The sequence below is a fragment of the Planosporangium thailandense genome (assembly GCF_011947195.1).
In the GTDB taxonomy this organism is placed as follows: Bacteria; Actinomycetota; Actinomycetes; order Mycobacteriales; family Micromonosporaceae; genus Planosporangium; species Planosporangium thailandense.
In genome coordinates this window covers 1-54794 of sequence record NZ_JAATVY010000036.1, presented here as the reverse complement: position 1 = coordinate 54794, position 54794 = coordinate 1, and the positions used below count along the sequence as shown (strand labels likewise).

Below are 54794 nucleotides of genomic sequence, written 5' to 3'. Positions count from 1 at the left end.
TAGCAGGGCGGCCTGACTGACCACAGGTGCCGGGAGCAGGTTCACAACCGAGGCTCTCTTGTCCACCGTCAACCGGCTGGCCTGGGCCGGCGTCTGCGGGTCGCGGTGCGCGGTGAAACGCGGGTCAGCTGGCGCCGGACCGGCTCCGAACTGCTCAGCGGTGGCCGCCACGAGCGCGTCGACGAGCACCCGGTCGTCGGTCACCCGGGCGTTGAGCCTTTCGATGCGGCGTTCGGCGCGCCAGTGCAGGACGCGCTCCCAGGCGGAGGACACACCCAGGGAGCGGTCGGTGGTGACGGTGTAGTTGATGGTGGCGAGGGCGAGTCCGACAGCGCCTGCCCACCAGGGCCAGTAACCGTTCATGCGGGACCTGTGATCCAATCTGCGAGTCGGGTCCACCACGGACGCCGTGTGGGTGCGCCCGGCCGGGCCGATGGCGCTCCGGAGGGGTGCGGAATCCGAGCGGACGGCGCCGGGTGGAACTCCGGGACCGGCGCCGGCTCCGGTGGCGGCGCCGGCTCGAACCAGGGCGCGGACGCCCACGGGAGCCGCGGGTCGGGTTGCGGCGTCGGGACGCGCCCCGGTTGGGCTACGTCAGATCCGTCGGCTGCGGGAATGCCTCTCAGATGTAGCGCGTCGGCCCCGTTCGGCAGGAGCGTGATCGGTACCAACTGGCCGGTTGTCGATAACTGGTACCGAGCACAGTCCCGCCATCCGTACTCGCTGTCGCAGTAGTGCTCCCGCCAGCTGCGTACGCTCTCGTTGAGCAGTGGGAAGAGCGGACATTCTCCGGTGTGCGAACAGCCCACGTCGCTCCGATCTGATCGGCGCACCGCCCGGGGGATGGGCGACATAGCGCGATTTGACGGTGTCGATCTCCGCTAGTCAGCCTAGAGCATGCCAAAGGTGCGCTTTTCGTATGCCTGCGGACCGCAGGCCGACGCTGAAGGAGGTTCGCCTGGTTCGCACGCTCGTCGTCGATTGCCCGTGCAAGTGCGGTGCGGGTAGCTGCCGGGAGCCCCGGTAGCAGGCTGGCGGATCGGGTGAGGGGACCGACCCGGTCGGCGCCCGGCCTTGACGGTCGGGTGGGGGAACGCCTGAACAGCAGCCACCAGCGTGAAGCGAAGCCAGGTGACGCCGTTGCTCACCCACGCCGTTGCTCACCCACGCCGTTGCTCACCCACGCCGTTGCTCACCCACGCCGTTGCTCACCCACGCCGTTGCTCACCCACGCCGTTGCTCACCCACGCCGTTGCGAGCCCTTCGGACCGAGATGAGGCACGAATCGGGTGCCTCCTGGTTCGCCGCCGTGAGGTCCTCCCCGGCTCGCGGCGGCAGAACGTCCAGATCGTGGCTGCGGGAACTGGGCGATCCGCCCTTCCCGGCGCCTGCGCGACCACGCCAGCGTCTATCCCGCGAGAAACGGGGCGAGAGCACCGGGGACGACCGAGATGGCGCTGGCCAGGTCGGGTGGCGTGTGAGCCGGGCGCGGCGACGACCGCGACTTGGGACCTGCGTTCGGCCCACCTCGACCGCAGGGGACAACTCGTGCTCTTCGCGCGACCGGGGTCCGGTCGGCGGCTCGCAGACCATGGACATACCATGCTCACGGCCTTTATCGGATGAGTCCCGTGATGTCCGCTTATTTGCGTGCGGACTGTGGGAGTCACGGTACGGGGCTCAGCACTGTTCTGGAACAACTTGGGTGGGGAGAGGCGCGACGATGACCGGTTTCGCCACACGGACCTGGAACGGCATCACCATCCCGGCTCCTGGCACCTACCTTCTCGACCAGGCGCACAAACGGATCGGCTTCCTGGCCCGGCACATGATGGTCAGTCCCGTACGCGGCGAGTTCACCGCGGCGACCGCGCGAATCGAGGTGGCTGACGACCCGCTGAACTCCTCGGTGACCGCGACCATCCAGGCGGCCAGCGTCGACACCGGCAACCCCGAACGGGACGCCCACCTGTGCAGCCCCGACTTCCTTGATGTGGAGCAGTACCCCACGCTGGAGTACCGCAGCACCGGCGTCAAGTGGCAGGAAAACAACGATCCGATCTTCTTCTGGGCTCGGCTGAAGAGCCATCGACCAGGCTATAGAAGTGAAGTCAGCATCCCTCAGCAGCCCATCAGAACGGCCGAACGATTCGTGCTCGCCGGGGAGTTGACAGTCAAGGGGATCACCCGTCAGGTCGATCTCCAGGTGGAGTTCGGTGGCGCTCGGCGCGATCCCTACGGGCAGGACATCTTCGGGTTCAGCGCAACGGCGGAGATCGACCGTGAGAGCTACGGCCTGCTCTGGAACGTGGCCCTCGAAAGTGGCGGTGTCCTCGTGGGTAAGAAGGTGCGCATCGAAATCGCGGGCGAAGCGATTCGCCAATCCTGACCCGCCCGCCGACCCTGTCGGCTTCCAGAACTCTGCACCATTCGTGACGCGATCTTCTATGTGGCTCGTTCGTATCGGGGGACAAGGCCGCCGCGGGGTCACGTCGCAAGCGGGACGGTCGGATCGGGGTGGCAGTGAGGTCACCGACCGCATGCTCATCCTTGGCGAACGGCACCTACGCCGAGGACTCGGCGTATACGCCCGCCACCACAACGCGCGGCGGTCACATCGGGCGGTGCAGCTGCTGCCCCACGCTCCGACCGGTCCGTGGTTGACCTGACCCACGAACGGATCAGACGCAAGCCCGTACGGGACAGTAGCGGGACCAGCAACTGCGCTTCCGGGACGGCGGCCGGTTGCGGCCGATTCGAAGAGCCGGTATCGGCCACCGGTACGCCTCGGCCTACCGGCGTCGGTAACGCGGGTAGGCCGAGGCGTCGGAATTCCAGGGAGGTGTTGCCAGGCCGATGGAGGTACGCGGCCGGGGCAAAAGGGCCGGCGGGTGACCGTGGCCAAACCCACCCTCCCGCAGACTCCCGTTAACGGCGCCTCGCAGGTCCGGTCAGCCCAGCAATTAGCAGTGCCACGTGCCGGAGTTACTGGGAGACTCCTCGAAGTACCACGACATGCGAGAGCAGGTCTGCGGACCGTACACACCGTCCTGCGCGATGCCCAGGATCGCCTGGACCCGACGCACTGCGTTGGCAGTGTTGGACCCGTAGTCACCATCGACGACCAGGCCGGAGTTGTAGCGGATGTTCAGATTCTGCTGCAGGGCGACGACCGCCGAACCCTGGTTACCGATGCCGAGAACGCAGTTGTGGTTGGAGCTGCCGCTTCCCACCGTCGGAATGTTGTGGTGCCAGCCGAGCAGCGGATCGTAGACGTGGGTGGTGCTGTTGCACGATGTAGAACCAGCCGGCACGACACCGAACGACGACGGTTGGGCGCTTGCCGTTCCCGATATCGACAGAACCACCGCGGCTGTGCTCGCGAATGAAACAGCGATGGACGCAATCTTCCTTACCACTCCGCACCCCGTTTTGGTATATTGATTGATAGAAGTCGATCACCGCGGCGAACCGATTCTGCCCAAGTACAGCGTCAAGCGTCAATGTATTTTGATTCACCGTCCGAGGTGGACCTCGCGAGCATCGACTTGGCGAGCATCGGCTTGGCGAGCTAGTCGGCTATGCCGATCGGCCCTCATGACCAGGCACTAGGTCTCTCGATGGCGCATATCCGGGCGACCCGACACCGTCGCCGCATGTGGCGTAGCGTCCCCGCGACCGCGTGGCGAAGCGGTGGTTATATGGCGTCTTGTCGGAATTTTCGAGTAGTGCATCCGGTCGCCATCGCCCTCGGCTGCACCCGCGAACGAAGGCCCGTGGACCCATAGATAAAATCGCGTACGCTCAATATCAAAATGAGCGCCGACTAAGTGGCGGTAGGGAGAACTGCTTGATGGAAGGCAGTGGTGCCAGCAGGGGAGCCGCACTGGCCGCAAGTATCGTCGCCATTCCCTTGGCGATACTCGTCGGCATTTTGCTTGTCCTCATCGGTCAACGACACATCCAAGGAACGACGGGTACCAAGCCGCAAAGTCTTCCCACCACTCCGGTCACCATGGACGTGCGTTCGCTGGCCCCGGACGAATCGACCGCCTGTCGAAAGTTCATTTCCCGCTTGCCGCAGTCGATGCTCGACGCGAAACGACGCAGCGTGACGACAGGTCGGGAGGAGAACGCCGCTTACGGACAACCGGCAATAACCGTCAGATGCGGCGTGGCCGCACCGACGATTGCCCAGGACGAGACGGTGTGGAACCTGTCCGGCATTTGTTGGGTGGCGCGTCCCGCCCGAGGCAGTACTACGTGGACGACGGTAGACCGCGTCGTACCCGTCCAGGTGGTCGTGCCGGACAGCTATGCCGGACAGGGGCAGTACATTCAGGTGCTCACGGCGGACGTCGGTGGCACACTAACCGTCAGTCAGGACATTCCGACTGGCTGCACCGCCAACGGTTGACCAGAGCATGGTCAGGAGTGGGCGCCGTCGGTGCCGAAGAGCAGGTCGCGTCGGCGAAGTGGAGACGGTGTCTCACGTCACCGTCCTCGCTACCGGCCACGACCACCAGCTGGACGGCATCGCCGCACGGCTGGCCCGCTGGCCGCAGCAGCAAGCCGCCCGTTACCTGATGAGTCTCGAGTAGCTCGCCGCAGCCCCCGGTATGTCTGACCGTTACCGATCCCACAAGGTCTTCAAAAATGATCGGCAGCGTGGACCCGTGAGTCACTCGGGTGGTAGTCCGGCTCACTGAGCATGCCTGCACACCCTCGGACCGAGTCAGGTCTCGCGCGAGGCCGGCGGGTCTCGGTGGTGCGGATCGCCTCGTGACCTTGGGCAGGATGTTGCTCGTGGAACTCGGTTGTGTCCGCTCAGCTGGGATGGCGATGTCGTGGGCTTCCCCCCCGGAGGTGTGGACACCCCTGACGCTGGATCTTGAGTCCAGGGAAGGGGTGCGGCGGATCGGCTCGCCCGCCGATGACGTCCCAATTCCCGGTCGCGACGCACAGTCTAAAGATCAAGTTGGTGGCGCGCGGTGGTCGCCCGTGCGGCGTTGGCGGCGATGGCGTCGGCGACCTGCGGCCACACTTGTGTGGGAAGCTCGTGTCCCACGCCGGGCAGGACCATGAGCGTCGCACCCGGTACCGCGGCCGCCGTCTCCTCACCCGACTCGACCGGCACGACCGGGTCGTCGGCGCCGTGCAGGACCAGGACTGGCGCCCGTACCCCGGCCAGCGCTACGTGCCGATTGCCGGCGGTGGCCATCGCGGCCAGTTGCCGCCGCACCCCGCCGCGGTCGTGGTGGGGATCGCGGTCCCACTCCCGGGTGGCGCACCGCCGGGCCCGCACCGGGTCGAACGGGTGGCCGCTGCCGGCGAGCATGCGGCGAAGCTCCACCTCATGGTCGATGGTCGCGTCCCGACCACCCCGGTCGGCCAGCGCTTCGCCGATGGCGGCGAGTTGAGGGTCGCCCGGCGACGGCAACGGGCCGGGCGTCGACATGATCGAGGTCAGGCTCAGTACCCGGTCGGGGTGACGGATCGCGACCATTTGCGCGATCATGCCGCCCATCGAGGCGCCGACAATGTGCGCCTGCTCGATGCCCAGCGTGTCCAACAGCCCGACGACGTCGTCGGCCATGTCGTCGACCGTGTAGGCCCGCGAAGCCGCATCGCCCTTCATGATCGCTTCGAGGTCCGGTTCGACCCCGGTGAAGTGCGTTGTCCGGCCGACATCCCGGTTGTCGAACCGGACCACGAAGAAGCCTCGACCGGCGAGCAGTTGGCAGAATTCCTCGTCCCACCAGTCCATCGCGGCGGCGTACCCCATGATGAGGACAAGTGCGGGGTCGGCCTGGTCGCCGAAGCTGTCGTACTCGATCTGGATGCCGTTGCTACTGGCTTGGGGCACCGGGCTTCCTCCTCGTGGAATACAACTCGGGTCGTGCGGCGGGTTTGCCATGTTGGCGTGGCATCGAGCGACGCGAACAACTGATGGGGCCGACACGTTCACCGTTGTCGCTCCGTGCGCGGCGGTCACCCGTCCGTTGCCGCTGACCGGCCGCCAGGCGTCGATGCGGTCCGGCTCGCAGATGCCGGATGCGGCTCGTCGGGATCGGCCCCTTCAGTCCTGGTCCACGGCGGCGAAGTGTCGCGCCAGGTGTTCGTTGACGGCCGCTGGCTGTTCCAGCGCGACGGAGTGACCGGCGTGCGGCACGGTGACGCACCGACCGCCCGGGACCACGCCGGCGATGCGTTGCGACGACAGCGGCGGCGGGTAGGCGTGATCCTCCGCGCCGGCGACGGCCAGCACCGGTACGGTCGCGCCGCCGAGTTCGTCGACGATGCTCTTGCGGTGGATCACGCCGTACGCGGCGTCCCCGATCGCGGGTGGCAGGTTGAGCATGTACGCACGCCATTCCCGGCGCAGCTCCTCCTTCGCCGGGTCGCTCAAGCTGGCGTCACCGAGCATGATGTACATCAGCGTGTCGATGACGTCGGTGGTGCCGTGCCGCCGCAAGTGCTCGACCAGCGGGCCGAACTCGGCGAGCTTGTGTTCCTCTTCGGCCGAGGAGCCCAGGGCGACCGCCGAGCGCAGCAGTTCGGGCCGCCGGGCGGCCAGGCGCAGGGCGACGAACCCGCCCATCGAGTTGCCGAGGAAGTGACAGGGTCCCAGGTCGAGGTGTTCGATGAGCGCTGCCGCGTCGTCGGTGAGAGTGTCCATGTCCAGGGACTCCAGCGGCGCCGGCGCGCTGCCGCCCTGGCCGCGGTGGTCGTACCCGACCACCCGGTAGTCGGCTGCGAAGCGCTCCACCTGGTGCCGGAACATGCTGCGGTTGAAAAACAGCGAGTGGCTGAAGACCAGTGCGACGCCGTTGCGCGGGCCGGTGTCGTCGTAGCTCAGTGTCGTCCCGTTGACCGTTGCGGTGGGCATCCTTGCCTCCAGGCCGTCAAACGCTGAGACAGGCATCGATTTTGTCTCATCGCTGCTGGCCTGGCAAGGCCGGGATGGCGGATGGCGACAATGGGCAGGTGACCGTGGACGAAGCCGGAGCCGTCGATCGGGCGACGCGGGTCAGTTCGGTGCCGAGCGTGGACGACGTGATCGGTGCTGCCACCCGGCACTACCTGCGTGGTGAACCGATCGACATGTCGGAACTGGCCGTCGAGCTCGGTATGAGCAGGGCGACGCTGTACCGCCGGGTCGGCAACCATGAGCGACTGGTGGGACTGGTGCTGGCCGGGCGCACCGAGCGTACCTACCGCGAGGCGTCCGCAGGTGTCCGCGAGCGCGGCCCCGCGCGGGTGCTCGCGGTGCTCAACCGGTTCATGCACGCGGTGCTCGCCACCGAGCCGCTCAAGCGCTTCATCGCCCGGGACCCGGTGCTCTACATCCGGGTCGCCACCGCCCCGGGGCCGATCGAGCAGCGCTCCACCGAACTCATCGCCGCGATGCTCCGCGAGGAGATCGAAGCCGGGCACCTCCAGCTGCGCGTTCCCGCCGATGTCATGGCGCAGGCGATCGTGCGCGTCGCGGACTCGTTCATGTACGCGCATCTGCTCGGCCATGAGCAGACCCGAATCGACACCGCGTTGGAGGTCATCGCGTTGTTGGTGGACGCAGCTCCCGCCGGAGGATCTTTCCGGTGACGCACGTTCTCGACCTCCCGCGGCAGGTTAGCGGTCGAAGAACAGCCGCGCGATCAGCTCGGCCCGGTTGGTGATACCGAGCTTGCCGAACGCCTTCTTCAGGCGGTCGGAGACGGGTGTGCGGGGACGGCCACCGGGCCGTGGCGATCTACCGGTCGGTGCCCGGCGACGACGAGCCGGGCCACCGCCCGCTCGCGGTCGCTGAGCCCGTGGGCGTCGTCACCGATTACCCGCGGTTCGGCACCTACGACGTCGTCATCAAGGATCAGTGCGACCCGACCGCCGACCCGCTGTACGTGGCCCTGCACGCCGCCTGGAACCCGGACCACTTCGCCGTCGCGACCATCGAGCGGCCGACCGAGCGGATGAAGACCATTCTCCGGGCGCAGCCCGGCTCCCTGTCTGGCCGGCGAGTTCGATCGCCTGATCGTGGCGATTCCGTCACGGCACCGCTAGTCCACCGTACGTGTCACCGAGCCTCCCCGCATGTTGCCCCCTTCAATGGCTGCGCGGGGCAGTTCCGGCTCTGCCCGGAGTCGCTGCGGTGTCGACAAGCACTACAAGTTGTTGGTGCTTTCATGTATGTCACGTAGCAGAATTCTTTGTCGTGGCGCGTCCGGACGTCCGCGTTCTCGTGGCGCCGAGCGGTCGTCTGACGCTAAACCCGCAGTGCGGTCGTTCCGTGCTGGCCGATGAGACGTCGGGGCCGGCCCGCCAAAATTTTGCTACGCACGCCTTCCGTTACGTAATGAAAATGTGGCAAGTTGAGGGTGTGCACGTACGTCTGAGCGAGGAACGGTCATGACCGCGTCCAGCGCCTTGGTGCTCGGTGGAGCGGGCGGTATCGGTGCCGCGGTGAGCCGCCGGCTGGCCCGGACCCACGCGGTCGCCATCGGCTACCTGAACCACCCCGAGCGCGCCGAGTCCCTTGCTGTGGAGATCCTCGCGGACGGCGGAGTGGTCGCGCTGGTCAAGTCCGATGCCACCACCGAGGAGGGCGTCGTCGCCGCGTTCGACGCGGCCGAGGCGCTCGGCCCGCTGGGCGTGGTCGTCCACTGCGTCGGCGGCTGGGACTTCCCCCGGATCACCGAGATCACCCAGGAGACCATCGACGCGTCGCTGGCCCTGAACCTGCGATCCGCGCTGCTGGCGCTGCGCGAGGCCGCGCGTCGGGTGGCCGACGGGGGCCGCGTCGTCCTGCTCTCCAGCGTGGCCGCCGCGCTCGCCCCGACCAGGCACAGCACGTACGCCGCGGCCAAGGCGGGTCTGGAGGCCGCGGCCAGGGTGACGGCCAAGGAGGTGGCGGCACGGGGCATCACCGTCAATGTCGTACGCCCCGGGGCCACCGACACCGCGATGCTGCGCGAGACGACGTCTCCCCGGGCCATCGACGCCATGGCCGGCTCCAACGCCATGCGGCGGCTCGGGACCCCCGATGACGTCGCCGGGGCGGTGCTCATGCTCTGCGGCGAGGAGGCCGGGTGGGTCACGGGGGCCGTCGTCGACGCGACGGGAGGCCTGCGGTGACAGAGACTGCCGCACTGCCGGACCGTTGCGGGGTGGTCGGCGGCGGGCGCATGGGGGCCGGGATCGCCCACGCCCTGCTCCTCGCGGGCTGCGGAGTCACGCTGATGGAGCGCGACGGGGAGGCCGCGACCGCCGCTCGGGACCGGGTGGCCCGCGCGGTCGACGGCAGCGCCGAGCGGGGTGTGGTCGATGACGCGGACGCGGTGATGTCCCGCCTGACCCCGGTAACCGGCCACGCCGAGCTCGCCGGATGCGGCCTGGTGATCGAGGCCGTGCCCGAGGATCTCGACCTCAAGCTGGTCACGCTGCGCGCCGTCGAGGACGCGGTGGACGCGAGCGCCGTCATCGCCTCCAATACCAGCAGCATCTCGCTCGACACCCTCGCCGAAGCGCTGGCCCGGCCCGAGCGCTTCCTCGGACTGCACTTCTTCAACCCCGTACCCGCGAGCCGGCTCGTCGAGGTGGTCATCGCGGCCGCCACCGATCCGGCGCTGCGCGACCGCGCGGTCAGGTGGGTGGAGGCGATCGGCAAGGCCGCCGTGGTCGTCCGGAACGCTCCCGGTTTCGCCAGCAGCCGGCTCGGCGTCACCCTCGGGCTCGAGGCGATCCGCATGGTCGAGTCCGGTGTCGCCTCCGCCGAGGACATCGACGCCGCGATGACGCTCGGGTACGGCCACCCGACCGGGCCGCTGCGGCTGACCGACCTCGTCGGCCTCGACGTACGTCTGGGCATCGCGCGGTATCTCGAACGCGAGCTCGGCCCCCGGTTCGCCCCGCCGGAGCTGCTCGTACACCTCGTCGAGCAGGGCCATCTGGGCCGCAAGACCGGCAAGGGCTTCTACGACTGGAGCGAATCGTGAGCATCGAGACGTTGCCGAGCTACCTCGAGGGCACCTGGCGCAGTGGTGGCGGCGAGGCGACCCCGGTCGCCGACGCCGTGACGGGCGAGCTCGTCACCCGGGTCAGCAGCGAGGGGCTCGACCTCGCCGCGGCCGTGGCGCACGCGCGCCGGACCGGCCTGGCGGCGCTCGGCGAACTCACCTTCCCCCAGCGGGCCGCCGTGCTCAAGTCGGTCGCGATGGCGTTGCAGGAGCGCAAGGAGGAGCTGTACGACCTGTCGGCGCGGGCCGGCGCGACGCGGCGCGACGCAGCCGTCGATGTGGACGGAGGCATCGGCACCGCGCTGGTCTACGCCAGCCTCGGCCGCAAGGGCCTGCCCGACCACACGCTGATCGTCGAGGACGACCCGGTGCCGCTGGGCAAGGGCGGCACGTTCGCGGGCCGGCACATCCTGACCACCCCGCGCGGGATCTCGCTGCAGATCAACGCGTTCAACTTCCCGGTCTGGGGCATGCTGGAGAAGCTCGCCCCCGCGCTGCTCGCCGGGCTGCCGACCGTCGTCAAGCCGGCGACTCCGACGGCGTACATCGCCGCGCACGCCGTGCGGATCATCGAGGAGTCGGGTGCGCTTCCGCCGGGCGCGCTCCAACTCGTCAGCGGCGGCATCTCCGGCGTGTTCGACCTGCTCGGCGGCCAGGACCACATCGGGTTCACCGGATCGGCGGCCACGGCCGCCCGGCTGCGGACCGACCCGGCGATCACCGTCCGCTCCGCGCGCTTCAACGCCGAGGCCGACTCACTCAACTGCGCGATCCTCGGCCCCGACGCCGTACCGGGACAGCCGGAGTTCGAGCTGTTCGCCGACGCCCTCGTCACCGAGATGACGGTCAAGGCCGGGCAGAAGTGCACCGCGATCCGCCGCGCGTTCGTACCGGCGAATCTGATCGACGCCGTGTCGCAGGCCGTCGAGGCCCGGCTCGCGGCGGTGGTCGTCGGCGCGCCGGGGGCGCCCGGCGTGACCATGGGCGCGCTTGTCGGCCTCGCCCAGCGTGACGACGTGCGGGCCGCGGCCGCGCGGCTCGCCTCGGCCGGGTCCATCGTGTACGGAGACCCGGACAAGGTCGACGTGGTGGGCGCCGACGCCGAGCGCGGCGCGTTCCTCTCACCGCTGCTGGTGCGGGTGGACGACGTGGCCCGCCCGGAGCCCCACGAGGTGGAGGCGTTCGGGCCGGTGAGCACGCTCCTGCCGTACCACGGCGTCGGAGACCTGCTCGACCTGGTGGCTCGCGGCGAGGGATCCCTGGCCGGATCGGTCGTCTCCCACGACCGGGACTTCGTCCGCGAGGTCGTGCTCGGGGCGGCCGCCCATCACGGCCGCATCCTCGTACTCGACCGCGACAGCGCGGGGGAGTCCACCGGACACGGCACCCCGATGCCCCAGCTCGTCCACGGCGGGCCAGGCCGCGCCGGTGGCGGCGAAGAGGAGGGCGGCCTGCGGGCCGTCTACGCCCACCTTCAGCGCACCGCCGTACAGGGCGGCCCCGCTGTCCTTGAGGCGATCGCGGCGATCGGATGATATCCGACCCATTGGTGTACCAGCGTCAATTTATTGTAGAACTTTTCGTACCTCCAGAGACAGGAGAGCAACGATGAGCATCGACTCTCGTACCGGCGCCGCTCCCACCCCTACCGGGCCGCTCAGCCGGGTGGACTACAGCGAGCGCATCCCCAACAACGTCGACCTCGCCGGCGACCGGCGCCTGCAGCGCGCGCTCGAAGGGTGGCAGCCGAAGTTCCTCGACTGGTGGAAGCAGCTCGGGCCGGCCCTGCCGACCAAGGACGTCTACCTGCGCACGGCCATCGCCGTCGGCCGGGACGGCTGGGCACACTTCGACCACGTACCCATGGACGAGTACCGCTGGGGCATCTTCCTCGCCGAGCGCGACCCCGACCGCAAGGTCAACTTCGGCAAGCACAAGGGCGAGCCGGCCTGGCAGGAGGTCCCGGGCGAGCACCGGGCCGACCTGATGCGGCTGATCGTCGTGCAGGGCGACACCGAGCCCGCCTCGGTCGAGCAGCAGCGCATCCTCGGCCGTACCGCGCCGAGCATCTACGACCTGCGCAACCTCTTCCAGGTCAACGTGGAGGAGGGGCGCCACCTGTGGGCGATGGTCTACCTGCTGCACGCCTACTTCGGCCGGGAGGGCCGCGAGGAGGCCGAGCAGCTGCTCAAGCGCAACTCCGGCGACCTCGACGCGCCGCGCATCCTCGGCGCGTTCAACGAGGAGACCACCGACTGGCTGCAGTTCTTCATGTTCACGTACTTCACCGACCGCGACGGCAAGTACCAGCTCGGCACGCTCAAGGAGTCGGCCTTCGACCCGCTGGCGCGCACCTGCGAGTTCATGCTCAAGGAGGAGGCCCACCACATGTTCGTGGGCACCACCGGCGTGCAGCGGACCGTGGAGCGCACCGCCGAGCTCATGAAGATGCACGGCACCGCCGACATCTTCCCGCACGGCGGCATTCCGCTGGACGTGATCCAGAAGTACCTCAACTTCCAGTTCTCAGTTTCGATGGACCTGTTCGGGTCCGAGCAGTCGACCAACGCCGGCAACTACTACACCTCCGGGCTCAAGGGCCGCTGGATGGAGACCCGGCGCAAGGACGACCACGTGCTGCTCGACGCCACCCGCGATATGCGCTACGTCGAAGACGGCCAGATCAGGACCAAGACCGTGCCGATGCTGAGCGCGCTCAACCTCGACCTGCGCGACGAGTACGTCGCCGACTGCGCCAACGGCGTCCGCCGCTGGAACCAGGCGCTCGAGGACGCGGGCCTCGACGAGCGGCTGTACCTGCCGCACGAGGGCTTCAACCGCAAGGTCGGCGGCTACGCCGGGCACCGGGTCACCCCGCAGGGCGAGGTCGTCGACGAGGCCACCTGGCAGGCCCGGGTCGGCGAGTGGCTGCCCACACCGCAGGATCGCGAGAACGTGGCGGCTCTCATGGTCCCCGAGTACGAGTACGGCAAGTTCGCCGGTTGGATCGCCCCGCCGCAGACCGGCATCAACGACCAGCCGGTCGAGTTCGACTACGTCCACCTGGCCGAGGAAGGGCTCGTCTGACCCTGCCGCTGTGTCTCGCCCCCCTGTGCCGATGGTGGCGCCGGGGGGCGGTCGGTTCGCCCGCGGCGGGCGTGTTCGCCGGCTATGCCGCCCGCGACGGGTCAGTTCCGGGCGGCCGCGCTGTCGTCCATGCGGTTCCACTCGTCCTGGGCGCGCCGGTGCCACCGGTCGTGCAGGTTGTGGAAGGCGGCCGCCGCCCGCGGCCCCGGCCAGTCGTGGTCGAGCAGTTCGGCGGGGAGGTCAGGGTCGAGGAACGGGAAGCGTCGCCACTCCTGGATGAGTAGTACCTGGTTGACGAACGCCTCCCGGCCCGACGACACCGTCAGCCCCTCGAAGCGTTCGATGAAGCTCAGATACCGCTTCTCCACATCGTCGAGATCCCAGGCGTCCGTGATGAGCTTGGCGGCGTCGCCGATTCCGGCGGACGGGCCCGTCCAGGCGTACGCACGGTCGGAAAGATCCAGTTCGCGGATGATGTCACGGACCGCGGCCTCCTTCGACGCGTCGGGCACCACCCACAGACTGGGGGCGGGCGAGCCCAGACCGAGCCAGGTCAGTCGGGTGCGCAGGCGGTGGCGGAGCTGGCGCTGGGTCTCCGGTACGCCGACGGTGAGGACGAGCCAGCGGCCGTCCCACGCGTGCGGCCCGCGCATGAAGCCGTAGATGCGGTCGGTGCCTTCCCGCAGTAGCCGGTCACCGGCGGGTGTCAGGTTCCAGCGCACCTTCCGGCCGTGCCGAGTCGAGGTGAGCAGGCCCTCGGCGGCGGTGCGGGCAAGGGCCTGCCGCGCGGACTTCTCCTCGATATCCAGGGCGCCGAGCGCGTCGACCAGCGTGCCCGTCCAGACCTCGCCCCCACGCGGAAGCACGAACTCGCCGAGGATCGTCAGCAGGATCGAGCGTGCGCTGGCAGACACCTTCTCGCGTTGGCGTTCTGTCGTCTCGGCGGCCCGGCCGGTCGCCGTGCGCGGTGGGCGCGAGGCCACGTCTGCTCTCCTGTCGTTCGACATTTTCGTGACGCGCATTCTTCCAGGTTAGGTCGCACCTGTCGGTAAAGGGTGCGGACCGGTTCCGCATGAAAAGTGGGCCACCCATACATACTACAAAGTCTTGACGCATCACTGAGGATACGTCGAATATGAAGGGCGGAACCCTCAATCGATCCATCGCCCACGGAGTGCACATTGACTGTCACCGAGAGTCCTGAAACTTTGCGGAGCGCGGCGAGTGCGGAGGCGTCACCGGTGAGGCCTCCAGCGGTTCACTTCGTGACCTCGCCAGATCGCTACCGCCACTGGAAGCTCAAGGTGGACGGAGAGGTCGCCACCGTCACACTGCGCGTCGACGAGCAGGGTGGACTGGTCCCCGGCTACGAGCTCAAGATGAACTCCTACGACCTCGGGGTCGACATCGAGCTGTACGACATTGTCCAGCGGCTGCGGTTCGAGCACCCGGAGGTCAAGGCGGTCGTGATGACGGGCGGCCTGGACCGGATGTTCTGCGCCGGCGCCAACATCAGGATGCTGGCCCAGTCCTCCCATGCCTGGAAGGTGAACTTCTGCAAGTTCACCAACGAGACCCGCAACGGCATCGAGGACGCCACCGAGAACTCCGGCCAGACCTGGATCGCCGCGCTCAACGGCACCGCTGCCGGCGGCGGGTACGAGCTGGCGCTCGCCTGCGACCAGATCGTCCTCGTCGACGACGGTTCCTCGGCAGTGTCCCTGCCCGAGGTGCCGCTGCTCGGCGTGCTCCCCGGTACCGGTGGATTGACCCGCGTCGTGGACAAGCGCCACGTCCGCAAGGACCGTGCGGACCTGTTCGCCACCAAGGCCGAGGGCTACCGGGGCAGCACGGCCGTCGAGTGGGGTCTGGTGGACGCGACCGTGCCGCGCAACGCCTTCGACGCCGAGATCGCCCGCCGCGCCCGGGAGGCGGCGACGTCGTCGAAGCGCCCCTCCGGGGCCACCGGGGTGACGCTGACGCCGCTGGACCGCAGGGACTCCGGTGACACCATCACCTACCCCTACGTTTCGGCGACGGTGGATCGTTCGACCCACCGCGTCGAGATCACCGTCGAAGGTCCGAACGGGGCCCCGCCGGCCGACGCCGCAGCGGTGCTCGCCCAGGGCGTGGACTACTGGCCGCTCGCCGTGACCCGCGCGCTGGACGACCTCATCCTGCACCTGCGCACCAACGAACTGGAGCTCGGAATCTGGGTGCTGCGCGCGGTCGGCGACGCCGAGCGGGTGATGGCCTACGACGCCCAGCTGCGGGAGCTGGCGGACGACTGGTTCGTCAACGAGGTGCGGCACTACTACAAGCGCACCCTCAAGCGCCTCGACGTGACCAGCCGCAGCCTCATCGCCGTCATCGACCCGGGCACGGCGTTCGTCGGCCTGCTGCTCGAGCTGGCGCTGGCCGCCGACCGGCAGTACATGCTGGAGGGCGTCTACACCGACCGCGACTCCGACGCCGATCCGGCCACCATCCGGCTGAGCGAGTCGAACGACGGCGACCTCCCGATGGGCAACGGCCTGTCCCGGCTGCAGTCGCGCTTCTGGGGTGACGAGAGCGGACTCGCCGCAGTCCGCGCCAGGATCGGCGAGTCGCTCGACGCCGCCGCAGCGGTCGAGCTCGGCCTGGTCACCATGGCCCTCGACGACATCGACTTCGAAGACGAGCTGCGCATCGTGCTGGAGGAGCGCGCCTCGCTGTCCCCGGACGCGCTGACCGGCATGGAGGCCAACCACCGCTTCGTCGGCCCGGAGACGCTGGAGACAAAGATCTTCGGGCGCCTCACCGCCTGGCAGAACTGGATCTTCATCCGCCCGAACGCGTCCGGTCCTGACGGCGCCCTGCGCCGCTACGGCAGCGGCCGCAAGGGCGACTACGACCTCAAGCGGGTCTGACCATGAGTGAGCGAATCGACGAGCACCGCACGTTCGCGCGCATCCACGAGCACGGCGCGTTCGCGGATGCGGGCGACGAGCCGTTAGGCGAGGAGCTGCCATGAGGGATACAGAGTTCAACGCCGGTGCCTGGCTCGTCCACCGCCACGTGTGTGACGGCCGCGGTGACCGGGTGGCGGTCCGCAGGGGTGCGGTCACGCTCACCTATGCGGAGCTGGAGGACCTCGTCGGGACCGTCACCGCAGCCCTGCGCGCTCTGGGTCTGCGCCGCGACGACCGCGTCCTGTTCGTCGCCAACGACGACATTCCCCTCTTCGCTGGCATCCTCGCCGCCTTCTGCGGCGGGTTCGTGGCCGTGCCCGTGTCCACGATGCTGGGAGCCAACGAGCTCGGCCAGATCATCGCCGACTCCGGTGCCGCGGTGGTGGTGGCGAGCACCGAGTACGCGCCGCAGGTCCAGCAGGCGGTCGCCGCTGCGCCTGAACTGCGGCACCTGGTGTGCGACGGCGACACGGTGCTCGCGGCTCCCGCCGGCGTCACGTCCTGGACCTGGGCCGAGCTGGTAGCGGCGGGTAAGCGGGAACCGCAGCAATGGCGCGAGCCCGCCGTCACCGGAGAAGACGTCTGGGCACTGTGGCTCTACACCTCCGGCACCACCGGATCGCCGAAGGGGGCCATGCACCGCCACGCCAACATCCGATACGTCTGCGAAACCTACGGCCGGCAGGTCCTGGGCATCCGGCCGGATGACGTCTGCTTCTCCATCGCCAAGCTCTTCTTCGCCTACGGCATCGGCAACTCGATGTTCTTCCCGCTGTCCGTGGGAGCCTCGACAGTGCTCGAGCCGCGCCGACCGACGCCCGCCGTGACCGCGGAGCGGATGGCCGCCGACAAGCCGACCCTGTTCTTCGGCGTCCCCACCTTCTACGCGGCGTTGCTCGGCAGCGACCTGCCCGACGACACCTTCGTTTCCGTACGGCTGGGCACCTCTGCCGGGGAGCCGCTGCCCACGCCGCTGCAGCAGAACTTCACCCGGCGCTTCGGCGTCGAGATCATCGACGGCATCGGCTCCACCGAGGCGCTGCACATCTTCGTGTCCAACCGACCCGGCGAGGTCCGCCCCGGCACCACCGGCCGCCCGGTTCCCGGTTACGACATCGAGCTTCGCGACGGTACGGGCGCGCGCGTGGCCGACGGCGAGCCCGGCGCGCTGTACGTGCGTGGAGAATCGATCGCCCTCGGCTACTGGCGCCGGGCCGGCGCCAGCCGCACCGTGTTTGCGGGGGAGTGGCTCAACACCGGCGACACCTACGTGCGCTCGCCGGACGGCTTCTACACGTGCATGGGCCGCAGCAACGACCTGCTCAAGGCGGGCGGCATCTGGGTGTCGCCGGCCGAGGTCGAAAGCCGCCTGCTGGAACACCCAGCGGTCGCCGAGGTGGCCGTCGTTGGCGTCACGGACGCCTACGGTCTCGACAAACCGGTCGCGTGTGTCGTCGCCCGCGGTGAGGTCACCGCCGAGGAACTCGTCCAGTGGTGCCGCGACGGGCTTGCCGCGTTCAAGCGGCCCAGGCAGGTCGTTTTCGTCGACGTGCTGCCCAAGACCGCCACCGGCAAGCTCCAGCGCTTCCGGGTCCGCGAACTCGTGACGGACCTCGCGACAGATCAGCAGTCCACCGTCGTGCAAGGAGCGGGCGGATGAGTTCCCTCGACGTCGACGTGCTCATCGTCGGAGCCGGGCCGGTCGGCCTCTTCGGTGCCTACTACGCCGGCGTCCGGGGCCTCAGGACAGCGGTCGTCGACTCGCTGAGCCAGGTCGGTGGCCAGGTCAGCGCGATGTACCCGGAGAAGCAGATCTTCGACATCGCCGGGTTCCCCGCGGTCTCCGGACGGCGGCTCATCATCAACCTCGTGGAGCAGGCCGCGCCGTACGACCCCGTGTACCTGCTGGGCCAGGAGGCACAGCAGCTCGACCGCGTGCCCCGGGACGGGCGGCCTGACCTGCTCAAGGTCAAGACCAGCGCCGGCACCGAGATCACCGCCGGGGCGATCGTGGTCACCGGAGGCATCGGCACCTTCACACCGCGCCCGCTGCCGGCCGGTGAGGAGTTCCTCGGCCGGGGCCTGGAGTACTTCGTACCGGACAGCGCCGACTACGTCGCCAAGAACGTGGTGATCGTTGGCGGGGGCGACAGCGCGGTGGACTGGGCCCTCATGCTCGAGCCGATCGCCAAAAGCGTCACGCTGGTGCACCGTCGCGCCGCGTTCCGGGCCCACCACGGCTCGGTCGAGCAACTCAAGGCATCCTCTGTGGACATAATTACCAACGCCCAGGTCACCGCGGCCCATGGCGACGGCCGGCTCGAACGGGTAGAGATCAGCGTGACCGGCGAGGAGAGCCCGCGCATACTGCCGTGCGACAGGCTCGTCGCGGCCCTCGGCTTCACCGCCAACCTCGGACCGCTGCGTGAATGGGGCCTCGACCTGCACGACAACCGCCACCTCGTCGTCGACTCCGCGATGCGCACCAACGTGCCCGGCATCTTCGCCGCCGGCGACATCGCCGACTACGACGGCAAGGTCCGCCTGATCGCGGTCGGCTTCGGTGAGGTGGCCACCGCCGTCAACAACGCCGCGGTGCACCTCGACCCCGATGCCCAGCTGTTCCCAGGCCACTCGACCGACAGCCCGGCGTCGGCCCCGCTGCCCGTCCCGGCCTAGGTCACACATCGTCCATCAGGGAGATCCACATATGCCGTACGTCATCGCCGAACCATGCATCGACGTCATGGACAAGTCGTGCGTGGAGGAGTGCCCGGTCGACTGCATCTACGAGGGGGAGCGCAAGCTCTACATCAACCCCAAGGAGTGCATCGACTGCGGTGCCTGCGAGCCCGTCTGCCCCGTCGAGGCGATCAGCCAGGACCGGCGGGTCGCCCCGGAGCACGTCGACTTCGTCGAGGACAACCGCCGCTTCTTCATCGAGGTGCTGCCGGGCCGCGACGCGCCGATCAGCGCGCCCGGAGGCTCGCACAAGACCGGCCGTATCGGCGTGGACACCCCGATGGTCGCGGACCGGTAGGAGTACGACGACATGCTTGACGGCATCCCGCTCATCGATGCGCACGTCCACGTGCCAATGCTGGACACGCTGCGGCCCGCTTGGCTGCAGTGGGCCCGGGACTTCGGCGTGGAGGGCATCCTGGAGGATGTCTGGGACGGCGATGGCGCGCCGCGCCCGGAGCGCCTCGACGAACTGTTCGCCGCCGAGGGCGTCGACGTCGCGCTCCTGTTCTGCGAGTACAGCCCCAAGGCGACCGGAATGCAGACCTTCGAGGACCTGCTGCCGATCGTCGACCACAACCCCACCAGGTTCCGGCCCGTCGCCAACGTCAACCCGCACCTGCACTTCCCGATCGCCGTCGAGCTACGCCGGCAGCTCGACCTCGGAGCAGCCGCGCTGAAGCTGCATCCCGTGCACGGCGGCTTCCGCTGCGACGACGCGGCGCTGTACCCGGCGTACCAGGTGCTCGAGGAGCGGGGCGTCCCACTCGTCGTGCACTGCGGCACAAGCTCCTTCCCCGGTGCGGCGAACGAGAACGCCGACCCGCAGTTCATCATCCCGGTCGTACGGGACTTTCCCGGGCTGAACGTCGTGCTCGCGCACGGCGGGCGGGGCTGGTGGTACGACGCGGCCGCCTTCCTCGCGCTGTCGAACGACAACGTCTGGCTGGAGCTGTCCGGGCTACCGCCCAAACGGCTGCCCGAGTACTACGCGAAGTTCGACCTCGGCCGCCTGGCCCGAAAATGGATCTTCGGGACCGACTGGCCTGGCGTGCCCGGAACGGCGGCCAACGCCCGCGCCGTCGCCGGGCTGCTGGCCGACGCGGTCGCCGCAGCCGTACTCGGCGGGAACGCGCTGAAGGTATACGCCGGCCTATCGGTGGGAGAGTGAGGAATGGCCGTCTACGCGCTCGGTGACCTGGTGCCCCGCATCCATCCGGACGCCTATGTCCACCCGGACGCCGTCGTCATCGGCGACGTCACCATCGGCGCCGAGTCGTCGGTGTGGCCGACGGCGGTGCTGCGGGCCGACTTCGGGCGCGTCGAGATCGGCGAGCGTACGTCCATTCAGGACGGCACGATTCTGCACACCACCGAGCGGTGGCCGACCGTGGTCGGCAGCGACTGCGTGGTCGGACACAACGCTCATCTGGAGGGGTGCACGATCGAGGATCGCTGCCTCATCGGCTCGGGCTCAGTGGTCCTCAACCGCGCAGTCGTGCGCGCGGGATCGGTGATCGGCGCCCAGGCGCTCGTACCCGAGGACCTGGAGGTCCCTGCCGGCCACATGGCGCTCGGCGTACCCGCCCGGCCCCGGCCGATGGACACCGCCGTGCAGGCTGAGTGGATCGACTACGGAGTGCGCGAGTACGTCGGCAACGCCAAGCGCTACCGGTACGAGCTGCGCAGACTCGATCTGTGAGGCTCGACCCGGAGGAGAGGGACCGATGACTGACAACGACATCCAGGGCCGGCCGGCCTCAGAACTCAGTGACGAGGAGCTCGAGCAGCAGGGCACCCAGGCACACGCGACACGCAACTGGGTCTTCCTGCACGGCAGCGCCGAACAGTTCGCTCGCCACACCACTCGGATGCTGGAGCTCGAGCGCGAGTATCTGCGACGCTTCCCGAAGCGGACCTGGCAGGGCTCCGGTGGGGCCGTGGGGAATCGCGAGGCCACGGCCGAGGCCTGGCGCGAGACCGTGCTCGGCATCGTCGAGCAGCTCACCGCCCTGCTCAAGCTGCCCGACCCGAAGCCTGCCGGCCCCGTCGCTGATCCTGCCGAGACGTTCCTGCTGCGCGTGGCAGATGCGGACGGCCGGATGCACAAGCTGGAGGCGCACCAGGTAGCCCGTGAGGTCGGGCTGGAGCGCGCGGCGCTAGCCGGCCTCTACAAGGCCGACCCGCCGCTGCTCACCACCGAGGGCCACGATCGTGTGCTCACGGCCGCCGGTCGTGCCCGCCTCACCACGGGCGCGGCATGAGCGCGACCCGAACCGGACCGCGTATCGGGTCGGTGGTGACCGTACACCCAGCGGCAGGTAGGCCGCGCCCGCGCTCTGGTGCGCACCGATGACCTTGCTGCCCGCGTCGTCCGGGAGCTGACCGTCCGCTACGGCGGTGTGGGCTCGGAGACGACCGACGCCGTCGATTCGGCTGCGCCCAACCAGGCGGGCGAGGACAATCGCGATGTCGCCTGTATGGCCGCGCCGCTGGCTGGCCTGCCCGTGGGCGTTTCCGGGACGACCGTGACCCGGTTGTGCGGCTCCGGACTGGACGCGGTCGCGGACGCCGCCCGGCGCCATCGTCGCCGCGAGGCCGACTGGCGCTGACCGCCGCGATGACGATGGCCGACGACGGACATGCGGACATCGTCGCTTCGATGAGGCCTGTCGTCGTTGTCAGCGACGGCGCTCCAGGAACGCGGTCATGCGGTCGTATTTGTCCTCGGTCTCGAACAGCACGGCCTGCGCCACGTCGTCGAAGCGAGGGTGAGCGCCGGGCGGTGCGGCGAGGGCGAGCTTTGTCAGGCGCAGCGCCAGCGGTGCGTTCCGAGCGATCCGGGCGGCCAGCCGGTCTGCCGCCGCCAGCAGCTCGTCCTCGGGCACCAGCTCGTTGACCAGCCTGACGGCCAGCGCCTCCTCGGCGGACACCGTCTTCCCGGCGAGCAGAATCTCCTTCGCGAGGGGCTCGCCGACCAGCTCGCGCAGGCGCCAGCAGGCACCGGCGGCGGCCATGATGCCGAGCCCCGCCTCAGGATTGCCGAACCGGGCACGCGGGGTCGCGATACGGAAGTCGCAGGCGTAGGCCAGCTCCGCGCCGCCACCGAGGGCCGGGCCGTCGATCGCGGCGATCGTGGGCATCGGCAGCCGGGCGATCCGGTCGAACAGGCCGCTGTTGATGCCCGCGAGCGCATCCTCGCGGCGGCGCTCGCGCAGCTCGCGGATGTCCGCTCCGCCGGCGAAGATTCCATCGCTGCCGGTGATCACCAGGATTCGAGGTCGCCTTTCCAGTTCGGTGCACACCTCGTGCAGGTCCGCCACCATCGCCGCGTCGATCGCATTGCGGACATGCGGGCGGTCCAAACGGACCAGGATCCGGTCGGGCCCGTCCTCGACTTTCAATGTGCCGTTCAGTGGAAGCTCCTCTACTGGAATGCCCTACGTCTTTCTGAAGGTACACAAGTATGGCGTAGAGTAACGCCCTCTGCTGGGCGGCCAGGTTCGACGTCGCTGGCGTTCTCCGGCCAGACCGCAGGTCGGGCCGGGTGGCCGGCTCCGTTGCATTGAGCGTTGGCAAGATCGAGGCAGGCTTGACCGGTGAAGCCATCAACCCGTCCTCGCCCCTGGCTGCCGCCGCGGTCGGCGTTCGCCGGGTTCCGGTTTCCGCCTGAGGTGATCGTGGTCGCGGTCCGGTGGTACCTGCGCCCGCTGCGGGCGGGGGTTAGCGGATGAGCACGACGGCCGCGTGCTCCCCGTTTGCTCCCCACGCGTTGAGCCACGGTGCCGCAGGGACGAATGGGGGGAGTGGAACCCAGGCGCGTCCACAGCACTCTCTTGATGCGGATCGCAGTGGGTGGGGATCAGGTCGGTGGGGCGACACTTACCCGGCGCCTACGCCGTCCGGCTGATAGGTGAGTGGCCGGTAGGCACCGGAAGCTCACTCGGAGCGGGGGCAGCGATCAAGGGACGCGGCGGAATATGCGCCGGTGAGCGCGCGTGGCCGGGTCAGGCAGAGCGGTGGCCTCCTCGTTTGGCCGCACGAGGATGCCACCGCGATCGTGCGCGCCGGATCGGTTCGAGTGCCGTCAGGTCGCTTCGGGCGCGCCTGCCTTGCCCAGGTCCTCGCGGATGACGTGCTTGGTGAGCTTGCCCGACGGGTTGCGCGGCAACGCGGGCACAGTGATCGCCTCCCGGGGCAGCTTGTACCGGGCGATCTTGTCGCTCAGGTACTCGCGGATCTCCTCGACGGTGACCTCGGCTCCGTCGGCGCTGACGCAGACGGCGACGACGGTCTCGCCCCACTCCGGGTGCGGCCGGCCGACGACGGCGACGTCGGCGATCCGGGGGTGGCCGCGCAGGGCCTCCTCGACCTCCTGGGAGTGTACGTTCTCCCCGCCGACGATGATCACGTCCTTGAGCCGGTCCACGATGAACAGGTAACCGTCGGCGTCGACGCGGGCCACGTCACCGGTGCGGAACCACGGCCCGGCGAACGACTCCGCCGTCGCCTGCGGGTTGGCGTGGTACCCGACCATCCGGGTGTCCGCGCGCAGCCAGATCTCGCCGACGCCGCCGGGCCCGACGTCCGTTCCGTCGCCGGCGACCACCCGCAGGTCCACTCCGGGCATCCCGCCCCGGCCGATCGACCCGGCCTTGGTCAGCTGCTCCCCGGGGTACAGCGCCGTGCCGACCGGGCCCATCTCGCTCATCCCGTACACCTGGAAGAACCGGTCGGTGCCGTACGCCTCGACCAGCGACCTGGCCACCTGTTCACCCAGCGGCGCCCCACCGTACAGCCACTTGTCCACGCTGGACAGGTCGACGTCGGACAGCGACAGCTTCCCCGCCTTGGCGAGCTGCACCGGCGCGAGGTAGGCGATCGGCGCGCCGAAGAAGGCGGTCACCCGGTGCCGCTCGACGGCGCGGAGGAACCCGGCCGGGTCGTACTCGCGCTGCAGCACCGTGGTGGCGCCCAGAAACACCATGGTCAGCAGCCAGTCGTTGAGCGGCGCGGCGTGCCAGATCGGCATGGAGATGAGGAACCGCTCGTCGCGGGTGAAGCCGAGGGTACTGGTGATCAGCGGGGCGACGGCCGAGATGGTGCGGTGGGTGTGCACGCACCCCTTGGGTGAGCTGGTGGTACCCGAGGTGTAGAGGATCTCCGCGGGCGCCTCGTCGTCGTCGGTGACCGGGCCGGGCACCGGGGTGGCCGCGGCGGTCAGCGCGTCGAAGTCGGGTAGCCCGGCGCTGGCGCGTTCGGTGGTGAACCAGGTGGTGGCGGGGCTCGCCGCCGTGGCGGTGGCGGCTAGGTCGCCGGCGACCACGCCGACTCCTGCGCCGCTGTGCTCGAGCGCGTACCGCGTCTCGGGAACGGTCAGCTTGTGGTTGACCGGTACGAGGATGCCGCCGGCGAACCAGGTACCGAAGGCGGCGACGACGAACCCCGGGGTGTTGAAGGTCATCACGGCCACCCGGTCGCCGGGCCGCAGGCCGGCGTCGAGGAGTACCTGCGCGGCCCGGCGGGCCCGGTCGAGCAGGTCGGCGTACGTGATGCGCTCGTCGTCGGTGACCAGGGCGTCCTTGCCCGGCGCAAGCCGGGCGGCCCGCTCCAGCACGGCGGTCAGGTGCACGGATCAATCCTCCAGTTGGGACGGTGAGCGCGGAAGCAGCCGCTTACGCGAAGGTACGCGGCGACCGGTGGTGTTCCGGTCATCGAGGCCCTTCCATGACGTTCGGTCGAGGTCAGGCGCGGGCGGCGATGGCGGCCAGGTCGAGGGCGGGGTCGAGGGCGCCGTACTCCAGGCTGCGGTCATCGCCGATCCGGGCGGAGACGAAGCCGTCGGCGACGGCGGTCGGTGCCTCCCGGATCACGACGGCGCCCTGCAGGGCCAGTGCCAGCGCCTCGACGACGCGACGGGCCAGGGCCGGGGCGGCGGCCGGGTCGGCTGCGGCGCGGGCGAGGAGCGCACGGGTGGCGGCGACGTGCGCGTCGAAGGCGGCGTACGCGCCGAGCGCGGAAGTGATCTCGCGGTCGACGGCCTCCACCGACTGCGGCTCGCGCGCCATGGCGCGCAGGACGTCGAGAGCGATCACGTTGCCCGACCCTTCCCAGATCGCCATCACCGGCTGTTCGCGGTAGCGGCGGGCCAGTGGGAAGGCCTCGGTGTAGCCGTTGCCGCCCAGGCACTCGAGCGCCTCATAGGCGTGGTTGGGCCCGCGCTTGCATACCCAGTACTTGGCGACCGCGGTCGCCAGCCGGCGGAAAGCGATCGACTCGTCGTCGTCACTGTCGTAGGCGGCTGCCAGCCGCAGGGCCGTCCAGGTGGCGGCCTCGGCCTCCAGTTGCAGGTCCGCGATCACCGCGGTCATCGCGGGCTGGTCGATGAGCAGTGCGCCGAACGCGCTGCGGTGGCGGGTGTGCCACGCCGCCTCGGCGACGGCCTGCCGCATGCCGGCGGCGCTGCCCAGGACGCAGTCCAGCCGGGTCTGGCCGACCATCTCGATGATCGTGCGTACCCCGCGCCCCTCCTCTCCGACGAGCCAGCCGACGGTGCCGTCGAGTTCGATCTCGGACGAGGCGTTGGACCGGTTGCCCAGCTTGTCCTTCAGCCGCTGGATGCGGAACACGTTGCGCGTGCCTCCGGGCAGCACCCGCGGTACGAGGAAACAGGAGAGGCCGCCGGGGGCCTGGGCCAGCACGAGGAAAGCATCGGACTGAGGTGCCGAGCAGAACCATTTGTGCCCGGTGAGGCGGTAGGTGCCAGCGCCGGCGTCGACTGCGTGGGTGGTGTTCGCGCGCACGTCGGAGCCGCCCTGCTTCTCCGTCATCGCCATGCCGAAGATCGCCGACGGCTTGGTGGCCGGGTCGCGTAGCTCCGGGTCGTAAGCGCGGGAGTAGACCCGCGGGAGCCAGACGTCGGCCAGCTCGGGCTGTAACCGCAGCGAGGGGACGACGGCGTGGGTCATGCTCATCGGACAGGCGTGGCCCGGCTCGACCTGGGCGAAGAGCATGAAGGTCGCCGCCCGGGCGACATGCGCGCCGGGGCGGGGATCGGCCCAGCAGCTGGTGTGCGCGCCGTGCGCGACGGCCGCGCCGATGATGCGGTGGTAAGCGGGGTGGAAGTCCACGGCGTCGACCCGGTTACCCCAGCGGTCGTGGCTGGAGAAGACCGGCGGGTTGGTGTTGGCCAGCTCGGCGTCCCGCTGGAAGTCGGCCCGCCCGACCAGGGAGCCGACCTCGCTGAGGTGGTCGGCCGCCCACTGCGCGTCGTACCGCTTGACGGCCTCGGTCAACGCGGGGTTGATCAGATACTCGTTCAGGTCGACCCGCGGAGGTGCCTGGTTGATGACTTCGTGGGTGATGCTCACTGCGTCTCCTCAGCGCCGAGAGCCCGGAAGCAGAACGTCCGGATGCCCTCGACGACGTCGTCGTCTGACGTGGTGGGTTGATCTGCGTCGTCCGGACGGAGCCAGCCGACGAGCGCCTCGGAGATCGCCCCCATCACCGCGGAGGCGGCGAGCGCGACGTCCTGGGCGACGAACGTACAGTCCGCGATGCCGGCACGGATGATCTCCTCGCCCAGTTCCGTGTACGACCGGCGGTAGATCAACCGTTCGGCGTCCACCGCGGGGTCCACCGGCTCGAACAGCAGCGACCAGGCCAACCGGCGACCTTGCAGGGCTCGCCCGGCGAATGTACTGATCAGCGCGTTCAGCCGGTCGGTGGCCCGGCTGCCGGCGCCGGCGACCGCGGCGCGTACCGTCGCGAGTTCGTGGCCGGCGGCACTGCGGAACACTTCGGCCAACAGGTACTCGCGGCTGTCGAAGTAGGAGTAGACCGATCCGACGCTCGCCCCGCACTCGCCTGCGATCGCGGCGACGGTGGCGCCGCCGAAACCCCGCGCGGCGACCAGCGAGCGGGCCGCACGCAGGAAGGACGCGCGCTTGAGCTCCGCGTTGCGCCGGGTGACCTCGGTGGGCCGGTACGGCACGGGACCCTCCTCGCGCGAAGTTTTGAATCTGGGTTCAAACCATTGTTGAAGAAGTGAACCATGGTTCAACGTATCTGACAAGGGGGTGACCTGGGCTTTTATGCGGCGCGTTCGTACTCGGTGATCACCCCGCCGAGGACGGGTCTGCGCCGGATCCGCTCGTGAGTCGGGACGGCGGCGGGGACGGGCCGGTCGGATCGTGGCCGCCGCATGCCGATTACCCGAATGCAAAGACCCGCGGGACCCTCCGTTTCGTCGGTCTTCGCCCACGGGTGGACGTTCCCGCCGGCGAAGGGCGGTATCGGCGGTGACGTCCCGGTCCAGTGACGCGGAGGAGTTCTCAGGTTGAAGCAGCCACGTGAGCCTTATTGCGTCGGCAGGCCCACCAAGCCGCCGCCTTTCATCGATCTCGTCACTCCGGGGGCGTAGAACCAGAGGAAGCACCAGATACCGCGCTCGCCCAGGACCCCGTACTCGGTGCCGAGCGGTATCCCGAGCAGATCGACCCGGTTGTGCATGGCGCCGGCATCGCTCGTTCCGAGGAATGCCGCGTTCACCGGGCGACATGCCTTCGCGGCTACCGCCTCCGCGCCGGCTTCGGTCGCCGGGTAGGGGATGCCGTCGGGAATGGTCGCGATGCCGGTGAACTCCGCATCATGCTGGACCGTGCAGTCAGCGCGGGTGACGCCTTTGTGGACGTCATTCGTGATCGCTGTGCCGCCGGTGAGGTCAGCGACGTCGCCGCATCCGATCTCGTCCGGTCGACTTCCAGCCAGGCCGCCCCGCGCGCTGCCGGTAACGATATAGGGCGGGATCGGCCCGGGCGCGCCAGCGGTGATCAGATCGCAACGGTACCAGCGCGCGCCCGCCGCCCAGTGCGCCGGCTGGGGCGGGGTGACGACCAGTCGCAGCCGTCCGGTCCGCCAGTCATCACCGAGGAACTCCCGCGCGTGCGGCAGGCACTCCTCGTACGCACCGCGCAGCGCGGCACCCGCCGGCGGCGCGCCCGCAGCCGCCTCGGCGCCGGTGAACCTGCCGACGTGCACGGTCTCGACCATGTGTTCCTTGACGCAGTCGACCGGTTGGCGTGGAACGCCGATGGTGGTCGGATCGTAGACCGACGTCAGCCAGTAGCATGCGTGCTCGGCCGGCAGCGGTACCTCCGCCGCCGGAAACGCCGGCCAGTTGTTGGTGAGATCGCCGTCGACGCCGGCCGGCCGAGCACACGCGGTGAGCGCCAAGGCACCTATCAGTGCACCGACCAGCGGTAGGCTCCGCCGCACGTTTCCTCCCTGGTCCCGGATCTTCCGGGCAGAGGGTAGCCGCCCACGGGGCAACCGGCTGTACCTCGTCCGGCCAGCCTCGACGTGCCCTAACGGCCGTTTGCCCGCCGCGTAGCCGAGGACGCACGTAGAGCGTCGAGCAGGCTCCGGCTGCACTGACTGGACACAGAAATCACGACACTTGAGCTCGCGCCAACAAGGCCTCGAGTCAGGAATCATCCGGGCTGACAGTGCCGGCCCCTATTGTTCCCCAAGATCGTAAAGAGCAAGGCATCGAATACAGCACTATGCGCCGACATTTATGTCCTAGATGGACGGCCATGGGCGTATAAGGAAGTCAGCCGATCGGCAGCCACGGGACCACCTGAGTTCGTTATCGGGTGTCAGTTCGGATGGCATCGAATCTCGATCATCCATTAGCATCCGGCAATGCCCGTGCGTACCGGGTCGGCCCCATACAGTGAGGGTGCTCCACGGCCGGTCGCCCGGCAGCGGCGACGTCGTCAGTGACCCCGGAGGACCCATGGCACGACCTCGCCGCGCGGGAATCCTGTTCGTTACCATCACGCTCACCGTGGCACTGCTGTCCGGATATCCGATACGGCAAGCAGCCGCTGCGCCATCGGCCAAGGTAACAACCACCGACGCCCCCGCCCTTACGTCCACAGGCGCCGACAGCCTCGCCCTGTTCTGGCGCGACACTCGCAGCCACCGTCTGTCGCATGAGGACTTCCGTAACGCGGGATGGACCCAGCCGGGGTCGCTCGGCGGCGGGCTGCGAACTGGACCCGCAGCGGCCACGGACACGGCGACCGGCCAGACCTTGGTCGCGGCCGTCGGTGACGACGGCGAACTCATTGTTCGTGCGTTCACCGGCGGCAAGTGGCGTGGCTGGTCGTCGATGGACCGCCGTACCAGCTGGGCACCTGCAGTGGCGAACCTCGGAGGAGGCTCATTCGCCGTCGTGGTCCACGGCACCGACGACCGGGCCTACCTGCGGACCCTTCGTAACGGCCGGTGGAGTTCCTGGACCAAACTCGCCGGCCGCCCGGTACTGGGCGCTCCGGCCGCCGCCGGACGGCCCGACGGGTCGCTCGTCGTCGCCGTAGCCGGTACCGACCGGGCTATCCGAACTGCCACGGTATCTGTCAGCGGCAAGCAGTCGGCGTGGTCGGCGCCCGTCGGCGTCGTCGGGGCACAGAGCCGCGGCCTGAGCCTGGCAATCGAGCCGGACACCGGCACCTGGCACCTGGCGGTCCGTAACGACGACGAGACGGCGTCCGTGCGCGCCTACCAGCCCGCGACGGATAACTGGGGCGAGTGGCGCAATCTTGGTGGGAAGCTGGCTTCCGGGCCGGCGATCGCCGCCTCCGGCCGGGGACATCTCGACCTCGTCGCGTTCGGCGCCGACGGGAAACTCATCCAGGACAGCGCAGTCCAGGATCAGTGGACAGGCTTCGACCCGGTAGCGCCATTGACGGTGCCGAAGACCACCAAGGTACTTCCGGCTGGCGCGGTGGCCTCCGTCGCCGGGGAGCCCGGCGCCTCGCAGACGGTCACTCTTGCCAAGCAGACCCCGGTGCCGGCGGTTGGCGACGTCCTCGTCTCGGATGTCAGCACGGCTACCCCGTACGGTCTGCTGGTTAAGGTGGTCTCCGTGACGGTCGCCACCGACGGCACCAAGACGGTGAACACGCAGCCGGCGCAGCTGTCGGATGCGGTCACCAACGCCAGCATCAACGCACCGGTCACGTTGTCCGCCGCCGATGTCCTGCCCACGGGTGGCGCAGCCGCACCCCGATCGACGCAGCCGCACGCCGCGGCCGCAGCGTCACCGGTCATCCAGGCGATCAGCAAGAGCTTTGCCTGCTCGGGGTCGGTCGCCAGCATCTCCGGCTCGGTTTCGATCTCAGCGGACCTCCTCCTCTACGCCCGCTGGGGCCTGACCGGCGGTCTGCAGTTCGCCCAGTTCACCGGCGCCATCGGCGAAGACGCGCACCTCGGCGTATCGATCGGCGGTCAAGCGACGTGCGCGCTGTCGCCCATGCCGCTGCTTGCCAAACCGATCATGTTCAGACCAATCACGTTCACCGTGGGGATTGTGCCCGTGGTGATCGTGCCGCAGCTTCAGCTGTACCTGGACGCGTCCGGCACCGTGCGGGCCGCCGTCACGACCGACGCGCACCAGAGTCTGTCCGCCACCGCAGGGCTGGTCTACAGCAGTGGCTCCACCCGACCGGTCGCGCGGCTAGCGAACACGTTCGACTACACGCCGCCCACGTGGTCCGAGCGCGCTTCCGTGCAGGCCGACGTGTCCCCGAAGTTCTCGTTCCTGCTCTACGGCGTCACCGGCCCGACTCTGGACACCCGCGTCTACATCCGGTTCGACGCCGACTCGGCCGCTCGGCCCGCATGGACCCTGCGGGCCGGGTTCACCGCCGGCGCCCAACTGTCCCTGCCCGTGTACCACAACTTCGCCGTCGGCATCAGTGCCATCATCCAGTTCGAAAAAATCATCGCGCAGGGCACAACCGGCCCCGGGCCTGGCCCAGGTCCTGCTCCGACAGACTGGCCACAGAAGCAGTACGGGCCGGACCGGTCCGGAGTCAACCCTGCTGACACCACCATCAACGCGTCCAACGCCGCCGGCCTGCAGCAGGCATGGGCGTACTCGGCCCCGGATGTCGTGGCACCTCGAACACCCGTTGCCGCGGGCGGGAGCGTTTTCGAGCCCGTCCAGACGACCGGACTCGGCGGCCGGCTCGTCGCCCTGAGCCTCGCCACCGGAGCAGTGCTATGGCAGCAGACGCTGGACGGGATGCCCGGCAGTTCAGCCGCCGTCGCCGGCCACACCGTCGTCGTGCAGACCAGCCACACCCTTTACGGATTCGACACCGCCACCGGAGCTCCCCAGTGGACAACGTCGCTGGCCCTGCCAAGCTGTCAGCCACCTGCCCCGGCCGTCGTCGCGGACACCGTGTACGTGGCCACCGGATCCGGGGTGGCCGCCGTGTCGGCGACAACCGGTTCGACGCAGTGGCAGACCACCTTCCCCGGGGTGTGCGCGGGATCGCCGGCAATATCTGGCGGAAAGCTATTCGTCGTCAGCAGGCCATACCCGAACGGACAGGTCAACGCCCTGGACGCGGCAACCGGAGCCATCGTGTGGAGTCATGAGTTCACCGATCCACTCGACGGGGACGTTTCCGTCGGACATGGGATGGTGTACGTGACGACGCAGTACGCGCAGACGGCGATGACCGCTCTTGACCAGAGCAGTGGTGCTGTACGGTGGCAACAGCCGGTCACCGGATTCATGAAGACACCGACCATTACGGCGAATGCGATCCTCGTCGGCGGTGGCGAGGCCTCTGGGATTCAGTCTTCCTCCATCGCGGTCAACCCGACCACCGGCGCGACGATCTGGAACCAGCAGTACCCCAACATCCTCAGCACCGGGGACATCGCCGTCGCCAACGGCCTTGGTTTCGTCGGCACCGATGGTGGAACTCTCGGCATCTTCCGCGTGGACACCGGCACCCTTGTCGCTCAAATCAAGGTTGGGCCGGGAGCGACCAACTACTACAGCCCGATCATCAGTTCGGGTACGGTTCTCGTTCCCTTCCCCGGCATTGTGGGGAACTCGCCTCCGGTCCCTGCCCGTTTCGTTGCATACCGCTTACCCTGAACCAATCCTCAGACTGGAGTCGACCAGCCAGGTTGGTGTCCGGATGTGGCCTGCTCTAGGACAAGCTGCAACGCCCTGTTGCCTGGCTGGCGGGAAGTTTCTCGGCCGCCGAGACGGACGACGATAGAACCAGCCCCCGCGCGTCCACGTGCGAGGGCTGGTTCTATCGCACCTGCCGACGTCTGCTGCAGTGACGTGTGTGACTGATGTCGGCATTATCCCCCCGCGTGGACCCACGGAGGCGGACGATGCCATGAGTCGGGGCGATCCTGCCGATGCCCTCGATATGGGACGGTCACCCGGTTCGGTGGCAGCAACAATCGTCAGCGCGGCGCGTTTCCTGCAGGAGCTCATGGCGGAGGTCCGCACGTTCATCGCGCGAGTGCTCACCCCTGCGCCCTCGCCGCATTAGGCGGCGGCCGGAGCCGTGGGCATCAGAACCGACCCCGTGCCTGCCTTGGACAGCGTCACTCTGCCCTGACGTCCCCAATGTCCGACGTGGACCCGCAGCCGGACACGTCGTTGGGAAGGTCCATGTCAGCGGCGGCCGCCTGTGACTCCGGGCGCTCCAGGATCTGCCGGCCGATGGTCATCCAGTTCAGCGCGGGAGTGGTGCGTCCATGCGCCGCGAGGGTTCAGTGCCGAGGCGGCAGCAGCTCCAGCAGCAGTGAGGTCAGCTCGTCGGCGTCGAGGTCCGGCAGTCGGTCGAACGCGCCGGAGGCCCGGGCGGTGAGTACGCCGATGAACGCGGCGGTGAGTACCTCGGCCTTCTCCTGCGGCCGGTCCACCCCGTCAGCGGCCAGCCGGGCGACCAGCGGGCCGACGATCCGGCTGTGCAGCTCCGCCCGCGACGCGGCCTGCGCCTGCGGATCGCCGTGCGGCTGGACCGCGACCTGGTAGATCGGGCTGGGTCCGCGGCTGATGGCGCGGTCGACGAGGTGGCGCATCCGGATCGGGTCGAGGATGTCCACGGGCACGTCGTCGCCCATCTCCTCGTGCAGCACGGCGATGTACAGCTGCGCCTTGCCGCCGAAGTAGCGGGCGATCATGGCGGCGTCCACGCCGGCCCGCTCCCCGATGTCCCTGATGGTGGCGTGGTCGTAGCCCCGCTCGGCGAACAGTTCGGCCGCGGCCTTCAACAGCGCGGCCCGGGTCCGGTCCGCGTCCCGGCGCCGCCGCGTGGAGGCCGCGTCGCCGCGCGAGTCACTCATGCCGACCCCTCGCCGCGCCCGGATTCGTCATGAGGCCCCGGCGCGCTGAGCCCGTTGATTCGCTCGCTGCGATCGCGCATGGGGTCATCTTGGCAGCGCGGCGGTGCGGTCGGTGTTGTCTTCGTCGCCGGGGAGCGCGTCGGCGATGCTCTCGTCGGCGAGGAGCTGCTCGTCCACCACCGGACCCGCCGGTTGTCGGCGCTGGGGCGGGAGCAGTACGCCGGCGACCAGGCTCATCAGCCACAAGGTCGCCCCGAGGAGGGCGGCGACGGTGTACCCGGAGGCGGACGGGTAGCGGTGCCCGTCCGGGGTGTGCGCGGCGAGCATCGCGGCGCTCAGTGCGCTGCCGGTGGCGTAACCGACGTAGCGCAGCACCTGGTTGAAGCTCATCGCGCTGCCGGTCTCCTGAGCCGGTACGGCCCGAGTGATCATGCCGGGCATGACCGCGAACACAGTTCCCACCGCCAGTCCGACCACGGCCATCACGACCACCAGCTCCCCGATGTTGTGTCGGAGGAGTCCGAAGAGCACCATGCCCGCGATGGCGAGTGCGGACGCGGCCGGGATCAGTAGCAGGCCGCCGCCGCGGGATACCAGTACCGGCGTGATCCGACTCGCCGCGAAGCTGCCGGCGGAGAACGGCAGCAGCACGAGACCGGCGACGACGACTGAGCCGCCGAGCCCACCGGCCGTACCGGCAGGGGTCTGCACGTACTGCACCACCAAGGAGATCAGCAGGTACATGCCGAGCCCGGCGAGCACCGCGGTGACGTCCGCCGCCAGTACCCCGCGATGGCGCAGCAGCCGCAGGTCCACCAGCGGCCGCCGGTGGCGCACCTCGTACCCGGCCCAGGCCGCCGTCGCCACGACCGTGACGACGATCGCCACCACCGAGTGCGGCGAGAACCAGCCCCAGGCGTTGCCCTCGCTGATCCACAGGACCAGGGCCGCCAGTCCGGCGCCGAGGAGCACCGCACCGGGCACATCCAGCCCGGCCGTGGACAGGTGACGCGAGGACGGCACGACCCACCCCGCGGTGAGCAGCGCCACGAGACTGACCACCGCTCCGAACCAGTACGCCAGGTGCAGCCCGCCGTACTCGGCGATCATGGCGGTGACCGGATACCCGAGGCCCACCCCGGCGACCGTGGTGATGGACAGCATGGCCATGGTGGGTCGTGCCCGGTGCGGCGGCAGCGAGTCCCGGGCCGTCGCGATCGTCAGCGGTGTGAGGCCCAGCCCGGCGCCCTGCAACCCCCGGCCGATGAGCAGGGCGGCGAACCCAGTCGGCAGCGCGGCCAGCGCGCTACCCGCCGCGACCAGTACCAGCCCCGCGAGCATCACCCTGCGCCGTGCCGGGCCGTCACCCAGCCGACCCATGATCGGCGTCGCGACCGCGCCGACCAGCAGCGTGATCGTCAGAGACCACTGGGCATCCGTCAGCGAGACGCCGTAGGCCGCGGCGATCGTCGGGATCAGCGGCGCGCCGAGGCTGCTCACCACCGCGACCACGAGGCCCATGAAGATCAGTGTGGGTACCAGCCCGCGCGTCGAGCGCCCCTGCGACGTGGGCATCTCCTCCCGTAACGTCGTCATGCCGCCCGTGCTCCTCACTGTCCGGGCGCGGTCACCCGTACCCGGCCCACAAGTCATCGGATGATGTCATCACCTGATGACTACCGTAGGCGCCAACTGAGTACCGCGCGGTCGGCGGTGGTCAAGGTCACCTCCCGGAGACGCCGGGCAGTACCACGCATGGCTGTTCACCGCCGCGACCGCCGTCTGCCCAGACCGGGCCGCCCAGGCAGCCGACCCAGCCCGACGGTCGGATCCTGGCAGGCCCCCTGCGGCGGGAGCCGTCCCCTTGGCGCGGCGTGGGCCGGGTGGCAGTCGGGCTTGTTCCGTCCTGGTACTGACTGTTAACCGGTCGGTCAGCCTGGAAGTCGCCGCCAGGGCCGTCAATCGGCCGCACGTGGCAGGCCCGGTTCCATCGACTCCCACTCGTAGAGCATTGCGCCGGCTGCGGGATCGATATTCACCCGTAGGCCTGCCGTGCGTAGCCGATGGCAGGACAGGCACAGGTCTCCGTGGTGATTGCGGAGCGTCGCAACTCCACGATCGCCATGACCTGTGCCTGCTTTGCCGCCGGATTCCACCGCCGCGCCTATCTGCGCAGACTCTAAATGCGATGACGGGACCATGGCGCGGACATCTTTATCGTTGTTCGTCAGGTAAGCGTGCGTGGCGCGCCGCGGTCGGTGGCTGCACCTTGACCGGCGACAAGGTGCAAACTCATGTGGGGGGTATGTCAGGTGTGGCCCGATGCCCTCACTCATCCACGATCGCCGCCCGGCGTCACCGCCCGCCGAGATTATTCAACGGGCTCGAGACCTCGGCCCCAGCATGGGTTCAACACGTCCCCCCGTCCCACAACGCAACGGCGCCTCTGGCCATAGTGCGGGCCCAATCCTGGTCACAGGGCGGCTCGCGCCACGGCACCTCCTGCGTTGGTTGCGCGTAGGCCTGATAGGAAGTTGCAAGGTCACCGACTGTTCAGCCGAGCGACCCCGGGTGACCGGTGGATCCGTCCGAGATCCGGTTACCCGGTCTCGTCCGCCGGCCAGCGCCCTACGGTGACCACCTCGCCGTCCGCGGCCATCAACCGGGCGGACACCCCGAGGTCACGAAGCCAGTCCGGAGCGGCGTGACCGCGTGCCAGTGCGGCCATGCTGAGCGTCCTGGCGTAGGCGCACTGGAACGCGCCGACCAACACGGAGCGCCACACCGGTGCGGCCGACCGGCTGGTCGCCGGATAGAGGGTGTTGGTCAGCGTCCCGCCGCCCCCGCGCCACTGCCGGCTGACCACACTGGAGGTGGCCATCGCGGTGGAGGGCAGCCGGACCGGGACGCCCGGGCCAACTGGACCGGCCCGTACCAGGGTCCGCCAGCCGCCGGCCGGCGCGTCCCCGGCGGTGGCGATGTCACCACCGATACCGACCAGTACCCCGATCTCAAAACGTTTGTAGATCAACCACGCGCAGCGGTCGGCGGCGTGGGCCCGTGCTATGGCTTTCAGGTCCAGCAGCGCCCCGGCGGGCACGGTGATCTCTCGCCCGTTGCGCCGGATGCTTCGCCAGTCCGGCGCCGACGGCGTCCGCCCGACGATCCCACGGCCTCGCGGCGGCACTCCGAACAGTTCCCGATCCTGCCCCCGCAGCACGTCGTCGGAGGTCGGATCGACATCACCGTCGCTGCGCCGGGCCTCCCGCAGTGAAACCGCCACCAGCTCCGCCAGCAGCGGACTCACCTGTATCGGTTGGCCGTGTGCCCGTTGTAGCGCGCGCACCTCCGAATCGGAGCAGACCTGGTTGCACGCGCCCTCGATGGCAGCTACCTGGTCGATGACCAGGTCCTGCGCGTCGACGAGCCGCTCCGGCGAGGTGACGATCAGGTGAGCGACCGTGTCCCACACCGGCAACTCGGTGGTGCCGGACCTGTCCGGCAGAAACTCCCGAGACGGCACGGCGCTTGCGCCCCTCCAGATGGTGTACGGAGACCTCCGGTCGGCCGAGTCCGTAATGCACTTCGCCTGGCGCGCCTCATTCTGCGTATACATGAGCATTCTCCTTCATTTCCTTGGTGACTTTCTTGAATCCGATGTTCCCGGTGTCACACGTCCAACCTCGGGTTGGCGGTCCGTGTGTTGGCGCGGCGACATGGCCGGCCTTGGCATTGATGTGGATCATCGGCTCGCGCCCGTCGTCGACCTGCATACGCAGGTACGAGATGTACAGGTCGATGACGTTGGCCTGACCGCCGAAGTCGTAGTTGTAGACCCGCTCGAGAATCTGGGCGTTGCAGAGCGGACTTTTTGGGCTGCCTAGGCGGAAGCGCAGCAGCTCGTACCCGGTCGCGGTCAGCATGATCAGCTCGCCTGTACGGTTCTCAGGCGGCGAGGGCTGCGCGCAGGGCCGCTGTCGTCCGGAAGGAGAGCAGCACGTGCGCGGCCAGGGTGGGGCCGTCGCGTTTGTCGGCCATGAGCATCATTTCGTCGGCCATGTCAGCGCCGGCGGGGTCAGCCGCGAGGGCGATGCGGGTGCCGTCGAGGGCGTGTTCGTCACCGTGTTCGGCGACCCATGCGGTGGCGGCGTAGTTCTCCTCGATCGCCACCGGGTACCGGGCTGTTGGCGACAGGCTGTAGTCCACGACGACGATCGCGGCCTGTAGGTCAGTCGCGAGTTTGCTGGCCAGGCGGCGGGTGCGGGCGTTGCCGAACACCGCGCTGTGGCCGTGGATGTACATGACGACGGGTACTGGTGCGGTCGTGTCGCCCGGCCGGAAGATTCGCAGCCAGGTCTGGCCCACCGGGCCGCCGGGTACGGTGAGGTCCCGGACGTCGACAAGGGCTGCGAGGTCGATCGGCCGCACTTTGTCAGCGGTCTTGCGACGCAGGGCAGGACCGCGGTGCGGTAGGGACGCAGGCGTCGGGGCGGCCCCGGTGGCGGCGGGCTGCGGCGTGGGTCGGACCGTGGTCGTGGTCATGGTGGTCTCCTCTGAGAAAGAGCGCCGAGCGATCCGGATTGATCGTTTGCGGTCAGGTGGATGACACGCGAACGGGTTGGGGGTTTGGGGTACGACGCCGTCGATCTGTGTGACGGGTCGAGATTGGGGTCCTGGGCTGGCGCACGTACCCGGTCTGGTGTGGCGGGGACGTGCGCATGACGGAGCCGGCGGTCTGCCGTGGTTGCCGGTCGGGGCGTGCGTCGACAACAGCGTCAATGCGCGGGGCCGGCACTGGCCCGCTGCCGGCGCCCGTGCCGGTGTTGGCCGGCGGGGTGCGATCGGCGGACACCCCGAACTCTTCGAGCAGCCCGGCTATCTCCAGCACCTTGTGCACGTTGGGCTGCGGGTTGGTAACGGCGATCGCGCAATCCGTCTGCCGCGCCGCGATGGCGAATTTCAGCAGGGCAGTGATACCGGATGGGTCCAGGAACGTCACGTCGGCCAGATCGACGCCGATGTGAATCGGGCGATAGGTGTGCAGTATGTGGATGAGTGTGTCGCGCAGGCCGTCGGCCGTCAGGATGTCTATCTCGCCGGCGATGGCGAGGCGGATCGTCTGCTGGTCTTGAATCGTCGGCTCGGCGCCCAGCGCGGAAATCTCAAGAAGGGTGATGTCACCATTCGATCTGAAATACAAAGGGAATCGATCAGGCGTGTGCCCTGGTGCGGGTCGGGTCATGGTCGTGGACACGCGGGTCTCCTTACTGGAAGAGTTGCGAATGGGCGACCCGGTCACCGACGCCGAAATCCCGTAAGTCGGGACCTGTTGCTTCGACCGTGCCGGCGGCTCGAAACCGTTGGTCGGGGTTCTCGGATCAAATCTCGTGGTCACATGAAAATCATGCGAGGGCGAGGGGCGCCCAGGCATGTGTCATATGACCGCATTGAAGACGCGCACTCACCGTGCCGTATCCGCCACCTGACTACGGTTAGTGGCGGACTCATGGTCACCTGAAGATCTCTCAGGAATGACGTGCGCGCCGTTGCGTCGGCTTGGGAGCGCAGGAAGTCGGCCCAGGTGATGGAGGCGCGCTCTGGCGCTGGGTCGATCCCGGTTTCCTTCAAGATCTCCCATACGGTGGACGCAGCCACCCTTACCCCGAGGGCCAGCATTTCGCCGTGCAGGCACCCGTACCCTCAGCTGGGGTTTTCCGGGCTAGGCGCAGTACCAGGGGGCGGATGGAACGAACCGTCCGTGGCCGGCCCGGGCGCTTGGGTCGGGAGATGGCCTCGTGGCGGCGAGCGGTCAGATCGCGGTGCCAGCGCAACACCGTGTCGGGGCGCGCCAGTAGCCGCACTCGGCGCAGCACGTCGCGCGGCAGCCGGTGCGGCAGGGTTGCGAGGAACGCTCGGTCGGCCGAACCGTGGCTTCGCGGTGCCCAGTTGGCGTTGCCGCCTCGGTAGCCGGCGCAGTATCGCGAACGGGTTCGTCGCACCCAGGTATGCCAGTCGCCTCGCCCTGCGCCATCAGATCACCGTGCAGGCAGCCGGGCCGGCGCTGGTGTCAGGATTGGGGTATGAACCAGGAGCAACGGTCAAAGATCGCGTACGGCCGCGGTTTCCTTGCCGCCCTGGACCAAAGCGGCGGCAGCACCTCGAAGGCGCTGGCGCAGTACGGGGTTACCGAGTCGGGCTACGCGACCGAGGACGAGATGTTCGACCTCATGCACGAGTTCCGGTCGCGGATCATCACTTCGCCGGCATTCAACGGCGATCGCATCCTCGGCGCGATCCTGTTCGAGCAGACCATCGACCGGGACGTGGCCGGCACGGCCACCCCGCGGTACCTGTGGGAGCACAAGCAGGTCGTCCCGTTCGTCAAGGTGGACGAGGGGCTTGCCGACGAGAAGGATGGCGTGCGGCTGATGAAGCCGTTCACCAAGCTGGATGACCTGCTGGCGCGGGCCATGCGCCGGCGTGTGTTCGGCACGAAGATGCGCTCGTTCATCGCCCGGGCCGACCCGGCCGGTATCAACGCCGTGCTCGATCAACAGTTCGGCTACGCCGAGCGGATCCTCGACGCCGGCCTCATGCCGATCATCGAGCCTGAAGTTGACATCCACAGCGACGAGAAGCGGTCGGCCGAGCAGCTGCTGCGGCAGGGCATCCTCGAGCGCCTGTCGGCACTGCCGGATGGGCGGCAGGTGATGCTCAAGCTGTCCATCCCGACCGAGGACGACTTCTACGCTGAGCTGATCGAACATCCCAAGGTCCTGCGCGTGGTCGCCTTGTCCGGCGGCTATTCCCAGCACGATGCCGACGTCCGGCTCGTGCGCAACCACGGCCTGATCGCCAGCTTCTCTCGAGCGCTGACCCAGGATCTGCGGCGCCAGCAAACCGACGAAGAGTTCAACCAGACGCTCGACACCGCCATCGCAGGCATCTACCGCGCCTCGACCACGTGAGGGACTGGAATCAAACGGTGTAGCCGGCCGCCCTACCGATCGTCCGTGATCGGGTATGCGCTCATGCCGCCGACCGTGCGATGGCTGGGTTGTCCGGACGTGCTGATGACAGTGAGTTCGGTGCGCTCGGCGTGCCGGCGAGACGGGTCCGAAGTGTACGCAAAGCGTGGGTGCTTTGGCGGTCGTTATCGGGTCGTGCGTTCGGTGGCAGGCCGGCCTGGGCGTGTCCAGCGGCGACGTCGATGTCCGGGACGAACCAGTGCATGCCGCGCGGTGGCACCTGTCCTGATCGCGCGGGGACGTCACGGGTGTCGCCGATGGCGGGACATCAGACTGGCGCGATGGTATGTGTCGGGGCATGGCCGAACTCGGCGCCGAGCCTCGGTGCGGTCGACCGGCCGGCACAGCGCTTCGGGCACGCGGTCGACCAGCGGGCGCATCACCTCAAGCGCGGCGATGATCTCCCTGTACACCTGCTCGGCGGGGCGCATCGCGTTGACTGACATCAGGATGCCGCGCTGGGCATACCACGCGATGACCGGTTGCATCACCTGGTGGTAGAGCTCCAGCCGATGCCGGATGACCTTGTCGGTGTCATCGGAGCGGTGCTCGAGGCCGGTCCGGGCCAGCAGCCGCCGCATCAGTTCCTCGTCCTCGGCCTGCAGATGCAGCGCGACGTCCGCGGTCATCCCCAGCTCCAGAGCGATCTCGTGCGCCGCCCGTGCCTGGTCCATGGTGCGTGGCACTCCGTCGAGCACGTACCCGCCGCCAGCCGCCTTGGCGGCGACGAACGCCCGGCGGACCAGGTCCAGCACGATCTCGTCGGGCACCAGTTCCCCGCGGCCGAGGTGACCCTGAATGGCACGGCCGATTTCTGTGCGCCGGGCGACGTGATCGCGTAGCAGGTCACCCGTCGCGATGTGCGGGATGTCGAGTTGGGCGGCGACCAGCGCACTCTGCGTTCCCTTGCCCGCACCCGGCGGTCCGATCATCAGGATCCGCATCTTCAGGGCCAGGGGCTTGGCCGTGGCTGTGGTGCCAGGCGCCGGCGCGGGTCGGGTAACGGACATGGCTGTCATCAGAAACTCCCAGATCAGACACGGGGGACTCTTGTCGGGGGGATACGGCGCATTCGGATCGGCCGCGGCCCCCACAAGAAATCGTGGGACGGCGAGTAGCCCTCGGGCATGTGTCAGATGACCGCATTGGAAACGCGCGGCAGCCCGGGCCTCGCCGGTTCGGCAGGGGCGCGGACGACGATGGGGCAGGTGCCTGCAGATCGAGAATCGGCTACTCAGGGACACCATGTCCCCGCAGAACATGGAGGTCCTCGCGCGGTGACCGCTCCGAACTCTTCCTGGTCAATCCATCAGGGTCTTTCCGGCTAACGCGATCAGGTCGGTCTGCCGGTGGGATCACGGGCTGTAGTGGATCTGCTGGGACGCACAGACGAGCGCAGCCCGGCCGGCCCTGGGTGGCTGCTGCGCGGCGACCCGGGCGTGGGAAAGACCGCGTTGCTGGACGCGGCGGCGGTGTGGGCCGGATCGGCCGGTAGGCGGGTGCTGCGGGCATCTGGCGTGGAGTTCGAAGCCGAGATCAACTTCTCCGCGTTGCACCAGCCGCTCTACCAACTGCGCGACCGTACTGACCGGCTCGCTGCCCATCATCGCGACGTCCTCGGTCAGGTCTTCGGTCTGGCGCCGAGACGACGAGCGGCCGAGTCCGGTGATGATGACTGCCGACGACCACTAACCGTGTCGAGTCCTCACCTGAACCGCTGGACGCCATGCCCAACCCGCGCACGTCGAAGGCCGCCCATTTCACGCCAAGACGCCGTAGCGGCAACGGTTTCCCAGCCATGGCACATTGATCGAGGTTCACCTTCAAGCTCAAGGCAGGAGGTTGGCGGCGCAGCAGCCCAGTCAGGGCAACGGCCGGTCGCCCAGCGCCCGGCCGGTGGATAATCAACGCCGGGTGGCCCGCAGCGAATCGGCAGCTGTCAGGAGCGAGGCCCCTAGCAATACGGCGTCTTTCAACAGGAACTGCCCTGTGATAGAAGGGGTCCACATCTTCTGACCTTCCTGCCGAGCCTCCGGCGTCGTGGCCAGGAAACTGAGCGTGGTGAGGAACGTACCCACGGCCCCGAAACTACCGACCGCCGACGCTTTAGGCGCGAAGGGTTTCGCGGCGATCAGCGAGCCCAAGGTCATCTCCGTAACGCCGATGAGCCGCGCGAGCTTGTGCGCGCCCAACTTCTGGCGGAGCGTCGAGAAGAGCGGGCTCGAGGCGACCAGGGGCTCGATGTTGTCGACCTCGTACGGCTTGAATTTGAGCGCGCCGATCCACAGCAGGTTCATCACCAGCGCGGAGCGCAGGACCGAAAAGCCCACGGCAGCCAGTTCATCGGCCGGTTCGTGTCGTGCGCGCATGTTCCCCATCCCCTTTGGCGCCGCGTTGCCGGTTGACGAGCGTGGGACCCTCCGCCTACCCGTTGAGGTCGTTTACATGCGCCAGGACGCGACGGCACTCAAGACGACCGTGGAGTGTCGGAGCCTGGTCCTGCGCGTTACCAAAGCTCGCTGAGGTCGACTGGTCGGCGCAGGCTTCGGGAACGCGGTCGAGCGGGCGCATCACGTCTAATGATCGGTCGGCCGCTGGTGATGGCGAACAGAATGTCGGCGGTGTGCAACGCGTGTACCGCCGTGACGACGCGGTCGGTGAGGACCTTGTCGCGGGTCATCAGCGTCCCGTCGACGTCGGCGCGCATCAGGCGGATGGGTGCATCGCGATCACGTCGGCCGGCGCGATCCGTTCGTCCACCTGATATATGACCACCCGTTCCCAGGGCACGTCCGCCTCGGCGAGCCGGCGGAACATCGCCCACGGGGTGAGTCCGCCGCTGACGGCGAAGGTGAACCGGCCGTGCCGGGCCACGGCGGCCCCCACGCGCTCGGCCACGTACCCCGCCGCGCGTCTGGTCACCGTCTCCGGGCCCGGCAACACCTCGATGTCGAGGCGCACCCGTGTTCAGCCCTTCTTTTCCGCGTGGCCGCCGAACTCGCTGCGCATGGCGGAGAGCACCTTGTCGGTGGACTCGCCGAGCCCGCGCGACTCGAACCGCTCGATGAGCGCCGTGGTGATCACCGGGGCGGGCACGCTCTCGTCGATCGCGGCCTGCACGGTCCAGCGGCCCTCGCCCGAGTCCGACACCCGACCGGCGAAGTCCGCCAGATCGGGGGAGCGGGCCAGCGCGTCGGCGGTGAGGTCGACCAGCCATGACGCGACGACCGAGCCGCGTCGCCACACCTCGGCGACCTCGGCGACGTCGATGTCGTACCGGTAGGCCTGCGGGTCGCGCAGCGGCGCGGTCTCGGCGTCGATGGTCCGGGTGGTCTTGCCGGCGTTGGCGTGCCTGATGATCGACAGCCCTTCCGCGATGGCGCCCATCATCCCGTACTCGACGCCATTGTGGACCATCTTGACGAAGTGGCCGGCGCCGCTGGGGCCGCAGTGCAGGTACCCCTCGGCGGCGGTCCCGTCGCTGCGGGTCCGGCTCGGCGTGGGCTCCGCGCCGCTGGGACCGGGGGCGATGCTTTTGAAGATCGGGTCGAGCCGCCTGACGGGCTCGTCCTCGCCGCCGATCATCAGGCAGTAGCCGCGTTCCAGCCCCCACGTCCCGCCGGAGGTGCCGCAGTCCAGGTAGTGGATCCGGTGTGCGGCCAGCTGCCTGGCGCGGGCGATGTCGTCGCGGTAGTACGAGTTCCCGCCGTCGATCACCACGTCGTCCGCATCGAGCAGCGGCACGAGCTCCTCCAGCGTGGGCTGCACGGCGGCGGCGGGCACCATCAGCCACACCACGCGCGGCGCGTCGAGTTTCGCCACGAGATCGGCCAGCGAGGTCGCGCCGACCATGCCCTCATCCGCGAGTTGCCGCACGGTGGTCTCGGAGCGGTCGTACCCGACACATCGGTGACCGTCGCGCATGAGTCGGCGGACCAGGTTCGCGCCCATCCTGCCCAGCCCGACCATGCCGAGCTGCATGGGTTTCTCGGTTGTCATCGTTGTTCCCCCTCAAGCGGCACCAGGTAGGGCCGGCCGTGTTGTTCATCTGTTCGGGGACCTACCGGCTTCACCCCTTAGCCCTTTTCAGAGCGCGGTAGCGGCGGATCAGCGCGTTGGTGGACGGGTCATGGTCGAGTTCGGGTTCGGTCTCGCTGGTCAGCTCGGGAATAGCCTCAACGGCGATCGCCTTGTCGAGCTCGACACCCCATTGGTCGAAGGAGTCGATCCTCCACTTTGTCCCCTGGGTGAACACGCTGTGTTCGTGAAGTGCGACCAGAGCGCCGAGCAGCCGCGGCGTGATCTTCTCGGCCAGTAGCATGTTGGTGGGCCGGTTCAGCACGCAAGCCAACTTCAGGTGGTGATCATTTCCGGAGAGGTGGTCTCCAGCGGTACCGCGCTGGGCGGAACTAGGCCCAGTTGGGTGGTCGGGCGCGGTAGCGCCGCGTCCAGTACCCAGTCCACGGCGGTGCGGGTCCGGTTGCCAGACAGTGACAGCAGATGGTAACCGCGGGTCACCGCCTTGGCCGGTAGCCCGGACAGCGGCATGCCCAGCGGGTTCGCTGCGGCCTGCGTGCCGCCGAGGTCCACCACGAAGCCGAGGTCGTGGTGCTTGTACGGGCGCCTACGGCCCTGCCCGTACGAGGCGGCGATGTTGTGCGCCACGTGCTCGCCCTGGCGCTCGGCGTGCTGGGCGGTCATCGCGGTCAGCTCGCCCGGGCGGGTGAGGTCCGGCGCGGCGGCGGCGTCGCCGCAGGCGTACACCTCGGGATGGCCGGGCACGGTGAGGTACTCGTCGACGGCCAGCCGGCCTTTGACCGTCTCCAGACCGAAACTGTCGACCAGCGGGTCAGGGCGTACGCCGACACACCAGACCAGTGAACGGGTGGCCACGAAGTCGCCATCGGTGAGCCGTACCCCGTCGTGGGTCGCCTCCTTCACCGAGACGCCGGTCCGCACGTCCACGCCACGCCAGCGCAGTACCCGATCCGCGACCACCGACAGGCGCTCGTCCAATCCGGGCAGCACCCTCTTGGCCAGGTCCAGCAGCAGCCAACGGGGCCGCTGGTCAGCCAGCCGCGGGTGCTGGCTGTGCAGGAGGTCGGTGTAGAGCACGCCCTGCGCGGCGACCTCGGTACCGGTGTAGCCAGCGCCCACCACGACGAACGTCAAGCGGGACGCGCGTTCGGCCGGGTCGTCGGAGTCATCCGCCAACTCGAACTGCCGCATCATGTGATCGCGCAGATACAGCGCCTCCGGAATGCCCCGGAAGCCGTGTGCGTACTCGCACACCCCCGGGATCGGCAGCAACTTGTTGACGCTGCCCACGGCGATCACCAGCCGGTCGTAACCGGTCTGCCGGTGTCGGCCGTCGGGGTCGACCCACCGCACCTGCCGGTGGTCCAGATCGACGCCGTCGACCACACCAAGGACGAGCCGTACGTCGGGCAGGGTTCGAGGTATCGACACCGTCACCCGGCGCGGCTCGAGCAGGCCGGCGGTGACCTCGGGCAGCAGCGGAAGGTACAAGAAGTAGTCCGTCGGGTTGATCACCGTCAGATCGGCACGGCCTCGTCCAAGACGCGACAATGCGCGGGCGGCGTGGTAGCCGGCGAACCCGGCACCGATGATGACAATTCTCGGCGTGGTCACGTCACGTCCCCCTGCCTGTCTGCGTTCGGCGACCGTTCAACCGCTACCCGGCTGGGCCCTCGGCAACCGGCAAATGTGGCGCGCCGACCCGGTCGTTTCCCGTCGTCGCCGGCCGCTTCCCGATACGCGCCGGGTGCGCGCGGTGGATACACGGACATGCCGAGATGAGTGTGTCGCCGGGGAGTCCGGTAGCGCGCGGTGCGGCCGTGTCGCGTATCCGCTAACTGATCACGGCTGTGTGAGGCGGCTCATGCCCATGTGGCTACGGAGAGTGCAAGGACCCTCCATGGCGCACCGCTGGCCTGGTCGGCTCGGCGGAGGCACGGGTACGCTGTGTAGCAGGCTCCGGCAGAGAGAGAATCGGCTGCTCAGGGACCACGACGGCCGCAAAACATGGAGATCCTCCCGCGGTGACCAGTGCATGCTCTTCCTGGCCCATCGATCAGAGTCTTTCCGACGAAGACCACCAGCCCGGGCAACTGGAGACATCACGGCACGTAGTCGATCTCGTGGGGCGCACGGCCGAGCTGGAATTGATCGATTCGCTGCTCGGGGGGCACGGCCGGGTCGGCCCCGGCCTACTGCTGCGCGGCGATCCCGGAGTGGGTAAGACCGCGCTGCTGGACGCCGCCGCAGCGCGGGCCACAGCCGTCGGCATGCGGGTGCTACGCGCCTCCGGCGTGGAGTTCGAGGCCGAGATCAGCTTCTCGGCACTGCACCAGCTGCTCTACCCGCTACACGAACGTACCGATCGGCTGGCCGGCCACCATCGCGACGCCCTCAACCAGGTCTTCGACCTCGCACCGGGACCGTCACCGGACCCGCTGGTCATCACGGCCGTGCTGGCCCTGCTCCGCACGGTCGCCGCCGAACGTCCGCTGCTGCTGATCGTCGACGACGTGCCGTGGATCGACCGCGCCAGCGCCACCGTCCTGGCGTTCGCCGCCCGTCGCATCGGCGCTGACCCGATCGTGTTCCTGGCCGCCGCCCGCACCGGTGCCGGCGGCTTCTTCGACCAGGTCCGGCTGCCCGAACGGGAGATCAGCCCGCTCGGCGAGCAGCCGGCGGCCACCCTGCTGGACACCCGGCACCCAGACCTGGCACCCGCGGTACGACAGCGGCTGCTCGATGAGGCTACCGGCAACCCGCTCGCGCTGCGGGAACTGACCGCGGCGCTGACCGACCGGCAGCGCTCCGGCCAGGACCCGCTGCCCGAATTCCTGCCCCTGAACCGGCGGCTGGAGGTCGCCTTCGCCGCCGGGATGCACGCCCTGCCCGCAGCCACCCGACAGGTGTTGCTGCTGGCCGCGTTGGAGCCTGATGCGAGCCTGGCCACGATCCGGTCGGCGACGCAGGGCAGCGCGGACGTCGACGACCTTGCCCCCGCGCAACGGGCCAACCTCATTCGCACGGATGCACACGAGGGCCACCTGGCGTTCCGCCACCCGCTGATCCGCTCGGCGATCGTGCAGACATCGTTGCCCAGTGAACGCCGAGCGGCGCACCAGGCCCTGGCCGCCACCCTGGCCGGCGACCCGGGGCGCCAGGCGTGGCACCTGGCCGAAGCCGCGACCGGACCCGACGAGAAGGTAGCCCGGGCGCTGGAGGAGGCGGCGCTACCCGCCTCACGGCGCGGCGGCGCGTCCGCCGCGGTGACCGCGCTCGTGCGCGCCGGTGAACTCAGCCCGCACCCGGCCGACCGGTCCCGCCGGCTGGTCGAGGCTGCATTCATCGCCAGCAGGACCGGTCCGATGGGCCGGGCGACCCGGCTGTTGGCCGACGCCCAGCAGGAGCAGGCCGCTCCGGCCGAATCGATCATCGACGGCATCACGGCGGTCTACCTCGCGCACGGTGAGGGAGACATCAATGCCGCGTACCATCTCCTGGCCCGGGCGCTCGACGACAGCGCCGACACCGACCAGGCCAACAGCGACTGGGACACCGACGCCCTGTACGCGCTGGTGTTGGTTTGCATCTACGGCGACCGGCCGGAGTCGTGGAAACTCCTCGGGAGCGCGCTGGCACGGCTCGACCCGGAGGGGGTGACGCCCCTGCGGCTGTGCTACGACACGTTCACCGACCCGGCCTGCGCACCCAGCCCGGTCGGGGAGCGCCTCGCCCGCGCTTTCGGCGCCCTGCCCGCCGACGCGGCAGCCTGGCAGCTCGTCCCCCTGGCCTACGCGGCCCTGTGGGTGGACGCCCTGTCCGACTATCGCCACCTGGTCCGGCGCATGATCGAACGAGAACGCGACGGCGGTGCGATCGCCATGGTCGTTTCCGGGTTGCTGCTGCTCGGTGCCGACTCCTATCAACACGGGCAGTGGGACGAGGCCGAGAACCTGGCGCGGGAGGGGCTGGATCTGGCAGCCACCCATGGCTACCACCTTCTCCACGGGCAGCTTTGCTGCCTGTTGGCGTTCATCGCGGCCAGCCGCGGCGATGTGGACCTCGCCGTGACCCTGACCGACGAGGTCACCACCTGGGCGGCGCCCCGCGGTATCGTGCTGACGCAGGAGTTTGCCTGGTACGCGCGCACCATCGCGTCCCTGGCCCGCGGAGACTATGAGGACGCCTACGCCCAGGCGGCACGGATCACCCCGCCCGGCACACCCCCGTCCAGCGCTCCCGGCCGTTGGGTGGTCATGAACCTGGTCGCAGCGGCCGTCCACACCGGGCGGATAGCGGAGGCACGTGCCCACGTCGCCGCCGCCCAGCAGGCCGGCATCGACCGCATCTCCTCCCGCCGGGCCCTCATCACCGCCGCGGCCGCAGCCGGGGCCGCTCCCGACGACGAAGCCGGCCCGCTGTTCGAGGCCGCCCTGTCCGTACCCGAGGCCGACCGGTGGCCGTTCGAACAGGCCCGCACCCAGCTCGCCTACGGACGATGGCTGCGCCGCACCCGCGACACCACCCGCGCCCGCCTGCACCTACGCGCCGCCCTGGACACCCTCAACCGGCTCGGTGCCCGGCCATGGGCCGTACGGGCCCAGAACGAACTACGCGCCACCGGGATCGCCACCACCGCACGACCCGACACCCGCTCGGCCACACTGACCGCGCAGGAACGACAGATCGCCACGCTGGCCGCCACCGGCCTGACCAACAAACAGATCGGCCAGAAGCTGTTCCTGTCCCACCGCACGGTGGGTGCCCACCTGCACCGGATCTTCCCCAAGCTCGGCATCACCTCACGCGCCGCCCTCCGCGACGCGCTGGAGACGATCACACCCGACGAGAACGACCAGGCCCCACAGCCAGCGTCCCCCAACGAAGATCAAGACGACCGACGATCCCGGTCGGCAACGCACCGCTGAAACATCGCCGAATCGCATAACTCCAGGCTCAACGTGCTGAACACCCGCCCTGATTTGCCGCGATGAGCGCGTCTTCATGGTCGGGTCAGGCATGGGCAACTCGCCAGCGCCGATGAACGACCGACCACCCGTTTCGGGGGGTAGGCGTCGGGTGTATGGGCTTGCTGATACTCAGATGACACCATCCGGTTCGACAGGTTCGTGAGCGACCGGTCCGAAGGGAGGATCTAGCAATGGACGAACGCGGACGATCGTCTTTCCCTTGATCCGCTCGGTCGGGTTGAAGGCGGCGACGGCGTCGTCGAGGGCCGCGACTTTGCCGATGATTGTCCGCAGTCCTCCGTCCCGCACTCGCCGGACGACCTCGCTCAGTTGAGCGCGATCGGGCACGACGACGAAGTCGACCGCCAGGCCGTTGGCGGGCCACGCCTCCGGCGGCCCGGCGATGGTCACCAGCGTTCCTCCGGTTCGAACCAGACCCGCGGACCGGTTCCCGATGTCGCCGCCGATGACATCGAAAACCAGATCGACTTCGCCGACGTCTTCCAGGGCGTCGTTCTCGAGGTCGACGAACTCCTTCGCGCCGAAGTCGAGCGCCGTCTGACGGTCGGCAGGGCGTCCGGTGCCGATGACGTAGGCGCCGGCCTCGCGTGCGAGCTGTTTCACCATGGACCCGACTCCGCCGGCCGCACCGTGCACGAGGACGCTCTGCCCCGCCTGAAGGCGGCCGTGCCCGAACAGTCCCTGCCACGCGGTCAGGCCCGAGATCGGCAGGCTCGCGCCCACCGTGAAGTCGACGTCGCCCGGCAGCGGCGCGAGGTTGCGTGCCTCGACAGCCACATACTCCGCCAGGGTGCCGTCGCGATGCCAGTCCGTGAGGCCGAACACCCGCTGTCCCACCGACAGCCCCGTCGTGCCATAGCCGAGGGCGGTGACCACTCCGGCCAGCTCGTGCCCAGGGATCGACGGCGTCCGGTCACGGCCGAGGCGATCGGTCCAGGTCGAGGGCCACGTCAGCTCACCCGGAGTGAATCCCGACGCATGAACCTGAACGATGACGTCGTTCAGCGCCGGTTTCGGCTCGGGCCGCTCCACCAGCGTCATCCCCGCCGTTCCCGCAGCCTGGTCCGTCACCACGATCGCCTTCATCCGGCACCTCCTTGTATTCAGTCCTCGCCTGCACGGCATTCGGTTCACCAGTTTTGGCGGCACCAGACCTCGGCGTCCTAGAGTCCTTTCACCAGTCGGACGACCCGAACCTAGACTCGGCGTAACTGGTCGTTCAAGTCCAGTCTTGAGGTCGAGTGGATGCCAGATCTACGACGAGGAACACACACCGTCTTCCCACTCTGCCTCGACGACGGACGTGGCCACGCGCACCGCCGTTATCCTTGCACGTAAGGCGCGGCTGCTCGGCAGGGCCGCTGCTGCCTCCCGGCGGAACCGATCCGGGCGGCACCGCCGGTGGTGGAATGCCCTCGGTTCGTCCTCGGTCGGGATCCGAACTTTGGTTGGGACTGTATAGTCCATTTGTGCCGGGAATACAACCGGTCCGTGGAGTGTCTTCATGCTCGCAGGTCCAGGTGCGTTTCGCCTGGTTCCTCAGCTCAGGCCGAAAGGCCGGGAGGGGAGAGCTGTGCCCCAGCAGACCCGATACCACAAGAACCCGGAGGCCGTTTCGCGGCTCGACCCGCAGCAGTACCGCGTGACCCAGCAGGACGGCACCGAGCGCCCGTTCGCCAACCCCGCTGGGACAACCACGAGCCCGGCATCTACGTCGACGTCGTGTCCGGCGAGCCGCTGTTCGCATCAGTCGACAAGTACGACAGCAACTCCGGCTGGCCGAGCTTCACGAAGCCGATCGCCAAGACGAACGTCATCGAGCGCGAAGACTCCAGCCACGGGATGATCCGGACTGAGGCACGCTCGCTGCACGGGGACAGCCACCTCGGCCACGTCTTCAACGACGGTCCCCCCGACAGGGGTGGACTGCGCTACTGCATCAACTCCGCGTCGTTGCGGTTCATCCACCTCGACGATCTGGAGAACGCAGGGTACGGCGAATACCGCACCCTGTTCACGAGTGACACCAACACTGACACCGACGACAAGTAAGGAGACGACGTGACCACCGAAAGGGCGATCCTCGCCGGCGGCTGTTTCTGGGGCATGGAGGAACTGTTCCGTCACCAGCCCGGCGTCGTGTCCACGCGCGTCGGGTACAGCGGCGGCGACGTCCCGAACGCCACCTACCGCAACCACGGCACCCACGCGGAGTCCATCGAGGTCGTCTACGACCCAGAGAAGACCGACTTCCGCGCGCTGCTCGAGTTCTTCTTCCAGATCCACGACCCCTCGACGAAGAACCGCCAGGGCAACGACATCGGCACCAGCTACCGCTCGGCGATCTTCTACACCAGCGACGAGCAGAAGCGGGTCGCCGAGGACACGATCGCCGACGTCGACGCCTCGGGCCTGTGGCCCGGCAAGGTCGTCACCGAGGTCACCCCGGCAGGCGACTTCTGGGAGGCCGAGCCTGAGCACCAGAACTACCTGCAGACCTTCCCCAACGGTTACACCTGCCACTTCCCCCGCCCCGGGTGGAAGCTCCCGAAGCGGGCGACGGACTGACACGCCCGGCGCGCGGACCCCGAGTCCGCGCCCGGCCCGGGGCCGAGGTGGTCGGCCTGGACGAGGACTCGGCCGGATGGGGCGGGCTCTCTCCCCGTCGACGGCGGGCGCAACGCCGTCTGAGCCCGCCCGACACCACCGCGCGGTCCGCCCCACGGCCCTCCAGGCACGGAGCGGACCGCGCCTCAGCGGGTCCGAGACGGCACGACAAGGGCGGTGTACGCCATCAGACGCACGATTCCGGAGAGAGCGCATTCCATGGCGTCCGGCAGATACTCGGAACGGACTGTATGGCGATGGCGTGTCCAGACGCCGTTGCACGAGTTTTTGCGCGCCGAGACCGGGGGCGCCGCGGTGCTGCTCGCCGCGGCGCTGGCCGCACTCGCCTGGGCGAACATCGACTCGTCGTCGTATGAGGCGGCGTGGCGCACCCAGCTGTCGGTCCGTCTCGGCGGTTGGGGCGTGTCGCTAGATCTGCGCCAGTGGGTCAACAGCGGGTTGATGGCGTTGTTCTTCTTCACCGTGGGGCTGGAGGCGCGTCGCGAGTTCGACATGGGCGAACTGCGCGACCGGCGACGGCTCGCGTTGCCGCTGGCCGCCGGTATCGCCGGGATGCTGATCCCGGTCGGCATCTACCTGGCCCTGAACGCCGGCCGTGCCTCCGCCCTCGGCTGGGGCGCGGCGATGTCGACGGACACCGCGTTCGCGCTGGGAATCCTCGCGATGGTCGGGCCGCGCTGCCCGGACCGGCTGCGCGCCTTCATGCTGACGGTCACCGTCGTCGACGACCTCGTCGCACTCGGCGTAATCGCGGTCTTCTACACCGAGCAGGTCGCGATCGCGGCGTTGCTGGCGGGTCTTGCGATCCTTGGCGCGATACTGCTCGTACGCGCCCGCGGCGTCCGGTACGGGCTCGTCTACGCCACGCTCGCAGCGGCGGCCTGGGTCGCGGCGCTCGAATCCGGCGTCGACCCGGTCGTGGTCGGCCTGGCAGTGGGGCTGTTGATGTACGCCTACCCGGCCGCCCGTAGCGATCTCGAACGGGCGAGCGACCTCTTCCGCCTGTTCCGTGAGCAGCCCACGCCGCAGTTGGCGCGGTCGGCACGGCTGGGACTCGCGGCGGCGATCTCACCGAATGAACGGCTGCAACTGCTCTACCACCCGTGGGCCAGCTACGTGATCGTGCCGCTGTTCGCCCTGGCGAACGCGGGGATCACAATCAACGGCAGCCTCCTGACGCGCGCCGCCACCTCACCAATCACACTGGGCATCCTGGTCGGCTACGTTGTGGGCAAGCCGGTCGGGATCGTCGGCGGCACGTGGCTGGTCACCCGGCTGAGCCGGGGCCGGCTGCGCCCGCCGGTCGGATGGGCCGCCGTCACCGGCGCCGGCGCGGTCGCCGGCATCGGCTTCACCGTGTCCCTGCTGATCGCGACCCTCGCGTTCCACGGCGTCCAGCTCGCGGAGGCGAAGCTGGGCATTCTCGGCGCCGCGCTGTGCTCGTCGGTCCTCGGTTGGGGGATCTTCCGCGTCACCGCACTGCTGCCACCCCGGCTTCGTATCCCGGCGCTGGCCGGGCGGGCCGAGGCGATCGTCGACCTCGCCGCACCGGTCGATCCGCACCGCGACCATCTGCGCGGTCCCGTGGACGCGCCGGTGACCGTCGTCGAGTACGGCGACTTCGAGTGCCCCAACTGTGGGCAGGCGGAACCGGTCGTCCGTGAACTGCTCGCCGACTTCGGCGATGTCCGGTACGTCTGGCGTCACCTCCCGCTCACCGACGTCCACCCGCACGCGCAACTGGCCGCCGAGGCAGCCGAAGCCGCCGCCGAGCAGGGAGCGTTCTGGCAGATGCACGACCTGCTCCTCGACCATCAAGGTGATCTTGCGGTGTCCGACCTGATCCGCTACGCCCAAACCCTCGGCCTTGACGTCGAACGGTTCCGCGACCATCTTCAACGGCGGGCCGGCGCTGCCCGGATCGCAGAGGATGTCGACTCCGCGGACCTGAGTGGCGTTTCGGGCACGCCGACGTTCTTCGTCAACGGGCGGCGCCACCACGGTGCCTACGACATCGCGGCGCTGTCGGCCGCGGTCCGGGCGGCCCGTGCTCGCGCCACGATCACGGCATAGGAGACGACGGCGGCCGCCGCTGTCCCCGACCTACCGACGGCTCGCTATGAACCGCCTCTGCCACGTCGCGCCCGCTACGCGTGTACCGGCAGGTTGCGCCCGTTCCGCCGGGTGTTCACACACGTGAAGACAGGCTCGGCGATGAGGTTTCGGTGGGCGGTAGGCGCCTCGGCCAGGTGTCGCCCGTAGCTGGCGAACCACCCGCTACTTCGGTGTAGGCGGCCCTCTGTCGCGGGCCGGGGGAGCCCTGTTCTTTGCCGGACACGCTCCGCCTCCAGCTTCGGGAGGCGCTGGTCACCCCTGCCGAACAAGCCAAGAAGTCCAATCCTGATATGCCGCCACACGCCAGGTATCCGGTTCTGAAACGCCGCCTGTCCGGGCCACCCGAGTGGTCATTTATTCGGCCTGGTTGCCCCGTATCACCGCGGGTAGCGTGGTGTAAGTGCTCGGCCTGTCCGCAGGCGTGCGCGTATGCCTGTTCGACCTCGACGGCGTCCTCGCTCCGACGGCGGCGGTTCACGTCGCCGCGTGGAAGGAGGTGTTCGACGAGTTCCTACGGCGGCGCGCAGGACGCACCGGCGACGGGTTCAGACCGTTCGACGTGGCGGACTACGACGAGTACGTCGACGGCAGGCCCCGCGCGGGCGGTGCCCGGTCGTTCCTGGCGTCCCGCCACATCACGCTGCCCGAGGGCCGGCCGGACGACCCGCCCGACAAGGAGACGGTCCAGGGGCTGAGCGCGCGCAAGGACGAGGCGTTCGCGCGGCGGCCGCACCGCGACGGGGTCAAGCCGTTGGAGGGCTCGGTGCGCTACCTGCGGGCGGCGCGCGACGCCGGACTGCGGCGCGCGGTCGTGTCGTCGAGCCGGCACTGCGCGGAGATCCTGCCCGCGGCCGGCATCGCCGACCTCATCGAGCTGGTCCGACCCGATCCGGAGGCGAGATCGTGATCACGCACGAAGCCTTTCCCTGCCATCCCTGGGAGATCCGCGAAAGCGGGCTCGATCTCCGGGTGCTGGCCCAGTCGGAGTCGGTGTTCGCGCTGTCCAACGGGCACATCGGCCTGCGT

47 protein-coding genes and 1 pseudogene are annotated in these 54794 nt (G+C 69.0%); 24 read left to right on the top strand and 24 right to left on the bottom strand.

Translation table 11 applies throughout. The features are described from left to right. A partial coding sequence (locus tag HC031_RS32705; protein ID WP_205863388.1) for a hypothetical protein occupies nucleotides 1–363 on the bottom strand: 363 nt, incomplete at its 3' end. Nucleotides 364–1723: 1360 nt separating this feature from the next. Here HC031_RS32705 and HC031_RS29330 point away from each other — a divergent pair. After that, nucleotides 1724–2389, top strand: a complete 666-nt coding sequence (locus tag HC031_RS29330; protein WP_167928687.1) for a YceI family protein — start codon at nucleotides 1724–1726, stop codon at nucleotides 2387–2389. A 574-nt stretch (nucleotides 2390–2963) separates the two neighbouring features. On the opposite strand, the gene HC031_RS29325 is transcribed toward HC031_RS29330, so the two are convergent. Beyond that, a complete protein-coding gene (locus HC031_RS29325) occupies nucleotides 2964–3368 on the bottom strand; it encodes a peptidoglycan-binding protein (RefSeq protein WP_167928686.1) in 405 nt (134 codons plus the stop codon). A 485-nt stretch (nucleotides 3369–3853) separates the two neighbouring features. Here HC031_RS29325 and HC031_RS29320 point away from each other — a divergent pair, with 485 nt between their 5' ends. Beyond that, on the top strand, nucleotides 3854–4417 hold the full coding sequence (locus tag HC031_RS29320) for a DUF3515 family protein (protein WP_167928685.1): 564 nt from the start codon (nucleotides 3854–3856) through the stop codon (nucleotides 4415–4417). 58 nt (nucleotides 4418–4475) lie between these two features. Next, a complete protein-coding gene (locus HC031_RS34145; RefSeq protein WP_277349841.1) occupies nucleotides 4476–4601 on the top strand; it encodes a hypothetical protein in 126 nt (41 codons plus the stop codon). Between the two features lie 365 nt (nucleotides 4602–4966). Here the strand turns inward: HC031_RS34145 and HC031_RS29315 are convergent, their stop codons facing one another. Then, nucleotides 4967–5866: an alpha/beta fold hydrolase gene (locus HC031_RS29315; RefSeq protein ID WP_167928684.1), complete on the bottom strand. Its 900-nt coding sequence runs from the start codon at nucleotides 5864–5866 to the stop codon at nucleotides 4967–4969. Between the two features lie 213 nt (nucleotides 5867–6079). Continuing rightward, nucleotides 6080–6889: an alpha/beta fold hydrolase gene (locus HC031_RS29310; protein WP_167928683.1), complete on the bottom strand. Its 810-nt coding sequence runs from the start codon at nucleotides 6887–6889 to the stop codon at nucleotides 6080–6082. A 98-nt stretch (nucleotides 6890–6987) separates the two neighbouring features. Here HC031_RS29310 and HC031_RS33625 point away from each other — a divergent pair, with 98 nt between their 5' ends. The 6 genes from HC031_RS33625 (at nucleotide 6988) to boxB (ending at nucleotide 13100) form a co-directional block, all read left to right on the top strand. Then, the gene (locus HC031_RS33625; RefSeq protein WP_205863387.1) at nucleotides 6988–7605 is read left to right on the top strand and encodes a QsdR family transcriptional regulator; all 618 of its coding nucleotides are present in this window, start codon (nucleotides 6988–6990) and stop codon (nucleotides 7603–7605) included. 140 nt (nucleotides 7606–7745) lie between these two features. Further along, nucleotides 7746–8198 (top strand): hypothetical protein, encoded by a 453-nt coding sequence (locus HC031_RS29300; RefSeq protein ID WP_167928682.1) that lies wholly within the window; start codon nucleotides 7746–7748, stop codon nucleotides 8196–8198. A 208-nt stretch (nucleotides 8199–8406) separates the two neighbouring features. Further along, nucleotides 8407–9132, top strand: coding sequence for an SDR family oxidoreductase (locus HC031_RS29295; RefSeq protein ID WP_167928681.1), 726 nt, complete (start codon nucleotides 8407–8409; stop codon nucleotides 9130–9132). Nucleotides 9133–9146: 14 nt separating this feature from the next. Continuing rightward, nucleotides 9147–9992 (top strand): 3-hydroxyacyl-CoA dehydrogenase family protein, encoded by an 846-nt coding sequence (locus HC031_RS29290; RefSeq protein WP_205863398.1) that lies wholly within the window; start codon nucleotides 9147–9149, stop codon nucleotides 9990–9992. Beyond that, entirely contained in the window at nucleotides 9989–11548 is a 1560-nt protein-coding gene (paaZ, locus tag HC031_RS29285; RefSeq protein WP_167928679.1) for a phenylacetic acid degradation bifunctional protein PaaZ, read from the top strand. Before HC031_RS29290 ends, paaZ begins: the two co-directional genes overlap by 4 nt. Before the next feature lie 73 nt (nucleotides 11549–11621). Beyond that, nucleotides 11622–13100, top strand: a complete 1479-nt coding sequence (boxB, locus tag HC031_RS29280; protein WP_167928678.1) for a benzoyl-CoA 2,3-epoxidase subunit BoxB — start codon at nucleotides 11622–11624, stop codon at nucleotides 13098–13100. A 101-nt stretch (nucleotides 13101–13201) separates the two neighbouring features. Here the strand turns inward: boxB and HC031_RS29275 are convergent, their stop codons facing one another. Then, complete coding sequence (locus tag HC031_RS29275; RefSeq protein WP_338090890.1) at nucleotides 13202–14083, bottom strand: PaaX family transcriptional regulator; 882 nt, start codon at nucleotides 14081–14083, stop codon at nucleotides 13202–13204. Between the two features lie 282 nt (nucleotides 14084–14365). On the opposite strand from HC031_RS29275, the gene boxC reads away from it, so the two are divergent. The 8 genes from boxC to HC031_RS29235 all read left to right on the top strand — a co-directional run bounded on the left by boxC (nucleotide 14366) and on the right by HC031_RS29235 (nucleotide 21405). Beyond that, entirely contained in the window at nucleotides 14366–16009 is a 1644-nt protein-coding gene (boxC, locus tag HC031_RS29270; RefSeq protein WP_167928677.1) for a 2,3-epoxybenzoyl-CoA dihydrolase, read from the top strand. Nucleotides 16010–16109: 100 nt separating this feature from the next. Beyond that, nucleotides 16110–17711: a benzoate-CoA ligase family protein gene (locus HC031_RS29265; protein WP_167928676.1), complete on the top strand. Its 1602-nt coding sequence runs from the start codon at nucleotides 16110–16112 to the stop codon at nucleotides 17709–17711. Then, nucleotides 17708–18730, top strand: a complete 1023-nt coding sequence (locus HC031_RS29260; RefSeq protein ID WP_167928675.1) for an NAD(P)/FAD-dependent oxidoreductase — start codon at nucleotides 17708–17710, stop codon at nucleotides 18728–18730. The genes HC031_RS29265 and HC031_RS29260 overlap by 4 nt, the downstream gene beginning before the upstream one ends. A 31-nt stretch (nucleotides 18731–18761) precedes the next feature. Beyond that, nucleotides 18762–19091 (top strand): ferredoxin, encoded by a 330-nt coding sequence (gene fdxA, locus HC031_RS29255; RefSeq protein ID WP_167928674.1) that lies wholly within the window; start codon nucleotides 18762–18764, stop codon nucleotides 19089–19091. Nucleotides 19092–19103: 12 nt separating this feature from the next. Next, complete coding sequence (locus tag HC031_RS29250; RefSeq protein ID WP_167928673.1) at nucleotides 19104–19964, top strand: amidohydrolase family protein; 861 nt, start codon at nucleotides 19104–19106, stop codon at nucleotides 19962–19964. Nucleotides 19965–19967: 3 nt separating this feature from the next. Beyond that, entirely contained in the window at nucleotides 19968–20495 is a 528-nt protein-coding gene (locus tag HC031_RS29245) for a gamma carbonic anhydrase family protein (protein WP_167928672.1), read from the top strand. 25 nt (nucleotides 20496–20520) lie between these two features. Continuing rightward, nucleotides 20521–21057: a DUF6158 family protein gene (locus HC031_RS29240; RefSeq protein ID WP_167928671.1), complete on the top strand. Its 537-nt coding sequence runs from the start codon at nucleotides 20521–20523 to the stop codon at nucleotides 21055–21057. A 78-nt stretch (nucleotides 21058–21135) separates the two neighbouring features. Continuing rightward, on the top strand, nucleotides 21136–21405 hold the full coding sequence (locus HC031_RS29235; protein ID WP_420813701.1) for a thiolase family protein: 270 nt from the start codon (nucleotides 21136–21138) through the stop codon (nucleotides 21403–21405). A gap of 69 nt (nucleotides 21406–21474) precedes the next feature. Here HC031_RS29235 and HC031_RS29230 read toward each other — a convergent pair whose 3' ends face one another. The 5 genes from HC031_RS29230 to HC031_RS29205 all read right to left on the bottom strand — a co-directional run bounded on the left by HC031_RS29230 (nucleotide 21475) and on the right by HC031_RS29205 (nucleotide 28288). Continuing rightward, complete coding sequence (locus HC031_RS29230; protein ID WP_420813702.1) at nucleotides 21475–22167, bottom strand: enoyl-CoA hydratase/isomerase family protein; 693 nt, start codon at nucleotides 22165–22167, stop codon at nucleotides 21475–21477. A gap of 713 nt (nucleotides 22168–22880) precedes the next feature. Beyond that, entirely contained in the window at nucleotides 22881–24425 is a 1545-nt protein-coding gene (locus HC031_RS29220; protein ID WP_167928670.1) for an AMP-binding protein, read from the bottom strand. A 112-nt stretch (nucleotides 24426–24537) separates the two neighbouring features. Next, on the bottom strand, nucleotides 24538–26157 hold the full coding sequence (locus tag HC031_RS29215; RefSeq protein ID WP_338090891.1) for an acyl-CoA dehydrogenase family protein: 1620 nt from the start codon (nucleotides 26155–26157) through the stop codon (nucleotides 24538–24540). Nucleotides 26158–26159: 2 nt separating this feature from the next. After that, complete coding sequence (locus tag HC031_RS29210; RefSeq protein ID WP_167928668.1) at nucleotides 26160–26786, bottom strand: TetR family transcriptional regulator; 627 nt, start codon at nucleotides 26784–26786, stop codon at nucleotides 26160–26162. Nucleotides 26787–27151: 365 nt separating this feature from the next. After that, on the bottom strand, nucleotides 27152–28288 hold the full coding sequence (locus HC031_RS29205; RefSeq protein ID WP_205863386.1) for a septum formation family protein: 1137 nt from the start codon (nucleotides 28286–28288) through the stop codon (nucleotides 27152–27154). Between the two features lie 91 nt (nucleotides 28289–28379). Between HC031_RS29205 and HC031_RS29200 the strand changes: the two genes are divergently transcribed. Then, nucleotides 28380–31757, top strand: a complete 3378-nt coding sequence (locus HC031_RS29200; RefSeq protein ID WP_205863385.1) for an outer membrane protein assembly factor BamB family protein — start codon at nucleotides 28380–28382, stop codon at nucleotides 31755–31757. Nucleotides 31758–32392: 635 nt separating this feature from the next. Here the strand turns inward: HC031_RS29200 and HC031_RS29195 are convergent. From HC031_RS29195 to HC031_RS29170, 6 genes and pseudogenes are all read right to left on the bottom strand, one after another. Continuing rightward, nucleotides 32393–32968: a TetR/AcrR family transcriptional regulator gene (locus tag HC031_RS29195; protein WP_167928665.1), complete on the bottom strand. Its 576-nt coding sequence runs from the start codon at nucleotides 32966–32968 to the stop codon at nucleotides 32393–32395. An 84-nt stretch (nucleotides 32969–33052) separates the two neighbouring features. Then, nucleotides 33053–34564 (bottom strand): MFS transporter, encoded by a 1512-nt coding sequence (locus HC031_RS29190; RefSeq protein ID WP_205863384.1) that lies wholly within the window; start codon nucleotides 34562–34564, stop codon nucleotides 33053–33055. A gap of 1003 nt (nucleotides 34565–35567) precedes the next feature. Continuing rightward, nucleotides 35568–36491 carry an FAD:protein FMN transferase gene (locus HC031_RS29185; RefSeq protein WP_167928664.1) on the bottom strand — a complete coding sequence of 308 codons (924 nt, stop codon included), beginning with the start codon at nucleotides 36489–36491 and terminating at the stop codon, nucleotides 35568–35570. A 181-nt stretch (nucleotides 36492–36672) separates the two neighbouring features. Continuing rightward, nucleotides 36673–36912, bottom strand: a pseudogene (locus HC031_RS33620) (winged helix-turn-helix domain-containing protein); the annotation flags it as partial. A gap of 1 nt (nucleotide 36913) precedes the next feature. After that, nucleotides 36914–37510 carry an alpha/beta hydrolase gene (locus HC031_RS29175; RefSeq protein WP_167928662.1) on the bottom strand — a complete coding sequence of 199 codons (597 nt, stop codon included), beginning with the start codon at nucleotides 37508–37510 and terminating at the stop codon, nucleotides 36914–36916. A 52-nt stretch (nucleotides 37511–37562) separates the two neighbouring features. Further along, the gene (locus HC031_RS29170) at nucleotides 37563–38222 is read right to left on the bottom strand and encodes an STAS domain-containing protein (RefSeq protein WP_167928661.1); all 660 of its coding nucleotides are present in this window, start codon (nucleotides 38220–38222) and stop codon (nucleotides 37563–37565) included. 826 nt (nucleotides 38223–39048) lie between these two features. On the opposite strand from HC031_RS29170, the gene HC031_RS29165 reads away from it, so the two are divergent. Next, nucleotides 39049–39936 (top strand): fructose bisphosphate aldolase, encoded by an 888-nt coding sequence (locus HC031_RS29165; protein ID WP_167928660.1) that lies wholly within the window; start codon nucleotides 39049–39051, stop codon nucleotides 39934–39936. A gap of 302 nt (nucleotides 39937–40238) precedes the next feature. On the opposite strand, the gene HC031_RS29160 is transcribed toward HC031_RS29165, so the two are convergent. From HC031_RS29160 to HC031_RS29130, 7 genes are all read right to left on the bottom strand, one after another. Further along, nucleotides 40239–41090: an adenylate kinase gene (locus HC031_RS29160; RefSeq protein ID WP_167928659.1), complete on the bottom strand. Its 852-nt coding sequence runs from the start codon at nucleotides 41088–41090 to the stop codon at nucleotides 40239–40241. 810 nt (nucleotides 41091–41900) lie between these two features. Then, the gene (locus tag HC031_RS29155; protein ID WP_167928658.1) at nucleotides 41901–42365 is read right to left on the bottom strand and encodes a YkgB family protein; all 465 of its coding nucleotides are present in this window, start codon (nucleotides 42363–42365) and stop codon (nucleotides 41901–41903) included. Nucleotides 42366–42502: 137 nt separating this feature from the next. Continuing rightward, entirely contained in the window at nucleotides 42503–42703 is a 201-nt protein-coding gene (locus tag HC031_RS29150; protein ID WP_167928657.1) for an HAD hydrolase family protein, read from the bottom strand. Then, on the bottom strand, nucleotides 42703–42957 hold the full coding sequence (locus tag HC031_RS29145) for a 6-phosphogluconolactonase (protein WP_167928656.1): 255 nt from the start codon (nucleotides 42955–42957) through the stop codon (nucleotides 42703–42705). Before HC031_RS29145 ends, HC031_RS29150 begins: the two co-directional genes overlap by 1 nt. Before the next feature lie 6 nt (nucleotides 42958–42963). After that, complete coding sequence (gnd, locus tag HC031_RS29140; protein WP_167928655.1) at nucleotides 42964–43995, bottom strand: phosphogluconate dehydrogenase (NAD(+)-dependent, decarboxylating); 1032 nt, start codon at nucleotides 43993–43995, stop codon at nucleotides 42964–42966. A gap of 70 nt (nucleotides 43996–44065) precedes the next feature. Beyond that, nucleotides 44066–44338, bottom strand: a complete 273-nt coding sequence (locus tag HC031_RS29135) for a hypothetical protein (RefSeq protein WP_205863383.1) — start codon at nucleotides 44336–44338, stop codon at nucleotides 44066–44068. Between the two features lie 11 nt (nucleotides 44339–44349). Next, nucleotides 44350–45648: an FAD-dependent oxidoreductase gene (locus tag HC031_RS29130; protein ID WP_167928654.1), complete on the bottom strand. Its 1299-nt coding sequence runs from the start codon at nucleotides 45646–45648 to the stop codon at nucleotides 44350–44352. A gap of 509 nt (nucleotides 45649–46157) precedes the next feature. On the opposite strand from HC031_RS29130, the gene HC031_RS29125 reads away from it, so the two are divergent. Next, a complete protein-coding gene (locus HC031_RS29125; protein WP_167928653.1) occupies nucleotides 46158–48962 on the top strand; it encodes an AAA family ATPase in 2805 nt (934 codons plus the stop codon). A gap of 171 nt (nucleotides 48963–49133) precedes the next feature. Here the strand turns inward: HC031_RS29125 and HC031_RS29120 are convergent, their stop codons facing one another. Further along, nucleotides 49134–50111: an NADP-dependent oxidoreductase gene (locus HC031_RS29120; protein WP_167928652.1), complete on the bottom strand. Its 978-nt coding sequence runs from the start codon at nucleotides 50109–50111 to the stop codon at nucleotides 49134–49136. A gap of 315 nt (nucleotides 50112–50426) precedes the next feature. Between HC031_RS29120 and msrB the strand changes: the two genes are divergently transcribed. The 4 genes from msrB (at nucleotide 50427) to HC031_RS29100 (ending at nucleotide 54675) form a co-directional block, all read left to right on the top strand. Further along, nucleotides 50427–51077 (top strand): peptide-methionine (R)-S-oxide reductase MsrB, encoded by a 651-nt coding sequence (msrB, locus tag HC031_RS29115; RefSeq protein WP_338090889.1) that lies wholly within the window; start codon nucleotides 50427–50429, stop codon nucleotides 51075–51077. A 9-nt stretch (nucleotides 51078–51086) separates the two neighbouring features. Then, nucleotides 51087–51593 carry a peptide-methionine (S)-S-oxide reductase MsrA gene (gene msrA / locus HC031_RS29110; RefSeq protein WP_167928651.1) on the top strand — a complete coding sequence of 169 codons (507 nt, stop codon included), beginning with the start codon at nucleotides 51087–51089 and terminating at the stop codon, nucleotides 51591–51593. A 258-nt stretch (nucleotides 51594–51851) separates the two neighbouring features. Beyond that, a complete protein-coding gene (gene nhaA / locus HC031_RS29105; protein ID WP_167928650.1) occupies nucleotides 51852–53726 on the top strand; it encodes a Na+/H+ antiporter NhaA in 1875 nt (624 codons plus the stop codon). A gap of 442 nt (nucleotides 53727–54168) precedes the next feature. Further along, a complete protein-coding gene (locus HC031_RS29100; RefSeq protein ID WP_338090888.1) occupies nucleotides 54169–54675 on the top strand; it encodes an HAD family hydrolase in 507 nt (168 codons plus the stop codon). The last annotated feature ends 119 nt before the right edge of the window (nucleotides 54676–54794 follow it).

Bases quoted from the DNA above. Each gene is read 5' to 3' on its own strand.
- HC031_RS29330 (WP_167928687.1), top strand. From the start codon at position 1,724: ATGACCGGTTTCGCCACACGGACCTGGAACGGCATCACCATCCCGGCT.
- HC031_RS29320 (WP_167928685.1), top strand. From the start codon at position 3,854: ATGGAAGGCAGTGGTGCCAGCAGGGGAGCCGCACTGGCCGCAAGTATC.
- HC031_RS29310 (WP_167928683.1), bottom strand. From the start codon at position 6,889: ATGCCCACCGCAACGGTCAACGGGACGACACTGAGCTACGACGACACC.
- HC031_RS29295 (WP_167928681.1), top strand. From the start codon at position 8,407: ATGACCGCGTCCAGCGCCTTGGTGCTCGGTGGAGCGGGCGGTATCGGT.
- boxB (WP_167928678.1), top strand. From the start codon at position 11,622: ATGAGCATCGACTCTCGTACCGGCGCCGCTCCCACCCCTACCGGGCCG.
- HC031_RS29265 (WP_167928676.1), top strand. From the start codon at position 16,110: ATGAGGGATACAGAGTTCAACGCCGGTGCCTGGCTCGTCCACCGCCAC.
- HC031_RS29260 (WP_167928675.1), top strand. From the start codon at position 17,708: ATGAGTTCCCTCGACGTCGACGTGCTCATCGTCGGAGCCGGGCCGGTC.
- fdxA (WP_167928674.1), top strand. From the start codon at position 18,762: ATGCCGTACGTCATCGCCGAACCATGCATCGACGTCATGGACAAGTCG.
- HC031_RS29250 (WP_167928673.1), top strand. From the start codon at position 19,104: ATGCTTGACGGCATCCCGCTCATCGATGCGCACGTCCACGTGCCAATG.
- HC031_RS29245 (WP_167928672.1), top strand. From the start codon at position 19,968: ATGGCCGTCTACGCGCTCGGTGACCTGGTGCCCCGCATCCATCCGGAC.
- HC031_RS29240 (WP_167928671.1), top strand. From the start codon at position 20,521: ATGACTGACAACGACATCCAGGGCCGGCCGGCCTCAGAACTCAGTGAC.
- HC031_RS29205 (WP_205863386.1), bottom strand. From the start codon at position 28,288: ATGATTCCTGACTCGAGGCCTTGTTGGCGCGAGCTCAAGTGTCGTGAT.
- HC031_RS29200 (WP_205863385.1), top strand. From the start codon at position 28,380: ATGGACGGCCATGGGCGTATAAGGAAGTCAGCCGATCGGCAGCCACGG.
- HC031_RS29195 (WP_167928665.1), bottom strand. From the start codon at position 32,968: ATGAGTGACTCGCGCGGCGACGCGGCCTCCACGCGGCGGCGCCGGGAC.
- HC031_RS29190 (WP_205863384.1), bottom strand. From the start codon at position 34,564: ATGACGACGTTACGGGAGGAGATGCCCACGTCGCAGGGGCGCTCGACG.
- HC031_RS29175 (WP_167928662.1), bottom strand. From the start codon at position 37,510: ATGACCACGACCACGGTCCGACCCACGCCGCAGCCCGCCGCCACCGGG.
- HC031_RS29165 (WP_167928660.1), top strand. From the start codon at position 39,049: ATGAACCAGGAGCAACGGTCAAAGATCGCGTACGGCCGCGGTTTCCTT.
- HC031_RS29155 (WP_167928658.1), bottom strand. From the start codon at position 42,365: ATGCGCGCACGACACGAACCGGCCGATGAACTGGCTGCCGTGGGCTTT.
- HC031_RS29150 (WP_167928657.1), bottom strand. From the start codon at position 42,703: ATGCGCGCCGACGTCGACGGGACGCTGATGACCCGCGACAAGGTCCTC.
- gnd (WP_167928655.1), bottom strand. From the start codon at position 43,995: ATGACAACCGAGAAACCCATGCAGCTCGGCATGGTCGGGCTGGGCAGG.
- HC031_RS29120 (WP_167928652.1), bottom strand. From the start codon at position 50,111: ATGAAGGCGATCGTGGTGACGGACCAGGCTGCGGGAACGGCGGGGATG.
- nhaA (WP_167928650.1), top strand. From the start codon at position 51,852: ATGGCGTCCGGCAGATACTCGGAACGGACTGTATGGCGATGGCGTGTC.